The organism is Lederbergia lenta NBRC 16444 (assembly GCF_001591545.1).
Taxonomy (GTDB): Bacteria; Bacillota; Bacilli; order Bacillales; family Bacillaceae_C; genus Lederbergia; species Lederbergia lenta.
Genome location: NZ_BCVC01000004.1, coordinates 57,672 through 115,342, shown reverse-complemented (window position 1 = coordinate 115,342; position 57,671 = coordinate 57,672). Strand labels below are relative to the sequence as shown.

The window sequence follows — 57,671 nt, the reverse complement described above, 5'->3', positions numbered from 1 at the left end:
CCACCATGTTCGATATTCTCCACATCCATCTATCCTAGCCGCTTCTAATAAATCCTTAGGGATTCTCTGGAAGAAGGACATCATAATGATAAGGTTAAATGCACTAATGGCATTGGGAATCATGATGGACCAAAGGGTATTTAGCATTCCTAAGTCCTTTACGACCAGATATGAAGGTATCATTGGTGCCTGAAAAATCATTGTAAATAATACCAAAAGAATTAAAAAGGAACGTCCCTTTAAATCCGTTTTTGCAAGACCATACGCCATTAGTGATGTTAACAGGAGATTGATAGCGGTTCCAAAGACTGTCACAAAAATACTGATCCCAAAAGATCTCCATATTGCGGCATCATTCAATACTGCCTTAAAGTTTAATAGAGTAAATTCTATGGGAAAAATGGTCACCTTTCCTTGCATAATCGCATTTCCGCTGCTAAATGATCCAGCCAGTATATGTAAAAATGGCAGAAGCATAATCAATCCCATTAGTGATAAAAACAAATAGTTAAATCGAGTAAATACTGTGCGTGACATCGATTCTTTCATCGAGAAACTCCCCCTTCGTATAGATATGTTAATACTGATATTTACTACTAAAGAAGGACTTTGTTAATTTTTCTAAAAAAAGTACTATTCAAGGCCTTAATAAATGGAACTTCCTGTCGTTTTTTTACTCAATTGATTCGCACCTACTATTAAAACTAAACCAATAACTGATTTAAATATTCCAATTGCTGTGGTATAGCTAAATTGTCCTCCGACTAAACCAACACGGTAAATATAAGTGTCAATAACTTCCCCCGTCTCTCTCACTAGAGGATTTAGCAACATATAAATTTGCTCAAATCCTAAATCTAATATATTTCCAATTTGTAATAATAAAAGAATCATAATGGTAGGTAGCATAGAAGGCAATGTAATATTCCATACTTGACGTAATTTCCCTGCGCCATCTACCTCTGCCGCTTCATATAATTGTGGATTTATACCTGCCAATGCTGCCATATAAATAATTGTATTCCAACCTACATCCTTCCAAATTCCTGATCCAACAACAATCGAACGGAAATAGCTTGGCTCCTGCATAAAGAATATTTCTTTCCCACCAAATACTCTAATAATTTCATTAATAATCCCTGTACTCGGAGATAGAAGATTAATTACTAAACCTCCGACAATTACCCATGATAAAAAGTGGGGTAAGTAAAGAACTGTTTGAACTGTTCTTTTAAACGCCATTTTTCTTACTTCATTTAATAACAACGCTAGTATAATTGGTGCTGGAAATCCCAAAACAAGCTTATACAAACTGATCAATAATGTGTTACCGAAGACTTGGGTAAATTCCGGGTATGTAAACAAAGTTAGAAAGTGTTTAAATCCAACAAACGCACTTCCCGTTATACCTTTAAATACATTGTAATCCTGAAAAGCTATGATACTACCAGCCAGCGGTATATATTTAAAAATAACAAAATATAACACACCTGGTAAGATCATAGAATAAAGAGGCCAATGTTTCATAAAATAGTTCTTCTTTTTATAAAACGCTTTCATTTCGACGTTTACATTCTTTAAATGGAGTTCTTTAGAATCTATAATATTCTTCATCCCCTTTCCCATTAAGTTAAAATTATTATATATTTTAAAGTCTTCCAAAAACATGGTTATTCTTTCTTAATATTGTGCTTTTTTGCTATAAACAATAATTTGAAAGTGACATGCGGAGGATGTCAACATGTCTAACATCACATTTACTACATTTACTGGCGCTAGATCTATTTACTGGCCGTCACGGGAAGGATACAGGCCGCGAAAGTAGATGTACTGGCCGTGGCAAGCATATTTCAAGCTGTTGCAATCTAAATACAGGCCATCATCACTTTTTCAGGTTAGAGAATTGGGTTGTAGTTGATCCTAACTTTTCCGAAGCTATTTATTATTATTTTCAAAACATAATTTTTCAGATTTTAAAGATCATGATTTTCTTCCCTGCTTATCCCAAATTATGCTAAAATATAGTAGATGAATGCAGGGGGTTAGAAATGAACAATAAACACCGAGGTATCGGCCTATTCTTTATCATCTTCTTAATTATAGGGCTTGTCTTTTTTCGTCCCAGAATGATGGATGAAAAAAAACTTGCCGCCGAACAGTCTCCTATTGTCCCTACTCTTTTTCTCCACGGTTATAAAGGCAGTGAGCGCTCTTTTTCCACTATGCTATCACGAATGGAAGATCAACAGTGGGGGGAAAAAGCACTTGTATGTCGAGTAAGCAAAAATGGCCGTATTTCTTTAAAAGGTATTTTACCTGAGAATACAGACAATCCTTTTATCCAAGTGATCTTCGAAAATAATCGTGCACGTATAAGCGACCAAACAAAGTGGTTGCAATCAGTTATGAAAATATTAAAGGATCGTTATAATGTTCAAGAAATTAATTTTGTAGGACATTCTATGGGCGGACTTACTTTAACCAGTTATCTAGAAACAACAAATGGCCATGAAGCATATCCTAAGGCATTAAAATTAGTAACAATCGGAAGTCCTTTCAAAGGAATTGATCAAGAAAATTACTTTGATCGTAATTATGGGGCCGCATTAGAGGATTTAAAGGTTGGTTCTTCCGCTTTAAATTTACTAAGAACGAATAAGGATTTTTTTCCTAGGAATTTACCCGTACTATCTATTGTTGGAGTCATCACAGATCCCTCAACTGGAGATGGCCTCGTTTCCCAAGAAAGTGCCTTGGCTAATGGAAATATCGTCAAACATGACCAATTTAAAGGAATAATCCTTAAGGATCCCAAAGCAACCCATTTCGGATTGCATGAACATAAGCGCGTGGATCAGTTGATAGCTGAGTTTTTATGGGGAAAGTAATAATACAGTATAAAGCGTAAAAATCGTTCTGTGCCTTGATATATTAATTACAAATAAATTCCCCTGATATATCTCAGGGGAATTTATTTTGCCTTCGTTCTAGAAAGGGAATTCAAACACAACAACTATAATCGGTTACTTCGAATGAACCCATTCTCCTTCAACTTTTTCTTCTTTTAATTGATTGTTAACATCGGTAATAACGTCTTTTCCACCCTTTGCCAAGTACTCTTCAACGAACTGATCCCATTCGGAAATTGGCCTTTGCCCAACAACCATTTTAGATAGCTCATTTGTAGCATACTCGTTTAACTCATCTATCTTTTCATTGTAAACTGTCGAGTGGATACGCCCTACTGGATTAATATAGAAGTTTGAATCCAAAAGCATATCAACCATTATTTTATTGAATTCTTTCGCTTCTGGTTCCTGGGATTGTACTTCATAATCTAGCATTGACTTTTCCCCTTCAATCCAACCGCCTTGTTTCTGATTAAAATATGCAATCGGTGCATATTTACTAAATTCATCGGTATTCTTGGCTACACCATCTTCCATTGTATAACCTTTTCCTTCGCCGCCCATTGTCCAATCAAAATATTCATTATCCGGTGTTTGTTCTTCTGCAGGTATATATTTCGCCATATAATCCATCATTTCCAAAATTTTCTTTACCTTCTCTGGATCTTCTTTAAGCTTAGCACTTAACATCCACATTCTGTAATAACCGCCACCCGCTACAAAACCTTGTGAACCATCCGGTGCTTCAAAGGCTGGAAGTGCTGCAATTTCTGCGTCAGGCGAGATCTTCCATAATGATGCAAAATCAGCACCTTTTCCTGCTCCAGGCTGCTCATACCAAATGCCAACTTTACCAGCATAAAAGTCTTTAAATACATCATTATAAGGCTTAACCGACCAATCTTTATCAAGAGCTCCTCCCTTATGCAACTCATGAAGGGCAGTGATCTTTTCTTTGTTACCTTCAGATATCTGACCAGGAATTAATTGACCCTCCTCATTTTTATGGTACCAAGTGCTGCTCCAATAGGTACCAAATGACGGATCATAAACCATTCCCTTAGCAAGACCTAAACCAACCGTATCATCCTTACCATTGCCATCAGGATCTTCTGTTGCAAATGCAATAGCAACCTCAACTAATTCCTCAAAATTCGTAGGCATTTCTAATCCTAGTTTATCGAGCCAATCTTTTCGTATCACTGGCTTTTTCCCCCCACTAGCAGGAAAATAAAGCGGGATTGCATATTTATTTCCGTCTACACTTACCGCATCCCATACAGAATCGGGAATCGCTTTAAAATTCTCAAATTCATTTATGTAGTCATTCAAAGGCAAAAATGCACCTTGTTTTGCCCACTTAACAAAGTTTGCACCTGCTAACTCATCACCAATTACATCTGGGATATCGCCAGAGGCCATTTTCACCGCAAGTTTATCTGTATATAAATCGAATGGAATATATTGCGGTTCAAAGGATACACCGAACTTTTCATTGATCTTTTTTACCCCTTCACTCCCGGGTTCTGGCACAGGCGTTTCCCATGTTCCATCAAACCAAGTAATTTTCATCTCTCCATCTTTGCTAGATGAATTAGTTTTCTTTTCCGATGAACAAGCACCGAGTATTCCTACTAGAAGAATAGTAGATAGTAAAAGTAATAATAACCGTTTCATCATATATCCCCCTTTTCAATTTGAATAAAAAAAATAAGTGCGTAATGCTTTTTACTCTTTAACAGACCCGAGCATCACTCCTTTCGCAAAATGCTTTTGCAGGAATGGATAAACAATCAAAATTGGAACAGTTGCTATTAAGATAGCTGCCATACCAATTGTCTCAGCTGGGGGTGGATTATCCATTCCCATTTGAGCACGTATATCCAGCATATTACCTTGGTTTAATATAACAAGCTGTCTAAGCACAACTTGAACAGTCCATTTTGCTGGATCACTCAAATATAAAAGTGCAGTAAAGTATGAATTCCATATTCCCACTGCATAAAATAGCCCAAATGCAGCTAATGCTGGCTTCGAAAGTGGTAAAATAATCCTTGCGAAAATCTGCAAATCATTTGCACCATCTATTATGGCTGCTTCTGTCAAATCCTCTGGTAAGTTAACGAAAAACTGTCTCATCACAATTAAATTGAATGAGCTGATAGCAGTCGGAATAATAAGTGCCCACAATGAATCCATTAATCCTGTCGCTTGAACGACCATATATGTGGGTATCATCCCTGCTCCAAATACGAAAGTGAATAATACGAGAAACAAATATATTTTTTGTCCAAGAATTTTTCTTGATAGCGCATAGCCCATCATAGCCGTTAATAATAGACTGACAAATGTACCAACAACCGTTATATAAATAGAAACCCCTAGTGATCTTACAAACTCTTTCGATCCTAATATGTATGAATAAGCATCCAATACCCACTTTTTCGGAAATAGAAGTAAATCACTTTGGACAAACTCTTCGTATGTAGCAAATGAAACCGCAAACATATAATAAAAAGGAAATAACATTGTAAGTGCTATAAGAGCAAGGATTAGCATATTCAGTTTATCAACAATCTTTTCTGACTTTGTTTGTTTATTAAGCATTATTAAGTACACCCTCCCTTCTTAATAGACTCCCTCATCACCAAATTTTTTGGCTAAACGATTTGCCCCAACGATTAACAATAAGCCAATTAATGATTTAAATAATCCAACAGCAGTAGCAAAACTAAAGTCAGAATTTTGAATCCCTTTAAAATAAACGAATGTATCGAGGACGTTTCCAACTTCCATCGTAAATGGTGTTAACATTAAGTAAATTTGTTCAAAACCAACATCCAATACACTTCCTAGTCGAAGTATTAATAAGATAATAATTGTACTGCGCAGAGCTGGCAACGTAATATGCCATATTTTTCTCCAACGATTAGCGCCATCCACATCAGCTGCTTCATAAAGAGTCGGGCTAATACCTGATAGTGCAGCAAGAAAAATAATCGTTCCCCAGCCAGATTCCTTCCAAATAACCTCTAGGACGATTAAAGGCATAAACCACTGAGGGTCCTGCAAAAAGGCGATAGCCTCCATACCGAAAACATTTCCAAGAAAGGAATTAACAATCCCGTTTGATTTCAATATGATCGTCGCAATCCCAACTACGACTACCCATGAGAGAAAATGGGGTAAGTATACGATTGATTGAATGATTCGCTTAAATGTACCATTTCTGACCTCATTCAACATAATTGCTAATATAATAGACACTGGAAAAGCAAAAACAATTTGCAGGAAGGACAAGTACAGAGTATTCCACAATACTCTTACGACCTCTTTGTCCTCGAAAATCGTTTTAAAATGTTTCATCCCTACCCATTCACTATGAATAAACCCCTGAAAAGCACTAAAATCTTGAAAAGCGATAATATTTCCCGCCATCGGAATATACCTGTAAACGATAAAATACAAAAGACCCGGAAGGAGCAATAAATAGAGATATCGCTCTTTCCAAAGTCTTGCTCCTATTTTCTTTTTAGCCTTTACCGGAATCTTTGGTTGGTTTTGCAGTTTTTCGACACCGGGGTGGTTTGTTTGTAAATCCTTCATTCTTTCACTTCCTCTCCAACCTGTTGTTAACTCATCACTGTGCTTTGACTGATATCTATTACCTTACCACCCGCACGAATAGATTCTGTTGCCGCACAGCCTACTGCTACACTCATTCTCCCTGCAAATGGAGTGGTTAATGGCTGCTTATTGTAAAGAACAAGATTGACAAAATCCTCTGTAATCTTTGGATCTGCTCCTCCATGACTACCTTCTTCTTTTTTTATGTCATATGTCACATCACTTAGCTCATTCCACGAGTTAGACTTTCTCGTGCGAACATACACTTTTCCTTCCAACTCTGAGTTTTCAATTCTTCCTTTTGTGCCAATAAACGTATAATTCCTTTGATAATCAGGTGTGAAATGACATTGTAAGTAAGATGCTTTTATCCCACCTTCAAGCTCCATCATCACCATATTATTATCTTCTACATCAATTTCTTCACGGAATGCACATTGTGTTAAGGTATGTGGACTGTATTCAGTACAAGTATCTTTTAGATCACAAGTAGGACATGTTAAATCATTAGGTTTATCACCACCGAAAAAGTCAAGACTCCCAAATGCAGATACCTTTTTTGTATACTTTCCAGTGATCCAGTGAATAACATCCAAGTCATGTGAACCTTTTTGCAATAACAGCGAGGTTGTATTTTTAGAAGCACCATGCCAATCGTGGTAATAAAAATATCCACCCCATCCAACAAAATGTCTAACCCAGACCGCTTTAAGATCACCAATTACACCAGAATCAACGATACCTTTCATCGTTTGATACATACTCATATAGCGCATGTTAAAACCGACCATTAAATGTTTCCCAGCGTTTTTCGACGCTTCAATAATTCGGTCGCATCCTTCTACAGTGATGGCAAGCGGCTTTTCACAGTAAACATGCTTACCTGCCTTCAGTGCAGCAATCGCATGTTCTTCATGTAAATAATCGGGAGATAAAACCGCTACCGCATCTATATCATCTCGCATTAATAACTCCCGATAATCTGTCGTTGTAAAAGCATCAGGATTAACCGCTTCCAAAAACCTTTCTAGCCTTTCCTCAGAAATATCTGCCGCTCCAACAACTACCGACTTTCCTTCTGGCTTATGCCAGTTCTTCGCAATTCCACTTCTCAAACCTGCTCCAATGATTCCTATTCTTACTGTTTCCATAGATAAATCCCCCTATTAATAATATAATTTCAGCATCAGGAAAATATTTTCCTGATGCTATCCAAACGTTTTCCCATTACTAATAAATAATTAATTGTTAAAATCCCTATATTTTAGAAGATTCTCGCACAATTAGCTCAAAAGGTAAGAAGATTTTTATTGGAATATTTAATTTGCCTTCCACTTTATCTACAATTGTTTTAGCTGCCAATTCGCCAATTTCATACTTTGGTATGTCAATAGATGTAAGCGGAGGGGTTGAATACTTGGCCATCTCAATATTATCAAAGCCTATAAATGCAATATCGTCCGGCACTTTCAAATTTTTTTCAAATACAGCTCGCATTGCTGCAATTGCCATTAAATCACTTGCACAAAACATCGCAGTAGGTATTTCACTTTGCTCTTTCAAAAGCTTTTTCATACCTTCATAACTATTCTCTAAAAGCCATCCAGTATCAATAATCCAGTCTTCTTTAGACACCATTCCCGCTTCTTCTATCGCGGTTAAATAACCCTGAAATCTTTTTTCTACTGCTAGACTCTCATTTCTTGGTCCAGACCCACCACCGATAAAACCAATTTTTTCATGTCCTTGATTAATTAAATGCTCAACCGCCATTTTAGCAGCCTCTTTACGATCATAATCGATAACAGTAATTGTTTCCTCCGAGTAATAAAAATCTAACCCTACTACAGGTAAGTATTTTTTAAGAAACTTAAGCGTCTTTTCATCGATTCTATCTACTAAGATAATACCTTCAATACCGGATTCATGAATCATCTTTAGAAGCCTTGATTCGTCCGCTATTTCATCCTTGTACATATTAATTAAAGTATAATTTAACTTATCAAGCGTATTGCTTATACCAGAATAAATATTGGAGAAATAAGGGTTGAACTCGGCTACCTTTGGATCAGCGACCCATCCAATTTTCATTGTTCTTCTTTTGCTCTCATGAGAACTTTGATTTGTTACTAAATTCCTTGCATGTAAATTAGGTATATAACCTAATTCCTTCACTGCGTCCCATACCTTTTGCTTAGTTTCCTGATTGACATTTCTACTTTTATCATCCTTAATCACTCTTGAGACAGTAGAAATAGAAACTCCAACTTTCTCTGCAATATCTTTTAATCTAACCAACCGAAAAACTCCTCTTGATGCATCATTACATTACTCACTTTCGAAAACACAGCTATAATTAACAGAAAATTACAAGTGATTAGAATATAACGCGGATATACAAGCTTGTCAACCTTTTCTATTATCTTAAAACCTTGAGCTGTTATACCACCGCGATTCATTAGATTAGAAGTGCCAAATTCGCACTACAGTAAATCCTATTTAATAGATGACTATTAAACTTTCAGAATTCGTCAAATAGCAGCTTAAATACATCGGCAAATCGATACCCCATCATTTTATACCCTTCCGCATTAGGATGAAGACCGTCCGGGAGTAAGTTTTCTGAGTCCGCGTCTAAAATATCCAATCCATTTACATAAAATATATGTTCATCCCCATTTTCATTGAAAATATCTACGATTTCTTTTACTTGTTTACGCATTTCAATCAGTGTGAAACCAACAAGATTGGGGGTTTCCTCTCTAAATGTACCAAAAATAGGTGAGCTTAATATAATTGGTACGGATGGTTGTTTTTCGCGAATAATTTTAATAAATCCGATGATGCTAGCCTGAAATGTTCGATGGTTATAACAATTCCAACCGTACATATTAATTCCTGCACATAATGAGATGAAGTCAACAGATGTATCCCTAATTGTCCGCGCTACCATCGGCTCAAATTGACATTGGCCACTAAAGCCCAAACAAATGGAATCCAATTCCAATTCTTTAGCGGTGATAGCCGGCCATGTTTGAGAAGGACTTTCAGCAGCATGACATTGTGTAATAGAGCTTCCATAAGAGAGCCATCTTTTTCTAGTGGATGAGTGGAGGTTCCACTCTGCCTGTTCATCAATATATACATTTTTCAAGGACACTTGCTCTTGTTGTGATAAATAAATTTCTACCTTTTTGTTTTCTCTCGATAGGCCGCCCAACGTAAAAGATGAGACACCTGCCTCAACAATGAATGTCTTTTCTAATTCGTTTTCTATCACCATATCAAACTCTATTTCAACTGGAGATAGAGCAAACTCCACCTTTATTTTTTGGGAACTCGTTTCGAATATAATTCTTACTCCTGCTGGTACTTCCGCCTGGCCATTGAGTAGATTGGGAGTAAAAAAGTCTCTCTCTTTATATAAAATCCGCCATGGTTTAATAAATTCCCCTTTTCTTTCTAGTGATAAAGCACCTAGTATTGTTTGGGAATTCAACGTAATAGGTTTCATTTAGGCACCGCCTCCTTTCAGAGTTGTTATAAAAGAACAAATTACAAAAGCAAATAATACTTTTGTAATTTGGAAGTTACTTTATTATGACTTCAACCAATCCAGCGTAAATGTTCCGAATTGTATATCCATATTATTCCAATTGTCATAATCATAGACTTTTTCAAACAAGACGCCAATTTCCCCATTCTTTAAAACTGTTAAGCATGAATAACCGTAATGGCTGTCTTCGATGACTTTACTGTAGGGCCATGTCTTTCCGCCGTCTTCGCTTAAACGAATCGTCCCCTTTTCTCTCTTTGTTTCATTATCTGGGTTAGAGAATAAGACTCGTACTTTTCCATCTCCTTGATCAGGATAAAGAATGACACTAGATTGACAGATTGGATCAACCAATGTCATGTCAAACGTCACTTCACCCCAAGTCTTACCGCCATCTGTACTCGTTGTTACGGCCGTTCTCTGAAGTCCGTAATGATTTCGCAAATAATACTTAAGCTCTCCATTTGGTAACTCGATTACTTGAGACTCCGTTAGCATTTGCTTATGATCAGAAATCGTTTCAGCGGTTAGTGTTTCACCGTCTAGCTCTCTACCATCGTTCGGGGATTCACCACGTTGCCATGTGACACCGTGATCATCACTGTAGATTAAAGCACATGACATATGACCTGTTTTATTTGAAAAGTAGATCGGGAAAGCTAATCTTCCTGCCTTTTCTCCATGCTTCAATTGAATACCACAACCAGGGCCAGATCCAATAAAGCGCATCCATTCCTCTTTTACCAATGGGTTTAATTCGCGAGGTTCTGACCATGTAAGCCCATCATCATCACTTTTAATCACTTGTAGAAATGATGTTCTCGCTTCTAGTAAACTTTCATTCGAGTCAATTCCCTTTTTGTAATAAATATTACCTTGTGCTTCGTCACCTTTGAACACATAGCCTTCTTTATCTACAGTATAATCTGTTGCATTCCCTTCAAAGTCAATAACTTTCCCGTCTTCAGATAACAAATAGGTATTTCCTGCACTATCAAATAGTTTTCTGTTTCCTTTTGAATCAAACCCGACCCCTGCTTCACTCGCCCATAAACCAATCCCGCCTGGTGTATGCATATAAAGCATAAATAATGTACCTGTTTCCTCGTCCTGCAATAATGAAGAATCAATCGCAGCCGCTCCGTCCAATCCTTCACCGGCAAATGCAACGAGCCTTTGGATTGGATTCCAGGTCTTACCGTTGTCTCCACTACGTCTAATTGCCACTTCAATCTGGTTTGGATTATCTGTTTGATCGACTATCCTTGCATCAATGCCTGCAATAACTGTTCCCTTTCTTGTTGTAATCATTGATGGAATTCTATATGCTTTTGAACCTGCATAATCCGGATAAAAAATTGCTTGCGTTTCAATATTTGGCATAAATAAAAACCCCCGCATTTAGTAATTTGAAAGTATAATAGTTTAATAAAAGGCGGGGACTTCACAGAAGCGCGTAGCACTGTTGTGGCCCCCAATACATTACTTCAATAGTTCAGAAACTTTAGGTGCTTTTTCTAATTCCTCAAGAGTCTGCTTTCCTCCATTATTCATATAATTTTCCACGTATTTATCCCATTCTTTATCAATATCAACTTCCCCAACAATTGCCTTCATTCTAAATTCCTCAACAATTGTATTCATTTGCCCACTATAACGATTCTCAATATCTCTCAAGTTTGTTTCATTTAGCATATCCCATTTGTATGGACGGATTAACATCTTCTCTTGAATATCCTCACGTGCATAAAATTCATCTTTTAACTTCAGTGTATACTCAGAGTTAATCCACTGTACTCTTTCTTTATCATACGTGCGGAAGTTATAGGCCCAAAACCCAGAATTACCTTCTTGCTCTGCATATTCTGGTCGTACTTTAAGTGCTGATTTCTCAGGCTCGCCTTCCCAATCCGAGTGTACACCAACTTCACCAAACAATGTCCATCTTGCATCATTATCGAAATTAATATAGTCGAAAATTTGTAGAATTCTTGCCAATTCTTCATCAGTTACATGTTTAGATACATAGAATGCATCTGCTAAGTCTACGACTGGTAGATACGCTTTTACTCCTTGTTCTCCATCTGGGCCAATTTCTGGTCCTGTTGCAAGAATTTTTGCTGTAGAATCAGGATTTTCGACAATATTTTGCGGGGCACGTCCTTTCGCCCAATCATCCATTGCAAGATAGGATGGCTGCGCAATATAATAACCAATTTTTCCTTGCTTGTATTTTTCCCAACTCGTATTTTCATCAATTGTTGTAAACTCCGGATCAACTAGCCCCATATCGTACCATTTAGCCATTTGCTTTAAAAATTCCTTGTACTTCTCAGATATCTCCGCCTTCACTAATTTTCCATTTTCAAGAAAATTATAGCCACTACCCAAACCGTAAGCGCCCATTAGCGACTGAGCCCAATTCAAATTATTATTCGCTGGTGAAATTCCATACGTATCATTTTTTCCATTTCCATCTGGATCATCAAAGGTGAAAGCGATTAATATTTCCTCTAACTCTTCCAATGTATAAGCTTCTTCAGTAAAGAATATTTTCTCGCGTCCACCGCTCGGTCCTACTTGCTTTATTTCACCTGGAGGCTCAATGCCTAGATTCTCTAACCAATCAAGACGAAGAGTTGGGCCCCAAGGTAAACCATATACGTGCGCATATTGCCCGATTAATTGTAAGTACTGATCTTCCGTACCTTGTTTTAGATTCAAATTTGGTCCCGGTGGATTCTCTTCTAGCATTTTCATATAAAGTGGTGCGTACTTCTCTAACATTTCTTTTGGAATTGTTCTCGTTAAACCAGAATCATACATTTCTTGCGCAGTTTGACCACCCGCTGTGAATGCAAACGTGTCAGGCAGGTCGCCAGAGGCTACCATTAAGTTTACTTGTTCAGCATTCCACGTATCCAGTTTTGTATTTTTAATTTTAATATTAAATTGCTCTTCCAATCGTTTTTGCACATAGTTGTCATCTTCCACTTTACCTCTTGTAACCGAACCGGAAAGATTTAATGTTAATTCTTTCGAAAAGTCTCCAGCCTTTGGAAGTTTAGATATATCGACTACTTCCTCCGTCTTGTTAGCGGCATTCGAACTACAGCCTGCGATAACTAATGCCGCTGACATGATAGCTCCTAAAAAAAAGTGTCTCATCCGTTTCATCTTTTCTCCTCCTCAGTATCATTATCCTTTAAGAGATCCAATCATAATACCTTTGATAAAATACTTTTGAACAAATGGATAAACTAACACAATAGGTCCAATTGAAATCATAACAGTAGCTGCACGCACATTACTTAATAGTAAATTTTCATTAGAGCCACTACCACCAATAGCACCGGCATCGGATGATTGCGATAGATCCATTGCGGTCATCATATCTCTTACAATCATTTGCAAGACAGTTTTAGCATCATCTTGAATATAAACTAAAGCATGGAACCATTCGTTCCAATGGAATACCGCTGCCCATAAGGCAATGGTTGCAATAACAGGTTTAGATAATGGCAGAATGATCTTTGTTAAAATTGTAAAGTAACTTGCCCCATCCATAACTGCCGATTCTTCTATCCCTTTATCAATTGTCATGAAATAATTTCTCATAATAATGATATAGAAAACGTTTACTGCCGTTGGTAAGATTAACGCCCATCTTGTATCAATTAATCCCAGGTTTTTCACTAATAAATAATCCGGAATAATCCCACCTGAGAAAAACATAGCAATGAGAAAAAAGATGGTAATTGTATTGCGATATGGTAAATCCTTTTTTGATAGAGGATAAGCTGCCAACATAGTGAAAGCTACGATTAAGAATGTTCCTGATACTGTTCGAATAATCGTATTTATGTATGCTTTCATAATACTTCCATAGCCGAAAACAAATTGATACGCATCTGGAATCCATCTTTCTGGCCAGAGACTCATTCCAAGACCAGAAGCCTGTTTTGGATCGGAAAAGGATAAAACAAGCGTCTGCCAAAACGGATAAAGTACCATAATGGAGAAAATAATAAAACAAATAGTTAATATTAGTTCAAACAACGAAAATTTCCTTTTTCCCATAATCATCCTCCTCTCTACCAGATTCCATGTTCACTTCTTCGACGGATGATTGCATTTGCACCTAAGATGAAAATAATTCCAATGATGTTTTTAAACAATCCAACTGCGGTCGCATAGTCAAACTGGAATTGTTCCAAACCACTTCGATATACATACGTATCAATAATGTCAGCTACTTCATAAACAAGTGGATTATACAAGTTCAAGATTTGATCGAACCCGGCATTCAAAATTCCACCTAGACGTAGGATGAAAAGGATAATGACCATAGGCATAATAGATGGTAGTGTAATATGAAGCATTTTCTTAAGTCGATTAGCCCCATCCATTTCAGCCGCTTCATAAAGTGCTGGGTCAATAGATGCGATTGTTGCCAAGTAAATAATCGCTCCGTATCCAATTTCCTTCCAAATATCTGTCAATATTAAAACTGGTATGAAGAATAATTTACTGGATAAAAAGTTAACTGGATCCCCACCAAAAGCAGTAATGATAAAGTTAACAATCCCCCTTTGCGGAGAGAATACTTCGATAATCATTGCTGATAGAATAACCCAAGACATAAAATGTGGTAAATACGAAATAGATTGTGTGACTTTCAAGAACTTTTGATTTCGTATTTCATTTAGCAAGATTGCAAAAATAATCGGCGCAGGAAATGCAATTATTATTTTTAAAAGGCTGATAAAGATTGTGTTCTTTAATGCTCTTATAAACATGAAGTCTGTAAACAATCTCTCGAAGTGCTCAAAATTATTCCAAGGACTCCCCCAAATACCTAGTCCTGGTGAAAAGTTCTTGAACGAGATAATGACACCATACATTGGTAGATAGTTAAATATGAATAACATAATAGCTGGGAACAAAAGCATGAAGTAAAGTAGTTTCATTTTTTTCATTTGTGCCCAAGTAGACTTTTTCGGACTTTTTAAATCAATCTTATTAGCAGCTATAGCTGTTTTCGTGTCCATCATCTCACTCCCCATTACTTAAGGTATTGAATCAATCTAGTTATGCATAAGACTTGATTGCATGCTCAATCTCTTCGTTAAGTTTTCTTATTTCTGCCCAATTGGATTCTTTAACAGGCAATAGCGGTAAACGTGGAGACCCCGTTTCAACACCTCTTAAGCTTAAAATTGCTTTAGTAGCCCCATATAAAGAAGGATAGCTTAATAGCTTAGTAATGATTGTATTAATCTTTGTTTGCAATACTTGTGCTTCCTCGATTGCTCCTTGCTTGTAATAGGCATCCAGTTGACAAAATAGTTCTGGCATTACCCCGTATGTACCACCAATTCCTCCATCAGCTCCCATAATACGTCCACCTAGGTACTGCTCGTCTGGACCGTTGTACACGAGGAATTCTTTGCCTGCATTTGCTTTAAATTGCTGAAGTTCGAATACGCTTTCACCAGACATTTTAATTCCAATAACTTTATCTTGAGCAATCATTTTCTTAAATAGAGTTTGTGTTAATTGAAAGCCTGTTGTCTGCGGGATATTGTAGATAATAAATGGCAGCGAAGAGCTATCGATCATTTCCTGCCAATGTCTCTCTACAGAATCCTCAGATAATCGGTAATAGATTGCTGGAACAGCTGAAATCGCATCTGCCTTATTATTTTCCGCATGAACCGCTAATTCCTTACTCTCTATCGTTGAGTTAGCGCCAATATGTACGATAATCGTTAATTCATTCCCTACCTCTTCCATTACTGCTTCTAACACTTTTTTTCTTTCTTCGACTGTTTGAAGGATACCTTCTCCCGAACTTCCGCCTACATATAAACCCTTTATACCAGTATCCACATAATAACGCGCAAGTTTCTTCACTCTTTTCTCACTCACTACTCCTGACTCATCGTAAGCAGAATACATTGCAACGAATACACCTTTAAACTTATCCAAATCCCAAGCTGTCATTACATTCAACCCTTTTCTTAGTTTTATTCATATTATGGTCCTACCACTTAGGTTTGAAACTTCAATCATCTTGATTGATTTTCAGCTTTCCATATTATACTATGGTCCTACCACTTAAATTATTTATAATACTTTTTGTATATTATTTCTATAAGTTAACCGCTTTCATTATTTTTGTCAAGACTTTTTATTTTTTGTTTGATTAACATATTAATAATGAACCACCTCGCACTCGTTTAGATAATAGTATACTATATTGGTAAAACCATCCAACTATTGTATTAGGAGAGAAAATAATGCTCGAACGCAAAAAACATTAGCCGAAATTGTAAGTGACCGGATTAAAACCTTCATTTCTGAAAATAATTACCAACCTGGCAAGCGCTTACCATCAGAGAAAGAAATAATGGACATGTTAGGGGTGAGTAGAACCATTGTGAGAGAAGCCCTTAAGACACTTCAATCACATGGAATTATAGAAATTAAACAAGGTGTAGGAATATTTGTGAGTGAAATAAAGATACAAGGATTTTTCAAAAATGTATCTCCTTTTATAAAATTAGATAAAGTGAAATTTAAAGAACTAATAGATACAAGGATTATTTTAGAATTAGGTGCCATTGAGTTAGTGATTGAACACTATCATTTGGATAAAATAAAGAAAATGTCACACTGGAATGACCTCATTCTCGAAAAGGTCGAAAATGGCGAGAAACCCAAAAACGAGGATTTATATTTTCATCGTTCTTTATTTGATGCTACCTGTAATGAAACTTATATTCAACTATCTAATGTTATTGCAGAATACTTTAAAATGAATCAACTGGAAGAAATTGTTGATTTTGAAGACTATATTGCTTCCTACAAAGAGCATAAATCAATTATTACATTGCTAATTAATAAAGAAACTGAAAAAGCAAAACTAGCAATGAAAGCTCATTTATATCATCTGTATGACATACTTCATAAATGGGAGGAGAATAGTCAAGTGATGGAATAGAAATATATTTTACGAAGCTTGAAAGTCGAATAAATAATGATAGAGATGAAGTTACTTGTACGATGAAAATGATAATTTAATGATACAGTGGTCCTACCACTATTATTTTTCCTTACTTACAAACTTTTTCATAATAATTTAAAAGCGGTGAATACAAGTGAAACCTATTCAAGATAAAGAAAGATATACATTAAGTAAAATAGTGAGCGATAATTTACGCCAGTATATTGTTGAAAACAAGATGACTACTGGGGATAAACTTCCTTCTGAGAGAGATTTAGCGGAGATGTTAGCAGTAAGTCGAGTAATTATAAGGGAAGCTTTAAGAACTTTAGAATCAACTGGGATTATTATTATTAAACATGGAGAAGGAGCTTTTGTTAACACAGATGATCCAACTGTTATTTTCAATCATTTACTTTTATTCTGGGAAATGAATACTGAAAAGACCGATGAATTGTTCGAGCTGAGGCATCTACTAGAAAAAACAGCAATTGAACATATAATTGCCAATACTGAAGCTGAACATTTGGAAGAGCTTCATAATATTATGGAGAGAATGGATAAAACAACAGATCCGCTATCGTTTAAACAATTAGATATCGAATTTCACAGAGGACTCATTCAAGCAACTAAAAATCAATTATTTACACAGTTAACAGATATTATCGTAAAATATTTCTCCAATGCCCCACATTCACAAATGGATGAAGCAGATAGAATGAAAACAATACAAGAACACAAATTGATATTAGAGGCCCTTAAAGCTAAAGATAAAGAGCTTGCCATTCAACTTTTAAGTGAACATTTACAGTATGCTAGGAAATTGAAAATAGAGCAAAAGACGCGGACTGTAAAATAAATTTACACTTATAAAGAGCGGCTACTTTCATGACCTCAGTAAGTAGCCGCTGTAACATGTAGCTTTCATATTTATCGTGAATGGAGGGTCTAGTCTAGCAGCAGACTTTTATTAATTCTCTCTTCAGATGCCAATATTTCAACCTGCACAAAATGCAGCATAGCTTTCTTCTCTTGTAGCCGTCCAAACTATATTAAAAACGGATCTTTTACCTCTGAGAGCCATGAACGTAGTTTTCTGTCCAGCTCTTCTGCAATTGGATGATTTTCAAACTCATCGATCTGCTTAGGGTGTAATTGGAATTTGTCATCTCTTAAGTTATAAAGCAATCTTACTCGTTCTTCCCCTGGCGCATATCCATTATGAATAACGTATGTATAGTTATGTGTCCGAACTGCTCTCCACCCATACGCTCGGTTATCTAATCCAGCTTCTCGGAAAGTTTCAATTGCTTCCTTCCGACCTGGATATCCACAAATGTAGGCAGCCTCAGGTCCATCACTTCTTTGATTGATGATCAAATTTGATACATCAGTACCTTCTACCGAATTTGGAATTTCCAAATCAAGTAGACGTAGTAGTGTTGGCATAATATCAACTGTATTTAGCAACACATCCGATTTCGCATGCGGAATTACCTTGGGCCAGCGAATAATAAAAGGCACACCAATAGATTCCTCATACCACACATGTTTCGCCATCAAGCCATGGGATCCCATCATTTCTCCATGATCAGAGGTCAATACAACAATCGTATCCTCTTCCAACTGTTCGTCCCTTAATAATTGCAAGATTCTCCCAAACTGATCATCAATACCCGATATTGCAGCTAAATAATTTAGTTGGTTTATCTTTAACTCTTCCAAGCCTCCATCCACCGCTTCACCAGTATGAACAATATATTTTGAGTCATGTACGTTTTCACGTAAAGGTAGTTCTTTCTCTCTGTATAGCTTCTGGTATTTTTCTGGAACTTGTTCGAATGGGCTATGTGGAGGATTCCATGATATAAAAAGACTAAATGGTCTATCTCTCTTCCTATCTTTTATAAAATCCAGCGCACAATCTGTTTCATGCTCTACTGACCATTGATTTACTTTTATCTTCTCTGGACTATCTTGCCAATAATGTGGGGCAAAGTGATCATCCCAAGCTCCGTATGAATACCAATACTGAAATCCATGCCTTTTCGGTCCTGGAGGTGTGTATGCATCCCAACCCATCGCCCCCGATTCAGGTTCATCCGTTACATTCAATTCCGGTAAATCAAGATGCCACTTCCCAATATAACCCGTTTCATAACCCGCTTTGAAAAGCACATCACTCACACATATTTCGTCTGAACTCAGCATAAGATCCGCGCCCACTTTGCAATTTGTATATACCCCGGTGTTAATTGGATACTTCCCCGTAAGTAAGGAACCACGATGGGGTGAGCATAAAGGGGAGACTGTGACTGCATCCGTTAAAACGGTACTTTCACGAGAAAAGGAATCAATATTTGGCGTAAGTACAGGGTCTTCGTCTTCATATCCTACTGCCTGTCGGCGCCATTGATCTGCAAATATATAAATGAGATTTGGTTGCCCTTTATCCCTCATTTTGCCTCTCTCCTTACCATTATTTTTCTATTGTTTATCATTTTATTCCTGTGTTTGCTACTCCCTCAATAAAGTGATCTTGGGCTAAAAAGTAAACAATAATCGTTGGTATAATTGCCGAAACAGCGGCAGCCATAAGCAATGCATATTCTGTGTTATATTCCGTGATAAAATGCTGAATTCCCAACTGTAATGTGTATAAATTGTCAGATGTTAGATAAATCAATGGTCCAAGGAAATCATTCCATGAATGCATGAAGGAGAATATGACCAGCGTGGCAATTGCCGGTTTTGATAACGGCATCATAATTTTCCAATAGATTCCAAATTCACTAAGACCATCAATTCTCGCCGCTTCTAGTAGTTCATCAGGAATGGATAAGAAAAATTGACGGAATAAGAACACACCAAACGGATTAAATGAGCCAAGTAAGATCAATGCCCAATGTGAATTAACGAGCCCTATCTCCTTCATCAACATAAATTGCGGAATCATCATCACTTGATAAGGGATCATCATTGTTGCAACATAGATGAAAAATAAACGATTACTTTCTGGAAACTTAATTTTTGCAAAAGCATATCCTGCGAGCGAGCTGTTGATAACAATCAAAATAGTTGTCAAGACAGCTATCTTCAACGTATTTAAGTAATAAAGGTGGAAAGGTACTTTTGTCCACACATCTTTATAGTTACTCCAATGAAAAGTTTCGGGGATCCACTTAATTGGAAATCCAAAAATTTCTGATTCCGCTTTTAACGAAGCTGATAACATCCAGACAAACGGAAGAACCATCATCAATGAAACTAAAATAATCACCATATATTTAATTATCTTTTTTATCGGTACTTTTTGAATCTTTGGAGTAGATGTGTTGCTTGTAGCTTTAGTTGCGATTTCCATTGAAAACGTCAACTCCTTTCTGTTTATATGAGTATTTCCTGTGAATAACGATTAATCATTCATTTCCCCATTTTTTTTGGCCTTTAAATTGAAAAAATGCAAATAATAAAATGAGCATGAACAAGACATAAGCCATGGATGATGCGTATCCGTATTCAAATTGTTTGAAAGCTGTGTTATAAATGTCGTACACAAGTACATGTGTAGATCTACCTGGTCCTCCGTTTGTCAAAATATAAATAAGATCAAATACTTTAAAGGAATTAATTACACCGATAATTGTTGTAAAAAAGACGATGGGAGAAAGCATCGGCAATGTAACATTGAAAAACTTAGAAACTGCACCTGCTCCATCCAAATCCGCAGCTTCGTAAAGATAGTTAGGAATGCCTTGTAAACCTGCCAAAAATAGAATCATATAATAGCCGATAGAATGCCATATATACACGATTGAAACGGAAACTAACGCCCAACTGGGGGATGATAGCCAACCAGGGGGATTATCTATACCAAGTGTCATTAGAAATCCATTGATCGGTCCCATAGAGGGATTAAAAATGAGCTGCCATACAGCTGCAACTGCAATAGTTGCAGTTACATATGGTAAAAACACTGCAGTTCGAAATACCTTTACAAATCGGATACCTTTATTTAATGCAATAGCTATTAAGACGGACAAAAATAAGGTAATTGGGACAGAAATCACAGTAAATAGAATACTGTTAATAAATGAAATACGAAAATTTTCATCAAAAAATAGATTTTTATAGTTTTCTAAACCAATAAACTCTATCTTCCCGAATCCATTCCATGTGGTAAAACTCATCACAAAGGAAGCAATAACAGGAATGAGTATAAATATTAAAAAGCCTAAAATGTTTGGCAGTAGGAATGTATATGCTATCAAACGATTTCGCCTTACTACTTTTGATTTTGGCTTACTAATTTGCTTCATCATGTTCATTCCTTTCAAAAAACTGGGCACTGCAATTTGGAGATATGGAGTTGCAGTGCCTTATTTTTATTTCTTACTTATCTTCATATTTGTTTGCCCATTCACTTTTTACACGCTTTGTAATGTTCTCAATTGCTTTATCAACAGATTGCTCACCGATTATAGCTAACTCGCCTTCTTGCGTAAATATTTGCCCTACAACAATATTTTTAACGCCAAGTAGCATTGGATACTCAGGATATTCCTTCGTTTCTAGGAAGTAGTGTAGGTTCTCCGGCTTTTGCGATCCATCGCCGAGGTAGGCCTTTTCAACATCCTCATTCATATAACCTGTTAAATACCCTTCAGAGGCAAATAGCTCGGCACCTTCTTTACCTGTCATATATTGCATAAATTTAAATGCTTCATTTGCATGCTTTGTATTTTTATTCATCATAATTGTTACTGGTAGCGCTAATGATGTATTTTTCGCTACACCTTCAGGATGTGGAATTGGTACAACATCCCAGTCGAAGTCTATTGTCCCTTCTGCCTCTGCTTCTCTAAGCTGGGCAACATGCCAGTCCCCAATCAAGTTCATCGCAATATTTCCTTTTTGGAAAGCTGCATTGTAGTGTGCTCCCGTCGATACTTGTTCAGACCAACCCATGATTGACCCATCCTTTTCAAGACCTATACGTATTTGCAACGCTTCTTTAAAAGGGGTCAAATCTTTATCGATAATGGAAGCACCAGCCTGAACAGCACTCATATACCATGTTTGTGGCCATTGTTGTAGAAATGCGCCATACACTTTGCTTTCTCCGCTCCCACTCGTCATTTCTTTGGACAATTCACGAAATTCTTTCCATGTCATGTCATCACTTGGGTAGTCTACACCTTTTTCATCAAATAAATCTTTATTATAATAAAGCATCCAGTTTGATTTTCTATAAGGAAGACTCAATACTTTATCCTCTGACTTATACGTGTCATACATCGTTCCATATCCTGAAACATCCATATCACTTTCTTTAATATAATCGTCTAATGGTGCTAACAATCCCGTGTCGATCATATTGTCCATCTGGCCAGTGAATAAATCGTATCCTTCTCCACTTGATAGCTGCATTCGAATTTTTTCATAGTATTGTTGTTGAGGAAAGGATTCGAATGTAATATTGATGTTAGGATTGTTTTTCTTAAACTCTTCATATCCCCTTTCAAAGGTCTCTTGGTCATCAGGGAAAACCGCCATTTTTAAGCTAACTTTTTCATTTGTATCTTCTGATTTTCCCGTTTCCGCACTTCCTTCTTTTGAACTGCCACTAGAGCAGCCAACGAGCAAAACAAAGCAAACAAATATAATTGCTAATATACTGGATCTCTTTTTCATGGAACTGATCCCCCTTAATTTTTGTTGTAAATTGTTGTATATTAAATGTAAGGGTTTTCAGATGAGATAATAAGTAGAAAGTTTTATTCCCCCCGTTCAGTGCCTATTCAAAAGGTGACAGAATAGGAATGAGAAAATCGGGGCGCGAAGGTTTGGAAGACTGAAGCATATGCTTTTATTACAGGAGAAACAAACTAGTACACGATGTGCTGGCCTCTGTGTTGCTCACAGGACTTGAGCGTTCTTAACAGAGGTTCGTTTTAGTACAGAGGTTGCTTTAACAAAGATTCGTTTTCCTAAGTAGGAACACCTTATTCCCAACAAGCAATTCGCCGTTTTCATTTGGTGACTTTTTGAACATCCCCGTTAATCATTAGGAGTGACCATTATGATTTTTTTGTTTTTTGTATGTATTGTGCTTTTAATATTCTTTATATATAAAAACTTAAAAAGTTCGTCGATATTTTTTTTAAGTACGTTAACAATTGGGTGGATTTTGGCCTACACTTCTTTTACTCTCTATTTGTCAAAATTCAATTACTATTTTAATATTGTTAATCAGTTTATTGATTTTAGTCCTGGTACGTGGAATAACCTTATTCTACAAAACTTCCATGCGGATACATTAATTCGCTTCTTTAATTTTGGAATTGTTCTATTTTATTTTTCCTTCTTAAGTTTTGCTCTTTCTTTCGTAAGTACGCTTAAAATCAAGAGAAAGCAAGTCAACTTATATTTAATATTAGGCGTTTTTGGCATGATTCAATTTGTATACTATGATCCAAGTATTCATCTGATGCTTCAAGATTATGCAGTCGATACAGATAAGCTTTACGAATACCAGTCTTATAGTCATATCGGGGATATCATCTTTCAATCGATCAACTTCTTACACCTTATAGGTGGGTTTGCTTTATTTTTCCATCATTTCGTTCTCTATTATAAATTAAGATATATCCGACATTACACGCTTTATAATGTCATTAGTCTTATTCCGCTAACATTTGTACACTTGCTTATGTTCAATTGGGCTCCCATTAACTTTGTGAAGACTACGTTTAGCAGAAACTATACAAATTATATACAGCCGCCAATCAATTTATTTTTAGTTGAGTATCGCTTCTTCCCCTTGATTGCTCTATTTGCAATCGGCATCATGATTTTCAATGTATTTAAATATAAGTCGATTGAGGCGCATTATTCGAGCATTAATATTATTACAAAGAAAAAAATTGATACGGCTTCACTAGGGGTAAAAGCATTTACACATGCCATCAAAAACCATCTGCTTGCCATACGTTCTGAAGCAGAATATTTACAGGAAAAGTTCGCTGATGATGAGGATGCATTATATAGCTTGAAATTGATGATAAACTCCTGTGAAACGTCTTTTCAAAGTATCGATGAAGCAAACCATAAGCTAAAACATATTACATTAAATATGAAGGCAACTTCTTTGGCCGTACCTATTGAAAAAGCAATTGATCGTTTCCATGCAAAATCTATGGATGCCACAATTCACTACAAACAACCGAGTCGGGATATCATGGTCTATATCGATGAAGAACATTTCCATGAGGCTATACATAATATTCTTAAGAATTCAGTAGAAGCTGTTGCACATCGCAAAGGAGATATTTGGATTAATATTAAAGAGATAGGTCAATGGGGGACTGTGACAATCGTGGACAACGGTACGGGAATTGCTGCTGAAAATGTGGACGAAATATTTACGCCTTTTTTTTCAACAAAACCAACCATTACTAATTGGGGGATTGGTCTTTCATTTTGTCATAAAGTAATTACGGGTCATGGCGGAAAAATTGAAGTGACAAGCGAGAAAGGTAAATCAACTCAATTTGATATTTTATTACCCCTATTTAAAAGGGTATAAAAAGCCCCCTTGGCTCTGGCTATGCCAAAAGTCTATATGTCCTTAAATAAGGGGCTGTTCCATAAGTCGCCTTGTATCTGACTTATGGAACAGCCCGCTTCGTATTCATTACTACATTCAGCTATTATTCTTTAAAATTACTTATTTTTAAACTACCTTGGAAAGCTTGATCGTTAATTGCTATTACTGACTTCCTATCCTCTGCTTCACCTGTCCATACATGGACTGAAAGCTGTGACGATGATTTTGATACGATGTTCATGATCAACTGTACCGTATACATATTATTGTTTTGATCGAAAGCTTTAGCTCTTATTTCAGCATGATCTTCATCTAATCTGAGCAACTCGGCTTCCTTCAAGTCTAAACGCATGCCTTGAGGCGTAATATGAATACTGGCTTTCCCAACTAAGTTGTTGTCCGCTCCAGTTGTCCATTTGCTATGAATATGCACTTTCTTACCAGTATGGAGGCTTTTGAGAAGCTCAACATGCCCATTTGCTTGGATTGTAATACCTGGCTTTATTGGCTCAATACTGTCGCTAGTCATTTGAAGCTTAGCTGTAAATGTTTCACCTTGAGCTTGATTCACATTTACTTCTAGTTTTAATACCTTATTAACTTGTTCTATTTTAATATTTTCATCAGCTTTCAATAATTTAGCCATTTCTCCATCTATATCGATCTCAATTACCCCTTTATTTTTCATCGTCGGATCAGAAACAGCAATCTCAAGCACACCATCTTTCTCTTGAAACGTAACAGAAGCCTTTTGATATGCTGTTAGAGGTCCGACCGTTTGCTTTTCATCATTCCAGAAATTTGCACCTATGAGATTTTTCTTGACGTCCTGTACAGCTTGAACAGCCGGATCATTTCTTAAAATTTGAACATCAGGTTGTTTGGCGTACTTCTCGGTTTGTTTTTCGCTTCGTCCTGGAAGAAGAACATAAGAATATGTGTCATTATTAGGCTTGATGCCATGATTAAACCACATAGTTGCGTAGGACCTTTTTATACGGTCAGCTGGTTCGCCATAATTAATGTCCTTCCAAGCACCAGTACGCTCTTCTTTTTTTACTGTCAGTGCTTTCCCCTCTGGGAAATAATAGCCTATATCTGCACCTTTGACATTCCCTTCAAGAAAAGCCCAATCGGCATCAAATGTTTGGTCATTCGTATCGCTTAAATCAGGTGTTTCACCATTAATAACAAGTTTATTGGAGCCATCATCGTGAATTTTTCGGTTTTCTACGATCGTTTCTATATTCCTTTCTTCGTCGCTATGAATGCCTGATCCAAGCGCAACAATTTCATCATCGAACATAAACCAAGACTTTTTCGCAGTGAGTGAACTATTCCACCCTTTATAAGACATGCCGGTTGTTCCAAAACGATCATTTAATGTTGAACCACCGACCCATGTTTCAGATGAAGTGTGTTCCCCACTTCCGTCCACTCTTTTCATCGTATCGATTGTCGTTCCCGGCATCCGGTAAGGATCCACTGTCGGCCAAAAGTCATTGCTGTATTGGCCCAAATCTACATTGTATAAATACGTCATGCCTTCACCTGTATACCAGCCTTTACGATTTTCATTGTTCATATCTTCATAGTTTTGAATGCGAGCAGAATACATGCTGATTCCAAAAGCATAGCCTGTTTTTCTATGGACTACACGGTCCATTGCTGCAAATGTCTTATGAAAGTCGAGATCTCCCCTTGCCGTAACTTGCTGGTTATCCAACAGTTGCTTTGCCAAGGTCATATCCCGGAAATTCCCTTCATTCTCCATATAATTTGAAAATGTATCTTCTTGTAGCCAGTATTTTGCCATTCGCTCATATTTTTCAGCAAACGGTTCTGGTGCAAATTGTGCCATTCGTATGACACTTTTAATGATTGTATGACCTGCAGTATGATCCTGAAGAAAGCTCCTGGATATCGCTCTACCTCTTACCATATCCATTAAGGCGCCTTTATACATAAAGGGCTCATAGGCATTTTCTATCCACTCATACACATTACTTACTTTAGGATCGGTTACATCCCAAGTAGAATCACTTAATAGATCTAGTAGTACAGTCAAGCCTTCAATTAAGACAATCCCGTATGACCCGTTATAGGCGATATTTTCATGTTGCACAAAGGATCCATCTTTATAAAAACCGTCTCCTTCCGTGACGTTTTCAAAAGTCTGACTAAGCGCATCACGTGCTGAAGCAATTTTATCTGCATCCTTCACTATAACTCCACGTACTCCCACTACTTTACTAACATCGATACGGTTCGCCCCAACTGCTTCACGATAATTCCCAGGAGTAGTTGCACCAGATTTCGTCGGATCAGGCTGAAAATGATCCACAACTTTTAAATATCGATGTACGGTTTCTTTATCCATATAATCATATAAAAGAACCATAATATTATTTAATTCATTAGGTACGCCAATTTCCCAATGCCACCAATTACTGTACTGAACAATATTTTCGTTATATTGATTTTGATATAACCACTCAAGTGCCGATAGAATATCCTGAAACAATGCCGGATTACGATAAAGTGATGAATGTTCATTTGCAAAAGCATGAGCCATTGCAGTTAGATTACGGTAATTGGCTCTTATGTCCGCGGAGTCATCTTTACTGGTAAAATCAATCCACAGATAGGAGCGATTTTCATTTTTGACCATACTTTTCCACAATTTTTCCGCTGTTTTTGTTTTGTTCTCAATGACCTCAACCATACGTTCATTCGTTGCATCAAAGTAGTCAAGACTTGTGATCTGACTTTCCCATCTATTACGAAGTTGGTCATATTCGTCTTGCTCAGTATCTATTACAGTAATCTGGCTCTCACCTTTGATCTTTCCATCTTCTGTCTCAACCGTAATAGTAGCTGTTCCTGCAAAATGTGCTTCTACCATGCCTCCTTGTACAGATGCTACTTCCTTATTTGAAGAACCCCAAATCAACTTTTCAGTATTTGCATTTTCTGGAGTAGTACTTGCTTTTAACAAACGTACTTGACCTGATTCCAATTTGAGCTCTTTAGGATGTAATTCAATCTCCCCAATAGAAGGACCTTCAATCCCATCCTTTTCGACAACTTTTACAAGAGTGCTAGCGGATAATCCATTATCTGTGGAAGCAGTGATCAGAGTTTCACCTACTGCAAGACCAGTCACAGTGCCGTTTTCTACTGTAGCAACTGTTCCATCCGTAGATGTCCAAGAAATAAGTGAACTAGTATCAACCGGATCTACCTGTACATTCAATAATGTTGTTTCTCCCTTTTTGAGGACCATTTCACTCTGTTCCATAGCGATTGCTTGTGCGGGGTTGATTAATTCTAATGAAACATCATCAAACATAGCCGTACCAGTTCCCGTTTCAAAAAAAAGCTGTACCCGAATGCTATCTACATTAACAGGGACTTTCACTTCCATTTTGATCTGCGACCAATCATGAGTGCCTGTCAGTCGATTGGAATATAACAAGTCAAGCTGCTGATCCCCCTCATACAAAACAACTCTCATTCGTGCACCTTGACTACTAACTATATCCTCCGTTCTCACCCAAGTACTTAGTGCATATGACTTCCCGCCTTCGACAGACACATCCTGTGAAACAGCAGCTCTACCATTGTCATTAGCGGAAATTTTTAACCCGTAATCGCCTGTATAGCTTGCATCATTTGATATGGATACAACAGGGCTTCCCGTTGGTTTCCATACACTCCACTTAGAAGCCCCTAGTTCATCCCAACCTGTGTTTGCTTTCTCCGTTTCTTCAAAGCTAGTGTTGAGTAATGGCTGTGAATCACTTGCCCGCACTTCTTGCACATTTACTACCATTATCAGTATTAATAAAAAGCTAATAAAAATAGAAAAGCTCTTTTTCACCAACCGCTTCATATTCATTGATTACTCTCCCCTATCCTAATGTTTTAGGGTGATATATCTTTGACCCAGCTTTTGGTGCAATATCGAGAATCACCCACAACGAAACTTAGTTACAAAGGTTTTAAATTAAACTGATAATTTTATCCACCATCCTTCTTTTCAAAAAATAACATTAGTGTATAATAATTGTAAGGGTTTTCATTTATCGGGCTAAGTGGAAAGTATTATTCCCCCATAAATAGACTTTATATATTCTTCTATCATATATTCACTCTCTTACACTATATAGTTCATTAAGTATGGACCACAGACAATAATCAAATGAAAATTTTCCGTCATCGTTTTAAACCAGGGTTAAAGCCCATTCAGTTGTTCTAAAAGAAACCGAATACTTTCATAAATAGGAGAGGGTGTAAATCATACCACCCTGATATATTTGCTGGAGGGAATCTATTGGAAACTATTAGTATATTAATCGCAGATGATATGGAAGCCCATCGCAGGCGGCTTGAGAGAATTATAGGCAGTCAAGGAAAGCTATCGCTAACTGCTTCAGCCAAGAGTGGATATGAAGCAGTTGCATTTGCCGCAATCAAGAAACCTGACATTGTTTTAATGGATATCGAAATGGAAAGCCAAATGGCAGGGATTAAAGCAGCTGCTGAAATTCACAAAATTTTTCCGGATACAAAAATTATAATGTTAACTGTACATCAGGATAATAATATTGTATTTGCGGCTTTTCAGTCAGGTATCATAGATTACCTAATAAAATCCGCTCCAAAAGAAGAAATTCTAGAAGCCATTTATTCAGCTGCCAATAACCAATCCCCCATTCGTCCGATTATCGCAGGGAAAATTAGAGAAGAATTTGCTCGTATCAAAAAATCAGAAGATCATTTAACGGAATTTTTCAAAATCATTGCTACGCTTACCCCATCAGAGCTAGAAGTGTTAAAACTGCTTTGCAGCGGTTTAAAAAGAAAAGAAATTGCAAAAGAGCGTGCTGTGGAAATAGATACAGTAAAAAAACAAGTTACTAGTTTACTAAAGAAATTTGATAGGATAAGTACGAAGGAAATTGTGGAAGAAGTAAATGAGCTAAAACTATTCGATATGATTAAAGATATTTCGTAACGAAACAAAACGAAGGGTGCAGCATGAGATGCGCCCTTCGTTTTATTCATTCTCTCAGCTTAGCCTCAACATCATTTCTTCCTCAAACTCTATTTAAGATAGCTTCTTCAATTGCTCTATTTATCTCTTTTCTTATCTCGAAAATAAAAGTACCTTCTTTAGGATACTCCGTAAATGTAATCTTTTCATTTTTATCAATAATATCCATTACATATTGTTTTCCCTTTAATTCCGCTAGCCACTGAAACGCCCTTAAATCTTGTAATGCTTGATAAAAGACTCTTAAGCGAATAGATGGCAGTGCTTCTCCATTTTTCCCTGGATAGACGAGAAACGGGTCACCGGATGGAAAAGCCTTTTTAGCGTCGGTAACTAAGTAAGGATCAATCGGTTCAATAGAATATTGACTATTATAGAAGTTATATCCCCAATGTAAGAATCCTTCAATGTCATATTTAAATAACTGAGTAGCGATGATTCTATTTCTATAAGAAGGCATTGCCATGAATCGATTACTCACCTCTCTATTTTGTGAGCAACAATAATACGTCCATAAATTAGGCACATGATGATCAATGAACGGTTGAATATGATCAGACGCTACTACCGGCTTTTTGACAATCCCCTTTTCAAAAAAGGAATAATCACTTAGTGCATCAATAATCGTAAAATCCTTAAGATATGGTTCTGCTATCTCTTTAGCCTTTGAATAAGTTTCAAAGTAATTTTCAGTTGGTTCGTCAGAAATATGGAAATAGATATTTTTTTGCTCCCAATTTTCTTTAAGAAATGCAGTTAAGGAAGGTAAAAAAGCTTGTAAAAACACTTGATACTCCTCACTGTCTGCATTGACATTCCATCCGAATTTCTGTGTTAGCTTACCATTTTCCATAACCATAATTTTCGGTGTAAACTCTGCACCCCATTGGGTGAATAGATGAGCTATTTCAATATATTTCACATTAGAACGCCTACATATTTCTAACCACTTTTTCAGTAAAGAGTAATCAAAGTCATATTCGTTATCAGTCAATGATATTTGAACAAGTTGCACGGTTGTTCTTTCTCCACCAACCTTCGTGTCTAAAGGAGGTGTGAATACTGGCGTTAGTATCATATTGATCCCGTTTTCACTGGCTGTCTCAATAAAATTTTCTATTGTTCGCCAATGCTCATCTGAGAAGACTTTTACTTGATAATAATCTGCCAAACAATCTGCATGAAACCATTCTGTGTGGATAAGCTTTTGCTCAGGTAGTGAGTGTGGGATCACATGTATATTTAATGTTTCCTTAAAAAGAATTTGGTCTGCCTCATTTGCAATCTGAACGATGACCGCCTTCTCGCCATTAGCAACAAGGTTAGGTTGTATATCAATCCAAATAGCATTCCAACCTTCTACTTCTAGCTCTATTTCCCCTTCCGAGATCGGCTCAAGCAAGTCTGGAAATAATCCGGGAGCTATGGAAAGGTAAGATTCATCGTGCCTGTCCGGATAAGCAGGTAAATCAGAAGGAACACTTTTCACCTTACTCAGAGACCTTTTTATCGTATCATCAGTGCTTATTTTGATACTTACCTTTTGCTTCTCTTCGCCAGCGCAACGGTAAGCGAGTTGAAAAGAATATTGCTCCTGTTGGAAAAGGGTTACATCTTTCCATTCTAATTTTGTTGGTGTATCTGTTGAAAATACCTTTTCTAATGAGTCCACTAAGCAGAATTCAATATTATTCATCATTTTCCTCCCATTTTCAACTATGCATGAGCAATCCGTGGCATCGGCATTGCCTCTTTCCCAAGTTCTGCCCATATATATTTCAATAATAAATCTGTTTTTAAAGTTTGATAGTCTGGGTTATCCCATAGATTATTAAATTCTCCGGGATCTGTTTCTAAATCGTATAATTCTCCGTAGGATTGATTATAATAAACTGTTATTTTATATCGCTCATTAACATACGTCTTTTGATGAATCGTTGTCGGCTCATGTCTAAATTCACAAATGATATGATCCCGCGCTTGCTCCTCTTCTCCCTCCCAAACTTGAGTTTGATCCACTCCGGTCATTTGAGGAGGAATGGAAATCCCAGCCATACTTAAGAATGTAGGCGCTAGATCAACCAGGCTCTGCATGGACTCTGATACCCGTCCTGCGGGTACTTTCTCTGGATAGCGAACGATAAAAGGAACTTTGATTAAATCTTCATAATGAAAGCCGCCTTTATATTGAAGCCCGTGTTGCCCAAAAAAGTGCCCATGATCACTTGTAAATACGATGATTGTATTATCAGCAATTCCAAGTTCATCAAGCTTATCGAGAATTTTACCAATATACTTATCCATCAAACTAATCATCCCATAATAAGTGGCAGTCAATTTTTTATGATCGTCTTCACTCACATTTTTATGTGTGTGATATCCATGAATGCCAAATCCTGTTTCTTGATAGGGAGTAAAATCTGGATTTTGCTCCTGAGTTAACTGAAAGTGAGGCGGATTTTGGTCATGTTCCCCTTCTTTTCCTTTAGGTATCGTTAACTTTTCAGGATCATACATTGTATCCCAAGGTTCTGGGACAAGATATGGAGGATGGGGGTCAAAAAAACTTGACCACAGAAAAAAACTTTCCTCATTTTCCACATAATCTTCCAACATAGAATTCGTTCGCTCTGCAATCCATGTATTATAATGATACTTTTCTGGGATAGCCCATGTATACTTTTCTTTTGGATCCATATGTCCTGTTGGTGCCAAGAAATAATCTTTCCAATTAGAACACCCCTTTTCTTCCATCCACAACGCATAATGCTGACCGACTAAATGTTCGTTTGTATGATTTCTTGCAAGTTCCGCTTTTTCAAACCCATAAAATGATTCATCAAAAGTCTTCCAATATTCTAGATCACTTAATAATGGATACGATTCGATCGATGGATATTCTTCGGAATCCTTCGTTTGTTGAAAATGAGCCTTGCCAATTAATGCCGTTCGATAATCATGTTCCTTGAATACTTCACCAACTGTTAGGCGATCCTCCAGTAGTTTTGTACCAAGTGTCCATGCACCATGCTGACTAGGATGTACTCCAGTGATAATGGAGGCTCTTGTTGGTGTACATGTAGGATTGGGACAATACGCCCGATCAAACATCGTGCCTTCACGGACCAATCGATCTAAATTTGGCGTCTTGATCTCCGGATTAAAAGCTCCGATTGTATTGAAATGCTGCTGGTCGCTCGTAATTAATAAAACATTCGGTTTCCTCATTCACAATCACCTCTTTATTTTATCAGCTGATTGGCTGCGACATACGCCCCACATAAAGCAGCATCATTATGCAACTGCGCCAACACGAGCTTTGTCGACTGCTTGTAAACCTGCATCACTTTCTTATCATACTTTTCTAGTATATCTTTTAAAAACACTTCTCCTTGCTCCGTAATGCCCCCACCAATAATAATTATTTCAGGATTATATAAATGGGCAATATTTACAAGGCCCGTTACTAGGTGCTCAAGGAAAAGATCGTAAGCTTCAAGGGCCAACAGATCGTTCTTATGAACTAGGTCCATCATTTCCTTCCCGCTTAACTCTTGGCCAGAAAGACCTTTATAAAATCGCACAAGCGCAGAAGTCGATGCGTATCTTTCTAAACAGCCCGCTCCACCGCATGGGCAACTTTCTCCGTTATGCATAATCGACATATGTCCTAGTTCTCCAGCTAAATTTGCTGAGCCTCTCATTAACTTTCCATTGATAACGACAGCTCCACCTATGCCTGTACCTAACGTTAAGAGCACAACTTCTTGCTTTCCGCTAGCAGCCCCTAACCACATTTCACCAAGGCAAGCACTTCTAACGTCATTTTCTACTGAAACGGAAAGACCTGTCTTTTTATGGAGAACCTCAGCCAATTTTAGACCTGAGTAGCCCTTGATATTTGATGAGAAAATAACCTTTCCTTCTTGATGGTCAACTAAGCCGCATGAGGAAATACCAATATTTCCAATTAAATAATGTTGCTTGAAAAATTGAATCTTTTCATCAATCATTTCAGGAATACTTGTTTGTGCGTGGTCAAGAGGTGTTTCCATTTTTCCAGCTAATAAAATTTCTCCTTCTCCCGTAACAACTCCATATTTAATATAGGTGCCGCCAATATCAAAACAAGCACTATAAATCATTAAAGTCACCCTCTATCTCTATAAGTTGAACGAATCATTTAGCGAGATGTCTTTTCCATTCCTAAATAGCAAAAAATTGTGATTCTTGCCATTACGTTCCACTTACTGTCTGTTGGTTAGTATCTCTACTCTTAATTTATAAAGCAGTTACCTTAATCTCTGGCAAATACTGCTGGACAATTTCTGTCTGAACCATTCCTGTCGTAGATTCCAACGCATTTGCTAACCCACATGCACAAGCCCACCGCAGGCATTCATCTAAATCATATTTCTTCTGAAGTGCATAGGCCATCCCAGCAACCATACTATCACCTGAACCAACCGGGCTTACCGCTGTAATACGGGGAACTTTTGCTTGCCATATAACATCTTCTCCAATTAAAACTGCCCCTTCGGCTCCTAAAGAAAGTAAAACGTACTGTACGCCCTGTGAGCAAATTGCTTTGGCTGCTTCAATCATTTCCTCAAGTGTAGACTCCACTTTTCCTGTGTATTGTGATAACTCCGTTTGATTCGGCTTAATTAAAAATGGCTTCCCTTCTATCCCAAACTTAAGAGGCTCCCCACTTGTATCCAATAAAAGTGGGATATTTGCCTCTCTTGTTAACGCACCAATTTCTTGATAAAAGGAGACAGGAACACCCGAAGGCAGGCTCCCAGAGGCAACGACCATCGTCGCCTCTTTCAGTAGATGTTGAAAAGACACCTTAAATTTTTCTATTTCTTCGTTCTTCACAACGGGACCAATTTCCATTAATTCCGTTTGCGTACCACTTTTCTCGTCAATCATAGCTAGGCATGTTCTTGTCTCTTCCTTTATTGTTACAAAAGAATGTTCGATTTCCTGCTCATCTAGCTGCTTTTGGATCCATACACCGCTTTGCCCACCTAAAAAACCAGTACAAAGCGGTGCACTACCGATTTCCTTCAAAACTCGCGACACGTTTAACGCTTTTCCACCTGGTGTTTTATTTCCATTTTCCACTCGATGGCCTTGATCCATTTGAAAATTTGGTACTCGATAGGAAACGTCAATGGCCGGATTTAATGTTACTGTTACTATCATTTCGTATGCCTACGCTCTCTGTGCACTTTTGCACATCGCAATTTTATCTGCAGCTACTTGCTTTAACTCTGTAATAGCATCTTTAAAGTATTTTCTTGGATCATTTTCATCTGGATGCTCAATAAAGTAATCCTTCAATCCCCCGACAAATGCATTTTTCAACTCTGTAGCAATATTTACTTTACAAATCCCCATGTTTATTGTTTCCCTTACTAATGTATCAGGAAGTCCTGATCCTCCATGGAGGACTAATGGGATATCAACAACAGCCCTGATATCTTTTAATCTTTCTAGATCCAATTTTGGTTCTCCTTTATACAATCCATGTGCTGTACCAATTGCTACTGCTAAAGAATGGATTCCTGTTCGTTCAACAAATTCCTTTGCTTCGTTTGGATTGGTATAAATGGCATCTTTTTCATCGACACTCATATCATCTTCAATTCCACTCAAACGCCCCAGTTCCGCCTCTACAAAAACCCCATACTTGGTTGCGTATTCAACAACTTCCTTAACGATTTTTACATTCTCATCGAATGGATGGTGACTGGCATCAATCATGACAGATCGGACTCCTGCATCTATCAATCTTTTAATATCTTCGATGTTTTCATGATGATCCAAATGGACTTCAAACGGAATATTGTATCTCTTCCTGCCAGCTTCCATCAGTCCAACCAAAAATTCCTCACCCATATATTTAATCGTCCCTGGAGTTGCAGCTAGAAGAACAGGAGACCTTAGTTCTTCAGCTATTTCTAGAACTGCTTTTGCCGTTTCCAAGTTATGCACATTAAAAGCAGGAACCGCATAATTCTCTATTTGTGCGGTACGCAAAAGGTTTGTAGTAGTAGTCGCTGTCATATTATTTTTCCTCCCCGTATGGATAGATGTGCACACCTTGGACAACACGATTTATTACCCCGTCCGGAGAAGGGTTATCCGGTGAAATCCCGCTGTGTAAAGATTTTTCAAAGGCAAACAATTGAGCAAAAGTAATATAAGGAAATGCTAAATACATATCTTCTAATTCTTCATTAGCAGATACAATTAGGTGCTGATCACTGTGCTTTGCTATTTCCGAATCAGCAATTCCAGAAATTGCTACAACTGGTCCCCTGTTCTTTTCATTAAATAATTCTATTAACATATCTAGATCATACTGTCTTGTATATTGGTTGTTGGATATGAATACAACGCTCAATGTTTCTTGATCTAAAAACGACTTTGGTCCATGACGAAATCCTAATGTTGTATCGTACATTGTTGGGTATTTCCCCCCGGTTAACTCTAAAAACTTTAGCGAGGATTCGCGAGATAATCCCTCAAACACACCTGACCCCAAATAAACCAATTTGGAAAAGCTCTGTTCTAAAAGTTGTGGGATGACTTCCTTACTTGCCTGCAACATCTCTTCACCAGACTTGGCTAGTTGTTCAAATTGCTGCTCAAATTTTTCTTTATCATCACTAAAGAGATAAAGCGCTGTCAACATCATTGTCGAATAACTACTTGTCATTGCCAATCCTTTATCATTTGCTTCTTCTGGAAGCAGTAAAACAAGTTGCTCCTCCTCCCCCCTCTGTCTCCTTGCCAAAGCACCTTCACGATTACATGTAATCGTTATTTCATAGAAGTCTTCTACCATTCCCTCTGCAATTTCAACTGCTGCAATACTTTCCGGGCTATTGCCAGATCGAGCAAAAGAAACCATGACCGTTGGAATATTTGCATCTAAATAGTAATATGGTGCGGCTGTAAGATTAGTTGTTGAAATACACTCTGCTTCCCAACCCCTATTTCTAATTTCACGGCGAACATGAGGATATATCGTTTCCCCAATAAATGCACTTGTTCCTGCCCCTGTAAAAATAACTCTTACTGTGCCATGCTTTTTTTCGATGCCTTTTAGAAACGTTTTCATATTCTCTTTTTCTTCGGAGAATTGTTTTACTGCTTTTAACCATAACGTCGGTTGCTGTTCTATCTCCCTAATTGTATGAGATTTTTCTGTTTGATAACTACTCATTTTAATCATCCTCCCTAATGTAGTGTTGTCATTACCAGTATGATATAAGTAGACAATTGTTTCTCCTTATTTAGCATTAGCGCCCTAAATTATCTACGACGTATGGCGAATTAGCTTACTGCTTTCTTGCACATATGAACGATTAAGGGCGCTTGCTCCTTTTATATCTACTTCAATTCCACCGAATAGGTGAATTTATCTCCTCTGGCAATGGACACAGTATATTCAATCACTGAACTGTCTTCATAGGTAATCCGCTCAATTAAGAGACTTGGTTCGCCCTGTTGAATGTTTAAGCGCTTTGCTTCTTCGTAGGTGGGCATCATAGCTTTAAATCTTTCATTTGCCTTTGTTATAACTACATTGTAATTTTCCCGAAACAAATGATACATCGGAAGTTTTTGTAGATCATCTTCCTTTAAATCAGGAAATCTTTGAACTGGAATATACGATATTTCATACATCATCGGCTCATCATCCGCAAAGCGTAGTCTTGTAATCTTATACAACAAGTCGCCTTCGATCATCTCCATTGTTTTAGCTAATTTACTATCAACATCCACCTTTTCAAAGGCTAATACTTTTGAAGTTGGTATTTTATTAATCTTTTTCATCTCTTCTGTAAAACTGTAAAACGTAACAAGGCTTTGATTAATCACTTTTGGTGAAACAAAAGTACCTTTTCCATGTTGCTTATAAATGAATTGTTCCTTTTCAAGTTCTTGCATCGCTTGTCTGACGGTTGTGCGGCTTACATTATGCATTTCACACAGTTCCCGCTCAGAAGGAAGCTTGTCATGCTCCTTTAAATTGCCGGATTCTATCTTTTCTATAATGGAATCCATTAATTGATAATAAAGGGGCAGACGGTTGTCTTTCTCAATCATGTTTTTCTCCTTTACCACATTACTTAAGATCATATATCCTTTTTTGGACAAACCTCATAATGTTGTCATTACCAGTTGGTTAGATTGTAACATGAGTTTGGAACATTTAGAAGGATTATTTTCTTTATTGCAATACATACGTGGTCATGAAAGAATAAAACAATCATTATAATCATAGAAGGTTATAAATAGCATTATAAATATTCAATAAAATAATACCAACTAATGTATAGGTGAAAATTCTATCCATTTGTAGATTGTTAAACTTCTGAGATAGTGTGGTGCCAATTAAACCACCAATCACTCCTCCAGTTACCATATATCCTAACACGGACAAGTCAAAAATAGTAAATCCAGTAGTAAAAGCAGTAGTTATCAGAGAAGACAACTGTGAGAAAAAAATAATAAAAATTGAATTAATTGCCGATTCCCTTATATTCATCGAAAAGGCAAAAGCAAGTATAGCCATATTTAAAGGTCCCCCGCCAATTCCTAAAAAGGAGGAAAGAGTACCGAGACCAAAACCAATTGTAAAAATAAGAATGGCATTCTGTAATTGATACGTCTTTATACTTTCCCTATTTCTAACAAATAATAGAATCAGTAACATAAGTACTGTTAATAGAGTTGCTTGTATGACGATGATTATTTTTTGATCTTCCATGGATCTGACAAGATAATTAAAAATAAACTTTCCAATAAGTCCGCCAACAATCGATCCAATTGCGATAATAAAACTTTTTCTTCCTTTTATTCTTATACCTGAACGTGTTGCCTTCAGTAGAGATACACAGGCCATAGCAAACACCGTCGTTGTCGATAGCAATCCAATTGTTGCAACATCATAAGTTCCTATACTATCTAGAACGGGCTTGATAATAATTCCGCCACCAAGCCCTGCGATAGATCCAATAATAGATGCAAGCAGACCAATCAGTAAATATACGATAGTAATTATATACACCTTCTAACTAACTTTCCTTATTGAGAAGCGTTCCGAACTCCCCTAAAGGTCTCCTTATTATTAATATTCTCATGAACGTTTTCTTATCTGCGGACGAATCTCCAAGTTACCATCTTCTATATTACGCTCTAAATAAAGCGAAAAACAACTATTTAAAAACCAATACGAGGAATTTCCTTTGCTCTTTCTGAATAAGGACTCTCAAGTCCCGATGCTACCGAATATATTCTCTCGTGGGCTACAGTAATCCCATCCACAAAGTCTTCATAAGGTCTATGACAAATATCTACTACACCTATTTGAAAGTTTTCTCCATCAAAACGTCCTAGTACAGCTTGATCATTTAAAGTGAAATAATGTGTACCTATAAGATTTGACATTGCCGCTGCATTTTCAATATAGTAGCGATAGGCCTTTGCCCTTTCCGCTTGTGTAGTTACCCCCTTTAAACCTGTTGAAGGGAGGCCTACATCGATCGCACCAAAATGGAATTCTCCAATTAGAACAGGAAGCCCCGACTTTTTGCTGACATCCGTAATATCTGTCTCGTTCGGAACCATTGAGTAGTTATTTAATGTGAAAACATCAAAAAGTTTACTACCTTCAAAAATGTTCTCCGTTGAAATCCAAGCATATCTCATTCCAAGATTTAAATGGTGCTCATCTATCTCTTTTACTGCATCGCAAACAACTTTAGTATACTGATATATCAATTCTTTCGTAAAATCCTCTAAATCTAATTTGGCTTGCTTCGAACATGTGGATGGACTTTTCATGGGGATAAGCAAATCTTCAAATTGTTGTAGATTCACATTCCAAGACTTATTAAACGCTTGAATATCATTCTTATATTTTTCTTTCATCTTTTCGATAAAAACAAATTTTGAATCTAACGTTTCTTTTTTCTCCATTAATTCCTCTGCAAGATTTATATCTCCAGCGAAAGCCCAGAGAGGTTCATTCGTTAAAAAATAACCTACCATATAAGGATCTTCGTTATATTCCTCGAGTTGTTTTGCGAAATTTACTGCTCCTGCTTTGTATTCTTGGCTGAAAGCATCAGGAAAATCTCTGAAAATGGTCTTTTCAGTGCTAGGGAATCCTTTTAATGGAAGGACATACGGAATATTTGCCTCTTTGATAAAATCTAATGAGGACCAATTTCCTATCGTATTAAATCTCCATTGCTTCATTCTATCTGTTGTCATTTCTATCCATGATCCCTTATATTCTTCACCATAGGCACGGATTAAATTAGCTAAGGAGAAATCTACATAGTGCATGCCTTTTTCGTCCTTGTAATACATATCTTCAAATTCCTTTGATTTGTCTGGCAGCCATTCATAAAATTCCTCTATACCATCAAGCAGCCCTTGTACCTCAGGTCTAACACAATCTATTCCAGCACTCCAAAACGCATAACCCTCAGGATCTACTAACCACCATCGTTGCCCATCATGTTCCGTTCGAAAAAAGCCAGTACCTTTAAATTGTTTTTTTCTCCACCCTCCATATTTGCTCCACTCTGCTGGAAAGTCACTTTTTTTACCCAATTGTGATTGCAAGTATGCTAATAATTCTTCTTCCTTTTTTGTTTTCCCTTGCCAGTCTCTTGTTTTGTCTTGACCATATGCGTCTACTAATTTCTTTTCTGGTAATAAATAATTTGGTTCTTCTGAATCAAGGTATATTTCTTTTATATTGAATGATTGAGATTGATAATTAGGGCATGTCCCAATGGATATACGAGTAATTTCACTTTTACTTATTTTAGTTCCAGAAACGAGCGTTTTCAATTTTCCTGGAGTTCTTGGTAAAAATACATTTTGTGCATCCAATGCAGATAATGGAAATCCCACAACCACTTCTGTTTGTGGGATTGCCCCAATATGTACTTGCAAATAATCGCCTTGAGAATTGTAAATCTTAATGATTAAAGGTACCAACCATTCGTTTTGTGTCTCCACTATGCATACGAGGAATGTAGCATTATCCCAATTTATTTCGTCCATTTTCGATAAAAAAACTTCTCCTCCGGCTTTGGTAAACTCAAACTTATTATGCTCCAAACTTATGATTTGCTTCATTATAAAATCTCCCTATAAAAAAATATTTCTAGTTATAATGATACTTTTACTTATCATTGCTTTTTATAATGTATCTTTCACTTTCCGCATGTACTTCCTTTCCTTCAGAATAAATACCTGTCCTTCTTAGCTGTCCAAACCCTGATAAAGGTTCCTTTGTTGCATCTATGCTAGGATCCACGTACTGATGGAACCATATCTCCAATTCATTTTTCATCTTTTCAACAATGTCTTCACATTCACTTGTTTCATATAAATTATGGTCTTCATGTGGATCTTTTAGTAAATTGTAAAGTTCATGAGGGCCATATGGATATCTATGAATATACTTCCACTCTTTATTTCTAATCATCCGAACCGGTCCGTATTCATCAAAGACAACAATACTTTCCTCTTGTTTTACGTCTTCACTTTTTAAGATATGAACAAAACTTTTTCCAGGAAGATGTTTGTATTTTGATGTATCAATCTTCAAATATTCTAATATCGTCGGAAAAAAATCATATTGACTTAGTAACTGATCGCAGACTATATTTTCAGGAAATTCTTGCGGATAGGAGATAATAAATGGAACCTTTATCGATGTATCAAACATATTCTGCGGAAACGTCCCATTTCCTTTCCCCCAAATACCATGATGCCCCATATTCATACCATTATCTGATGTGAAAAGGATGATTGTATCATCTATTAAGTTCGTTTCCTCTAAGTAGTTAATTAACCTTCCAACACTTTTATCCATAGCTGTAATAGAAGCATAGTAACCTCTTAATAACTCTTTTCTCTTTTCCCCAATCCCATGTGGTGCCGTATCTACTTGCCAAGGGTGAATAGGTAAATCTGGCAATACGGTAAAATCATTATTTCTATACATATCAATAAATTCTTTAGGATGATTCTCTTCATCCCAAGGACTGTGAGGTGCAGTATAGTGAACACTTAAATAAAATGGCTCTTCTTCTACACTCAATTCATTCATGAATTCGATCGCCTTGTCGGTAATAATATCCGTGATATAATTACTTTCAACATGTATCTTCCCATCAAATACCATATCTCCGTTGTAGTATCCACATCCACCTCGTGCGATAGTAAACCACTTTTTAAAGCCTTGCTGAGGATTAATACTATCTCCTAGATGCCATTTTCCGGATAATGCGCAATTATAGCCGTTCTTTGATAGCACATCTGTATATGTTACTTGTTCTTTTAAATACTCAATCGCCTCGTGCTCGCTTGCATATGTAGGATTATCTTTTAACTCAGGGAAACGTTCCATATCAATATTTCCGCCCCTAAGCCAATCTTGGATTCCATGTGCTGAAGGGATGTTACCTGTCAACAATGACGCTCTTGCTGGTGAACAAACTGGAGAAGTGCAAAAGAAATTTTCAAACCGGATTCCTTTACTCGCGATCTTATCAATGTTTGGCGTATGTAGATCACTAGTACCAGCACAGTTTAATGCCCAAGCCCCTTGATCATCTGTTAAAACAAATAAAATATTTGGTTTTTTGCTCATATCAAATCCTCCATTCATTGCTGTACATATTTTTCTATCTCGTTTCTTTATCAGCTATCGAAAGTCACGTAGACAATATACTTATTTAATCTTGGTCTTTTTAGCATGCCATAGTCTATAGTTCCGCTCATGCTGGATAAATTTTCAATTTACCTCCAGAAAAAGCGATTCTTTATTTTAAATAAAATTAATGAGATTTTACATTGTAAAAAAAGGCTGCCTCACAGTCAGATTCCGACTTATGTGACAACCCATTTTTTATTCCTTCACGGATCCAAGAACCAAACCTTTAACAAAGTACTTTTGCAAAAATGGATAGACCATTAGTATTGGAAGAGCACCAATAAATATTTGGGCTGACTTTGATGTTCGTTCAGATAAGTTCTTTACCTCCTCTGGGTCTACATTCATTTGTGAAAAGTCCTGTTGAACGATAATTGTTTGAAGAAAGGTAGACAATGGATATTTAGTAGCATCTGTCATATAGATAAGGCCATCGAACCATGAATTCCATTGTGTAACCATAGTAAATAATCCGATTGTTGCTAAAGCCGGCATGGAAATTGGAAGGTATACACTAAATAATATTCTAAAATGCCCTGCACCATCCATAAAGGCTGCTTCTTCTAATGTTTTAGGAACCCCTGTCCTAAAGAAGTTCATTAACAAAATCATATTGAATACATTAATCGCCGTAGGAAGCACTAAAGCCCAATATGAATTAATTAATCCTAATTTTTGAATTAGAATATAGGATGGAATCAGTCCACCGTTGAATAGCATGATAAAGATAAAGAAAAAAACATAAAATTTTCTTCCTTTAAAGTCATGGTCTTCTTTGGATAAGGAGTAAGCTGCTAATACCATACAAATCATACTAACTAGTGTCCCTAAAACAGTACGGTAAATCCCATTCCATAATGAACCGATAAAGCGATCATTACCTAGCGTTTTCCACCACGCATCAAATGTAAAATCAATTGGAAAGAGAGAAACAAGATTCGCATTTGCTGCCGCCGACCCACTAAATGAGATAGCAAGAATATGTACTAACGGAATAATACACAGTATTCCTAATAATGCTAGAAAAGTATAGTTAAAAATTGTAAATATCGTATATGGCATACTTCTATAATGCATAACTTCCACCCCCTTTAGAAAATACGATAATTTGCATATTTATAAGCAAGACGGTAACCAGTTACAATAAGAACAAAACCGATAACAGATTTAAATAGCCCAACCGCTGTAGCGAAACTAAATTGACCTCCCAGTAAGCCCATTCGATAAACGTAGGTATCAATAATATCCCCTTTTTCATAGACAAGCGGATTATATAAGTTAAATATTTGGTCAAATCCTGCATTTAATGTATTCCCTAAAGCAAGGGTTGCAACTACGACAGTAATAGGTATTAATGATGGTAATGTAATATGTAAAACTTGCTGAAAACGATTAGCACCATCTATTGTCGCTGCTTCATATAAATCGGGATTAATTCCTGATAAAGCTGCTAAAAAGATGACAGCTCCAAATCCAAAATCTTTCCATACATCACTCAAGATGACTGTGAATCTAAACCAATCCCCTTCTCCGAGGAAAAATATCGGTTCCATACCAAATATAGCACCGAGCATATTATTTATAATGCCGCCATCTACAGATAACATATCGAGTAAAATTCCTCCAAGTATTACCCAAGATAAAAAGTGAGGTAGATACACAAAGGTTTGGATCGTTCTTTTAAAGGCCATTTTTCGAATTTCATTTAACAGTAATGCAAATATAATGGGTATGACTAGATTAAAGAAAATCTTTAATGATGAAATAACTAACGTATTCCAAATAACTTGTCTGGCATCCTCAAACTCAATCATTCGTTTGAATTGCTCAAGCCCAACCCATGTAGATTCCGTAAAGCCTAGATATGGCTTAAAGTCCATAAATGCCATGGCTATCCCAGGAAGTGGTGCATAATTAAAGACAAGGGCCAATATAACAGCAGGCATCATGAATACATGTAGTGGCCACGTACGTTTTAAATTCCACTTTTGCTTTACCTTTTTCTGATTATCGATCGCAATAGAAGTTGCTTTTTTTGTATCAATATTTGATTCCAATTAACTCACCTTCCCTTCAAGGGTTGGAAGCGCTTCCTTATACTCCTATTATAGTTTTAAACTAGAATATGGAACAGAGGATATTCTTAAGAATTATATGAGTATTTTAATAACTTCAATTAATCCTATATTCTTGTGGTGTCACACCATAATGATTTTTAAATCTTTTTATGAAATACGAAGGGTCATTGTAGCCCAGACTAACAGAAATTTCATACACCTTTTCTTTTGTTTCCTTTAGAAGATAAGCAGCTCTTTCCATCTTCTGATTGTTTAAATATTCACTAAATCCCTCTCCGGTCTCAGCCTTGTACACCTTAGATAAATAAGCAGGATGTAAATAAACATGTTCGGAAACAGATTGGAGTGAAACGTCTGATCCAAGATTTTGTTTCACATATTCCTGTACTTGTTCAATAACAGATTTGTGATGAGTATGATCCTCTTTTTTAATATCCTTCTTTATTATCCCCAAGGCTTCAAAGGTGAGACTACTTAATCTCCTAATATCTCCCGATTGAGCCGCATGAAACATATTCCCAAAATTCCGACCAATAATATCAATTAGAAGCTGACCATTTTTATGTGCAAAATAAATAAATGAATTAGAAATCATAAAATAAGTTTGCATCACAAATTCATTGGAGTGATAATTATCCAGATGTAGCTGAGAAAAGATATTATTTAGTTTCTCTTCTACCGTATTCCAGCGCCCTCCATCTAATAAGTGAATAAGCTGTGGATTTTCATATAGGCAATAAAATGGTTTTACTTCTCCAACGTGTTCACTTATAGGCATAAATGCAGTCATTACCTCTTCATAAGAATTTACTTTTATCTGCTCTTGACTCAAAGCTTTTCCGGCCCTTAAAACTGCATCATATAATTCATCATCCGTTACAGGCTTTAGTAAATAATCAAATACTTCTAGTTTTAAAGCTTGTTTTGCATATTCAAACTCAGCATATCCTGAAAGAAATATTGTTTTACTTTTTCGTCCTAAACCTAGCTTTCTAATAAATTCAATGCCCGTCATGTCAGGCATTTTAATATCAGTAATGATTATATCTACCTTTTTTTGCGCCATTATCTGGAGGGCTGTTTTTCCGGATGTTGCTTTGTATACCTGATCTATATTTACATTATTCCAATCTAGGGCAGCTAGCCCATCAACAATGAACGGTTCGTCATCTACAATTAATAAATTAAACATCCTTTGTAGTCTCCCTCCAGTATAAAATCACCTTCAATCCACCTAGTTCTGATTTTGAAAAATGAAGTCCTGCTGTATCACCGAAATGATATTTTAACCGGTGATGAACATTCCAAACTCCACATCCCATCTCATCATTCATAGGAACGGAAATCATTTCCCCCAATTGTTTTATTTTTTCCTTAGATAGACCTTTCCCACTGTCTTCGATAATAATTTGATTTTCACCATTAGCCTGTGAACCAGAAATTAAGATTCTTCCATCGTTAAGGCTCGAATCAATTCCGTGAACACATGCATTTTCAACAACTGGCTGGATTAGCAAACGCGGAATTACAATTTCTAGCATGTTATCCGGGAGCTTAATCTCATAGGTTAATCTTTGCGTTCGAATTACATGGATTTCTAAATAGTTTTTGACAAAGTCCAATTCCTCATCTACCGTGGAATATTTATTTTCTACTCTTGTCATATAACGATAATATTTTCCTAGATGCAAAGACATAGCTTCAACGCCTTTATATTGATTCAACTTAGCCATATTCTTCATAATAAAAAGACAATTATATAGAAAATGAGGGTTAATTTGTGATTGGAGTTGTTTAACATGTATCTCTTGATAACGAATTTTTTCTTTATACACTTCTTCAATTAATGTTTCAATTTGTTTGGCCATTTCGTTAAAGCTCGTCATCATGAAAGTAAACTCATTATTATGTACAGGTTGTACACGTGCCGAGTAATCCCCTTCCTTTACTCGATGAATGGCATTAATCATATCCCTAAAGGGTATTTGAACATTTCTATATAGTAGAAAAACCGCAACGATACTTAAAAGCAAAAGTGCAAATATAAACGTATAAAATAAATTACGATTTTTTGTGACCGGCATGAGCACTTCTTTTAATGGTGTATAATCAACAATTACCCAATCTAGCTTTTGCGACTTCATATAACTAACAAGATATTTATCTTTGTCTATCGTTACTGTAATGTTTCCGTCCTCCGATGGTAAATTTTCCGGAATTTGCTGTATCATTTCCGTAATTAGTTGATGATTTGCAGAGGATGACACAATCACCTTATTTACGGATTGATACATGAAAGGATCTCCAAAGTTGTCCAACTTTAATTGTTGCAAAAAACGTTCAATATTTTTAACAGGAAGTCTAGCCTCTATTACTAACTCTGGTGTTCGTCCATTTGAAACACTAGTAATCGGTTGAGTCAAATGTTTTATAAAATAAGAATTAATTTTACCTTTCTCTTTATTTTCTCTATATTCCCAATCACTAACTATATCTTCTGATTTCTCCATCATGTCACTTGTTTTTAGTAGTTCTTCCGAATCCGAAGCATAAACGGATAAATCATTAGTCCAGGAGCTTAAAGCCCGCTGAAAGTACAACGTTTCTAAAATGCTGCGTTTGATTTCAAATGCTTTATAATCACTATATATATCAATATTTTTAAATTGGTTAACATTTTCATCCCCACTTAAAGCTAGCAATAGTATGGATATTTGCTCAAAATTAGCGTCCATTTGATTTCCTACAATGGAGAGGCGATTTAAGTTACGATCCTTAAGCTCTTCTTTAATTACTTGTATGCTAGTGTAATAGGAATAACTATAAAATACAGTAATAGGGATAAGTAGTAGCAATAAAATGAATACAATTTTGACAAATATTTTATTCCACCATTTCATAACGTTTCCCCTCAAGATAAGATTTCACTCTATTATAGCCTACCAAAAAACGCAAAAACCGAGCCATTGACCCGGTTTTCACAATTTATTGAACTGATTTATACCATTCATTAACTTCCTCTGTTACTTTGTCACCGCCCGAACTTTTCCATTTATCGATCATTTTATCGAATTCATCAACCGGAAGCTCCCCATAAATGATCTTATTAAATCCTTCATCCAATATCTTATCAAGCGCTTGGCCACGGGATTTCATTGTTTCTGTTGGAGCTCCGGTAAACATACTTGGCATTGTAATATCCTTCTGATCGACCACAATTTTTGCTGCTTCGTATACTTCTGGAGTAGTATCGGCAGTTTGTTTCCGTGTCTTTTCATACGGCGTCTCAGGTTCTGCCCCATCGGCTAGTTTGTATAGAGTATCCATAGCCAATGATGGAATACGGGCAACATCAAAAGTTAAAGAGTACTTCCCAGGGTTCACTATGCCATCCGGCACATCTTTAGAAGGCTCTCCATCTTTCATAACATAATCGTAGCCTTCAGCAAATCCATATTCAAATTCACTTCCTTCTTTCGGATTAGCAAAGTTTTCAAATAAGTAATTTTGATAAACAAAGAATGCCTTAATAGCTTCTGGGTCCGCCTCTTTATTAATTAAGACTGCACCATTATAATTAAATGTTCCATGACGGCCTGCTTTTCCATCAGGACCACTAGGGATCGGGTAAGCTTTAAACTCTGCTCCTTCCACATTATTTTTCACATCACTTAAGGGCCATCCAGCCATCCAGTGAGGGCCGGCAATAATTCCTGCTTTTCCAGATGTAAATAACTCAGAAGCCTTCGTTTCATCCCATAATCCAGACTCTTTATGGATATATCCTTTTCCCATCCATTCGTTTAATTTAGCAAGCCCTTCCTTTATTGCTGGATTGGTAGAACCGTGTTCAAGTTGGCCATCTTCCGTCTGATTCCACTGGTTCGGCATCGCTCCATATGCTCCAAACACCCAACCAGCATCACTCATCCAAGCATTTAAGTTATTCTTAAATCCTACTGTCAGACCAAAAGTATCCTTTTTTCCATTTCCATCGGGATCTTCGTTAACAAAGGCATCCATTACTTTTTCCAAATCCTCTAATGTTTGAGGTGCCTCAAGATTTAACTTTTTCATCCAATCTTCTCTTATAAATAAGACAGGGTCCCCGTTCATTGAATAATCAAGGATAGGTATTGCATACTTTTCCCCATCACGTATGAACGAATTCCATACGGAGGGATCCTCATTCATTGCTTCTTTCCAGATGTCAGATGCATACTTTTCGAATACATCCCCAACAGGCATAAACCGTTTAGAATCAATTAAATCCTCTGTCACATCATCACGAAGAGCTATAAGGTCAGGCATTTCCTCATTGGCAGAAAGCGCAAGCCTCATTTTTGTTGTAAAGGCATCTTGTGGGCCACTAGTCGTCCACAAGTATTTAATATTCATATTAAATTTTTCCTTCGCCCATTTGGTCATTACATTATCCTCGATGGTTTCACCTTTTCTAAAATTTATATCCCCCGCAACATGCCGTACAGTTGTTAATGTCACTTCTTCATCAAATTTTTCCGGCAGCTCTCCAAGGTTAGCGACTTTCTCGCTATCTTTCTCAGCATTTGATGAACTCCCTTTTTTACTACAAGCTACCAGGCTAAAACTTAAAACTATCATTACAGCTAACAGAATAATACTTTTTACTTGTTTTGACACTTTTCTAACCCCCTAATCCATTAATGAAAGTGCTTACATAAAGCTTATATTAAAAGGAGGTTAAGTTATATGGTAAGATTTTAATATTCATAGTATTTTTATTGTTAAGATAATAAATTGCACTTTGTAAATTCATTCCATTCGTCTTACTGAATACGTCTTTATAAATATGAACTATTTTACTACCTTTCCTCATGGAATTATTTAAAATGAGAAACTTTCATTTTACCTTTTGCTTCAAACATTTTCAAGATACATTTATATATAAAGAAAAAGACCCACAAAATATGGGCCTCCTACCTTCTCTATTTCCGGGTACGCATACCCCTCTGTAAAAACTCTATCGCTTCTCTTGTATCATCGATATACGTAACGGCTTCTTCATATTCCTGGGATGCAACACACATAAAGAGAATGTCGATTGCCTGTAGTTGTGCAATGCGTGAAGATGTCGCACCACTTCTAAAGGCAGGCTCTCTCGTTGCCGAGGTGTAGAGACGAATATCTGCCTGTTCTGAGACAGACGATGTTCCATACTTTGTGAGGCTAATCGTTTTCGCACCATGCTGATTAGCCAATTCTAAGATCTTAGCAACTTCGAATGTTTCTCCTGAAAAAGATATTCCAACTACTACATCATCTTCCTTCGCATTTGCTACAATCATCGCTGCTATATGGGTATCGCTAAATGCAGTGGCATTTTTATTAATTCGCAAAAATTTATGTTGCGCATCTTGTGCGATGATACCTGAAGCACCGATCCCGAAAAAGTGAATCGTCTTTGCTGCTTGAAGTGCTTCGACTGCTTTCGTTAATTCGTCCGTGCTTATTAATTCCGCTGTTTCGCGGATTGTTTGGATACTATTAAATGTCATTTTTTCTATAATAGAATATTTTGATTCATTTGGTTCAATATCCCGAAACCCTTGTGTTTGTGTTTTTTGCAAATCTCCCGCAATCCTCAGCTTTAATTCTTGAAATCCTTTTAAATCCAATGATTTGCATAGCCTAATTACTGCGGCGCTGCTCGTTTCACTTTGCTTACCAAGCTCACTCGCAGTCATAGAGATTGCCTCTCGCGGATGTCTTAATATATATTCTGCAATTTTTCTTTCGGAAGGCGGTAGTTTTTCTACCATTTCAGTAAGCATGACCAATCCTCCCATAGCAAATGCCATCTATCCTCAACTCACTTATCAACAGTTTTTTTCATTACATGAAATTGGCGTGTAATTTCAAATCCAGCTTTTTTGTACAAATAACCTGCAGATGTTTTTTCTCCAGTCCATAAAAACCAAGCGCCATGCAGGCCTTCTGCACGCATATTATGCAAAGCTTCATATAAAAGAATCTTCCCTAAACCTTTTCCTTGTTGGGATGGATCTACACCAAACGGGCCAAAGCGTTCTGGAATGCCCTCATATCCACCGTACAAACAAAATCCTACTATATTTTCTGCTTGTCTTGCAATAAGAATACGATGTAAAGGAAGCCCTCGTAATAGACCTTCTCTAATTGCCCTTCCCCAATCAGGGTTAAATTGAGTGTTTGCAAATGTGATTAATTCGTATATATCCTTATCAGCCACATAAGAAAAGGAATATCCCTCCTTCTCTCTCTGTTGTTTTAAGGATGCCACACCTTCAGGGTAAAGATATCCAATTAAATTACGATCCATAGCAATAGGAGAATAAAGTTTTTCAAAACCTGCACTTTGTAGAAATTCCATTCCCTCCGGATATGTCCTTTCATCGATCCCTGGTAAAATATAATTAGGAGCATAAGAGGAAAAAAAGACTGTTCTCCTGCCCTTTTCTTTTAGAAATTGTAAGGCTTTATCCATTAATCGATTGCCAATTCCCGCTCTTCTTTCCTTTGAGTCAACAAAGAAAAAGGGGATCCATCCATTATCGGGTTCCAAGTCTGTATCTATCATCGGTAATAATCTTCTCACAGCATAAACACAACCTACTAATTTATCGGCTTTAAAAGCAAGCTGCATGCCAGAGGGATCGAAATTGGCGTCAAGCAATACTAGATTACGAAATCTTTCTGCATTGATCGGATCAAGTGATAGCGAGTCATTCCAAAGCCTAATGATCTCTTTTTCATCTCCTGATTGATAACATCGGTATGAGATCATACCATCATCTCCCTAAGCGTATAATAAATATGCTTTTTTGTTTTCATTAAAAATAGACAACTCCTCCGCACATTCCGCTAAAAAGTTTTGACTATTTCCTGATAAAATCTGCTGCCTTAATGCTTTCGTTCCAGCAAGCAAGTCAAAAAATGATTTGTTTATATCTTCATGTTGAACAAATTTAAAATGGCTCGGATAGAGATCAGCGATTGTCTCTATAAGAGTTAATCCTGTTTTCAATGAATGAAATGATTTACGGTCCACGACATGAAGCTGGATTCCTTCACAGACCTCATCTTTGTACTTCTGATATGTGGGAATGAAAGAAATAGGCCTTGCTAAAACTCCCTGCATACTTTTCTCATTAAAAACCTTTGCTAGCCTGTACCCTTCTATAAAAGGAGCACCTATATATTCAAATGGTCGTGTCGTTCCCCGCCCCTCTGAAAGATTTGTTCCTTCTACGAGGCAAGTTCCTGGGTATAAAATACTCATATCTATTCCTGTCGAATTTGGAGATGGCGGTACCCAAAATAGACCTGTTTCATCAAAAAACATTTCTCGTTTCCATCCACGCATCGGAATAACCTTTAAATCACACCCAATATTAAATGCATGATTAAATAATAAAGCAAGTTCTCCAATTGTCATTCCATGCCGATTGGGGATTGGATAGAGACCTACAAAGGAACGAACATCTTCTTCTACTAAATTTCCCTCTACCGCATCACCAGATATTGGATTGGGACGATCTAGCACAACAAATTCTTTTCCAAATTCCTTACATGCTTCCATTACATAAGCCATCGTATAAATATATGTATAATAGCGTGTGCCAATATCTTGTAAATCAAAAACAACTACATCTATATCTTCAAGCATTTCTTTAGTGGGCTTTCTTGTTTCACCATATAAACTATAAACTGGAAGTTGTGTATAAGGATCGATAGAAGAGGCTACTGTTTGTCCTTCTTTAGCGTCCCCCCTTATTCCGTGTTCTGGTCCATAAAGTGCAGTCAATTGGATATCCGGGTGTCCAAAAAACAAATCAATCGTCGGTACTAGTTTACTATTAACACCCGTCATATTCGTTACTAATCCGATTCTTTTTCCCGTAAACTGCCCCACATACTGTTCTAAAAATATATCAAGACCTAGTTTCATCCATTCCACGCCTTTCAGTCTTAGATTCACCCTTATGTAGTTGTTGGTTGTTCTTTTCCTTCAAATACGCTGTCTTTCTTTTTTTCAAGATGTAAATTAGTTGTTGCATTTAAAACGAAAACGGCCATCATTCCAATATAAAGTAAGAAAAAGCCAATTACTGTAATGCTCAGCAAAGCAGTCACTGATAAAATTTGAATAAACAAGCCAATCGTGTACCATGTATGTTTCATAAAATGCTTGATTGATTGATTCATTGCTTTAAATACTGATAAATCTTCTTGAACTAAAAATGGAATCGCATATACTTGTGTAGCTAGGAATGTTAAACATAAATAAGTTTGGAAAATAGCAAAGACAAACACCAAATAACTATTATTAATAGTCGCGTAATACCACCATTCGGAAATGGGAATGAGTACTGCTACACAATAAATAATTCCCATTAAACATGATCTCTTAAAGTAATAGAAGAAGTAACGAGGAAATAATATTAGTTTTGCTTTATTTCTTTGTAAAACATGATTCATCACTGCATATACCGCAACTGTCGCAGGAACAAATGTAAGAGCAATAAATACAATCGCCCATGGCAGTGGTAGCAAAAATACAACAGGAACGATAAACAGTGACCAACCTCCGCTGACCCACATGACTGTTAACATATTCATAAAAATTTGATGTCCAGTTTTTTTTAGTAGTTTACTGATTGATAACATGATGTTCACCGTTCCTTTAATCTTGTGTATTTTTGACCTTCTAAAGATGAATTTTCTTCGATCATTAAATTCTTTCTTGTGTATCAGGATTAAATAACTGCATTTTATTCAAGTTGAAATATAGTTCGACAGGTTCAAGTGCTTTTAGTTTTGCATCTGCACTTACCCGCCCCGTAATTTGATCATCACCATTGTCAAAGTAAATAAGCAATTCTGCACCTAAATGTTCCACTACTTTTAAATTTGTACTTACTACATTATTTTCAGGCTGTTTATTTAACAATTTAGTAGCAAGAATATCTTCTGGTCGAATACCGAATATTACTTGCTCACCATCGTATTCTTTATACAAAGCTACTTTGTCGTCTGGCAAAATAAATGTGTTAGCAGCTGTATGTAGCTTATTTCCGTCTAATCGTGCTTTTATGAAGTTCATTGGTGGTGATCCAATAAACCCTGCAACAAACATATTGCTAGGATTTTCATATAATTCCTCAGGTGTCGCGATTTGTTGAATTTCTCCACCATTCATCACGACAATTCTCTGACCAAGTGTCATCGCTTCCACTTGATCATGCGTCACATAAATAATCGTGGCACCAAGACGCTTATGAAGTTCAGACAACTCAACACGCATTTGTACGCGTAATTTGGCATCAAGATTACTTAGAGGCTCATCGAATAAAAACACACTCGGATTTCGGACAATTGCTCTCCCCACCGCGATCCTTTGTTTTTGCCCACCACTTAATTCGCGAGGTTTACGGTCTAATAGATTTTCAATACTCAATATTGAAGCGGCTTCATTAATCTTCGCATCTATTTCAGCCTTTGGTGTTTTTAAATTCTTCAAGCCGAATCCGAGATTTTCTCTAATCGTCATATGAGGATATAATGCATAATCTTGGAAAACCATCGCGATATCACGGTCTTTTGGATGGACTTTATTTACGAGACGGTCACCTATATAGACGTTCCCACTCGTTTGTCTCTCCAGACCTGCAACCATACGTAACGAAGTAGTTTTTCCGCAGCCAGACGGCCCGACAAATACTAAAAACTCCTTATCTTTTACAGTAAAACTTGCATCATTTACTGCACGCACCTTACCTTTATTTTCATCTTCAAATTCCTTAACGATATTTTCAAATTTCACTTCTGCCATGAGTGTCCCTCCTACCCTTTAACGGCTCCGATTGTAATTCCACGCAAGAAGTACTTTTGCAGCGCCAAGAATACGATTATCATTGGTACTGCACTGCATACGGCACCAGCCATCATCGCACCATAATCTTGCATGTTTTCAAATCTAAAACTTGTGAGCCCAACCTGTAATGTCCTCATACTGTTTGTATTTGTGACTAAAAACGGCCAGAAAAAGTTATTCCACTGGGCAACAAAGGTGAAAATACCCAGTACTGCTAATCCTGGTTTTGAGATTGGCAAAATTATTTTCCAAAAGATACCGAACTCACTACATGCATCAATCTTTCCTGCATCAATAAGAGAACTTGGTAGTGAACTCATGAATTGCTTCATTAGGAAAATACTGCCGACACTGATCATCCCTGGCACAATAATACCGATATAGGTATTCTCTAGTTGAAATGTATTCACAACAAGAATATATAAAGGAATAAGTGTTACTTGGCCCGGTATCATCATTGAGGCGAGCAAAGCCCAAAATATAGCATTACGTCCGGGAAATCTAAGCTTTGAAAAAGCATATCCTGCTAACGCAGCAAAAAACACATTAATAATTGTACTAATTCCCGCTACAATTGTACTATTTAAAAACCAGCGGCCAAGGCCACCTACCTCAAAGATTCGCTTGTATGCATCAAGCGTAGGTCTCGTTGGAAACAACTCTGGAGGTACAGCTGTAATTGCTGATGAATCTTTGAAAGATGAACTTAGCATCCAAAGCAATGGGACAAATGTAAAGATCGCCCATAATCCTAGAAAAATATAAATGATGATCAATCCGATTTTTTTTATTGCTTGTCTTTGTAAATCTTTCTTTTCATCGAGCTTGATCTGGTATTGATTATCCGTTGCTGGTTTTAGCTCCATATCAATGCCCCCTAGTATTCTACGTCACTTGCCATATATTTAAATTGCAAAACAGAGATCACAATGATAACGAAGCCAAGAATAAATGATTCTGCTGCAGCAAGTCCGAATTGGTAATATTCGAAAGCATGTTGGTAAATTAAATATGCAATCGTCGTTGTCGAGAAATTCGGCCCACCTTGTGTCATTACATATGTAGCTTCGAAAATTTGGAAAGATCCAATGATGCCTGTAATCAACATATATAAGGTTGTTGGCTTTAATAGCGGCCAAGTGATATTCTTTAGTTTGGACCACCAACTTGCTGCGTCGATATCAGCAGCTTCATACAGAGATTTCGGTATTCCACCCATGGCTGCTAAATATAAAATAACCCCGCTCCCATGTCCTCCTATATATGTCATCAGCATCAAGGAAAATAGAGATGATTTAGAACTTGCAAGCCAAAGCTGTTGATCAAAGCCCATCCAACCTAATACGACATTCATCAAACCAGATTGTGTTGGGTCAAACATCCATAACCAAATAAGTGACATTGTTATTCCTGAAGTAACCGCTGGCAAATAAAAAGACGCCTTGAAGAAAGTTTGCGAGCGTTTGTTAATTGGGAATATCATCATTGCAAGGAATAAAGTAATAACAATATTGACTGGGACAGTACCTAGTGTATAGATAGCTGTATTTTTCATTGACTTCCAAAATATTTCATTTTCCATTAAATACTTATAATTATCTAATCCAATAAACTTTGACTCCATAATTCCATATTCCTGAAAACTCATAATAAATGCTGTAATGAGCGGATAAACAGTAAAAACAAGAAACAGAAGGAATGGTAGAGCGATAAACGCATAACACCATCCGTAATCCTTCATAAATTGTTTAAAGTTATCCCATGACCCTTCGCTACGTTTCTTTTCTACAGTGGAGGCCATAGATTCATCTCCTTTTAATAAAAGCGTAGGCGCCTGTTTAGCGACGTACTTCCTTTCCAGAATCTGCCGGATGCCATGAAAAGCAGAAGGCGCTCATTCAGAATCGACAAGCATAAGACAAGATAGCTAGAAGGTTGATCTTCACCTTCTTCTTGACAGATTGACTTATGTTCTCGAGTTCCTAGTGCCTATAGCTAGATATGCAAGACAAGCCGATATTAACTTATCACAGAAAGAAGCCTGAAGTTTGCTAGTTGCTGGGCGCTGAAGCTAGACAAATAGAAAAGCGCAAGGCGTCAACTTGCGCCTAATAGTATTAATGTAAATGGATGTCCATTACGTTTTCATATTATAATCTCCAAACAATTAGAAGGAGGGGCTGGGCATAATATCTGACACAGCCTCGTTCCTTCAACTACATGTTTTCACTGGAGGAGCTTATTTTAAGACGCTGTCAGCTACTTTTGTCCATTGCTCAACGGTCTCTTCCGGAGTCAGCTCGCCTGCTAAGAACCCTTGATACTTCGGTTTAATTCCATCATTAAGAACTTTTGATGATTTTTGTGCAAGTTCAGGGTCAAGAATTGCTCCCGGAACCACATAGTCTAATGTTCTTTGAATAAATTGGCCGTTATCTGTTTCAAGTTGTAGCAAATCGCTATACATTTCCTGCCCCGACTTTCGTGCAGGTGGAATAAACATTGTCGCAGCGGTTACACTCGATTTAGTACCCGTAATGTGTTTCAATACTTTTGCAGCGTTTTCTGTGTGCTCGTCACCTTTGTAATTCTTTTGTTTGAAGAGCCACATACCACCACCGCCACCTGTTGCGACTTCTTTTTCACCTTCGTTATGAGGGAATGGAAGTAATACAAAGTCGATTTTTTCACCTTTCACTTTTCCAGCGTCAATTTCAGCGTTGCGGTTATCATTAAACCTTACTTGATAAGGACCTGTACGTCCGTAAATACCCACTTCTTCAGCAGAGAACATATCGATTACTTTTTGTGAATCAATACCCGCTGTTTCCTTCGGCATTACTCCTTTATCCATCATTTCTTTAATGAAGTTCAGAGTTTCAACTGCTTTATCGCCATTCCAATGAAACTCACCATCTTCTGAAATGGTCTTTTCCACTCCATTATTTCGCATCATATGCGTAAATGTTTCTTCGTCTTTACCTTGTGTCGCAAATCCATATACTTTTTTACCATCTTTATTTTTTGTTTGAGAAATTTTTTCGGCAATATCGTAAAATTCCTGCCATGTCCAACCATCTTTCATAATTTTATCAACGTCAGCTCCAGCTTCTTCCATCATTGCTCTGTTTCCACCCCATGTATGAATAGAAATCCATTGGGAAAC

Annotated in this window: 46 protein-coding genes (2 of these 46 cut by a window edge); 5 read left to right on the top strand and 41 right to left on the bottom strand. The window is 36.9% G+C overall.

Annotated elements, in window-relative coordinates; genetic code table 11:
• On the bottom strand, window positions 1-549 hold the 5' portion of the coding sequence (locus BLE01S_RS14595; protein ID WP_066143746.1) for a carbohydrate ABC transporter permease. 318 nt of this gene lie to the left of the window's left edge; only the first 549 of its 867 coding nucleotides appear in the window; its start codon is at window positions 547-549; its stop codon lies off the left edge, out of view.
• A gap of 96 nt (window positions 550-645) precedes the next feature.
• The gene (locus BLE01S_RS14590) at window positions 646-1,560 is read right to left on the bottom strand and encodes an ABC transporter permease (RefSeq protein WP_066144137.1); all 915 of its coding nucleotides are present in this window, start codon (window positions 1,558-1,560) and stop codon (window positions 646-648) included.
• 488 nt (window positions 1,561-2,048) lie between these two features.
• Here BLE01S_RS14590 and BLE01S_RS14585 point away from each other — a divergent pair, with 488 nt between their 5' ends.
• A complete protein-coding gene (locus BLE01S_RS14585) occupies window positions 2,049-2,888 on the top strand; it encodes an alpha/beta fold hydrolase (RefSeq protein WP_066143743.1) in 840 nt (279 codons plus the stop codon).
• A 135-nt stretch (window positions 2,889-3,023) separates the two neighbouring features.
• On the opposite strand, the gene BLE01S_RS14580 is transcribed toward BLE01S_RS14585, so the two are convergent.
• From BLE01S_RS14580 to BLE01S_RS14530, 11 genes are all read right to left on the bottom strand, one after another.
• Window positions 3,024-4,589 (bottom strand): extracellular solute-binding protein, encoded by a 1,566-nt coding sequence (locus BLE01S_RS14580; protein WP_231955860.1) that lies wholly within the window; start codon window positions 4,587-4,589, stop codon window positions 3,024-3,026.
• Between the two features lie 48 nt (window positions 4,590-4,637).
• A complete protein-coding gene (locus BLE01S_RS14575; protein WP_066143737.1) occupies window positions 4,638-5,516 on the bottom strand; it encodes a carbohydrate ABC transporter permease in 879 nt (292 codons plus the stop codon).
• Between the two features lie 21 nt (window positions 5,517-5,537).
• Window positions 5,538-6,515, bottom strand: coding sequence for an ABC transporter permease (locus BLE01S_RS14570; protein WP_082788752.1), 978 nt, complete (start codon window positions 6,513-6,515; stop codon window positions 5,538-5,540).
• Window positions 6,516-6,541: 26 nt separating this feature from the next.
• Complete coding sequence (locus tag BLE01S_RS14565; protein ID WP_066143733.1) at window positions 6,542-7,687, bottom strand: Gfo/Idh/MocA family protein; 1,146 nt, start codon at window positions 7,685-7,687, stop codon at window positions 6,542-6,544.
• Window positions 7,688-7,793: 106 nt separating this feature from the next.
• Window positions 7,794-8,834: a LacI family DNA-binding transcriptional regulator gene (locus BLE01S_RS14560; RefSeq protein WP_066143730.1), complete on the bottom strand. Its 1,041-nt coding sequence runs from the start codon at window positions 8,832-8,834 to the stop codon at window positions 7,794-7,796.
• Between the two features lie 223 nt (window positions 8,835-9,057).
• Entirely contained in the window at window positions 9,058-10,050 is a 993-nt protein-coding gene (locus tag BLE01S_RS14555) for an SGNH/GDSL hydrolase family protein (RefSeq protein ID WP_066143727.1), read from the bottom strand.
• Window positions 10,051-10,134: 84 nt separating this feature from the next.
• Window positions 10,135-11,475: a sialidase family protein gene (locus BLE01S_RS14550; protein ID WP_066143724.1), complete on the bottom strand. Its 1,341-nt coding sequence runs from the start codon at window positions 11,473-11,475 to the stop codon at window positions 10,135-10,137.
• Window positions 11,476-11,574: 99 nt separating this feature from the next.
• Complete coding sequence (locus tag BLE01S_RS14545) at window positions 11,575-13,269, bottom strand: type 2 periplasmic-binding domain-containing protein (protein ID WP_066143720.1); 1,695 nt, start codon at window positions 13,267-13,269, stop codon at window positions 11,575-11,577.
• Window positions 13,270-13,290: 21 nt separating this feature from the next.
• The gene (locus BLE01S_RS14540) at window positions 13,291-14,172 is read right to left on the bottom strand and encodes a carbohydrate ABC transporter permease (protein ID WP_231955861.1); all 882 of its coding nucleotides are present in this window, start codon (window positions 14,170-14,172) and stop codon (window positions 13,291-13,293) included.
• Between the two features lie 14 nt (window positions 14,173-14,186).
• Window positions 14,187-15,146: an ABC transporter permease gene (locus BLE01S_RS14535; protein WP_111703566.1), complete on the bottom strand. Its 960-nt coding sequence runs from the start codon at window positions 15,144-15,146 to the stop codon at window positions 14,187-14,189.
• Window positions 15,147-15,183: 37 nt separating this feature from the next.
• Window positions 15,184-16,098 carry a dihydrodipicolinate synthase family protein gene (locus BLE01S_RS14530; RefSeq protein WP_066143711.1) on the bottom strand — a complete coding sequence of 305 codons (915 nt, stop codon included), beginning with the start codon at window positions 16,096-16,098 and terminating at the stop codon, window positions 15,184-15,186.
• Window positions 16,099-16,354: 256 nt separating this feature from the next.
• Here BLE01S_RS14530 and BLE01S_RS14525 point away from each other — a divergent pair, with 256 nt between their 5' ends.
• Both BLE01S_RS14525 and BLE01S_RS14520 read left to right on the top strand, forming a co-directional pair.
• Window positions 16,355-17,098, top strand: coding sequence for a FadR/GntR family transcriptional regulator (locus BLE01S_RS14525; protein ID WP_066143709.1), 744 nt, complete (start codon window positions 16,355-16,357; stop codon window positions 17,096-17,098).
• A 157-nt stretch (window positions 17,099-17,255) separates the two neighbouring features.
• Window positions 17,256-17,960 (top strand): FadR/GntR family transcriptional regulator, encoded by a 705-nt coding sequence (locus tag BLE01S_RS14520; protein WP_066143707.1) that lies wholly within the window; start codon window positions 17,256-17,258, stop codon window positions 17,958-17,960.
• 188 nt (window positions 17,961-18,148) lie between these two features.
• On the opposite strand, the gene BLE01S_RS14515 is transcribed toward BLE01S_RS14520, so the two are convergent.
• From BLE01S_RS14515 to BLE01S_RS14500, 4 genes are all read right to left on the bottom strand, one after another.
• Entirely contained in the window at window positions 18,149-19,561 is a 1,413-nt protein-coding gene (locus BLE01S_RS14515) for a sulfatase family protein (protein WP_066143704.1), read from the bottom strand.
• A gap of 37 nt (window positions 19,562-19,598) precedes the next feature.
• Window positions 19,599-20,465 (bottom strand): carbohydrate ABC transporter permease, encoded by an 867-nt coding sequence (locus BLE01S_RS14510; RefSeq protein ID WP_066143701.1) that lies wholly within the window; start codon window positions 20,463-20,465, stop codon window positions 19,599-19,601.
• Window positions 20,466-20,520: 55 nt separating this feature from the next.
• Complete coding sequence (locus BLE01S_RS14505; RefSeq protein WP_218011616.1) at window positions 20,521-21,420, bottom strand: carbohydrate ABC transporter permease; 900 nt, start codon at window positions 21,418-21,420, stop codon at window positions 20,521-20,523.
• 73 nt (window positions 21,421-21,493) lie between these two features.
• Window positions 21,494-22,795 (bottom strand): ABC transporter substrate-binding protein, encoded by a 1,302-nt coding sequence (locus BLE01S_RS14500; RefSeq protein ID WP_066143698.1) that lies wholly within the window; start codon window positions 22,793-22,795, stop codon window positions 21,494-21,496.
• A gap of 757 nt (window positions 22,796-23,552) precedes the next feature.
• Here BLE01S_RS14500 and BLE01S_RS14495 point away from each other — a divergent pair.
• Window positions 23,553-24,689: a sensor histidine kinase gene (locus BLE01S_RS14495; protein ID WP_169800033.1), complete on the top strand. Its 1,137-nt coding sequence runs from the start codon at window positions 23,553-23,555 to the stop codon at window positions 24,687-24,689.
• A 124-nt stretch (window positions 24,690-24,813) separates the two neighbouring features.
• Here BLE01S_RS14495 and BLE01S_RS14490 read toward each other — a convergent pair whose 3' ends face one another.
• Entirely contained in the window at window positions 24,814-28,611 is a 3,798-nt protein-coding gene (locus tag BLE01S_RS14490) for a polysaccharide lyase family 8 super-sandwich domain-containing protein (protein WP_066143691.1), read from the bottom strand.
• Between the two features lie 435 nt (window positions 28,612-29,046).
• Between BLE01S_RS14490 and BLE01S_RS14485 the strand changes: the two genes are divergently transcribed.
• Window positions 29,047-29,730, top strand: a complete 684-nt coding sequence (locus BLE01S_RS14485) for a response regulator transcription factor (protein WP_082788750.1) — start codon at window positions 29,047-29,049, stop codon at window positions 29,728-29,730.
• Window positions 29,731-29,812: 82 nt separating this feature from the next.
• Here BLE01S_RS14485 and BLE01S_RS14480 read toward each other — a convergent pair whose 3' ends face one another.
• The 23 genes from BLE01S_RS14480 to BLE01S_RS14370 form a co-directional block, all read right to left on the bottom strand.
• Entirely contained in the window at window positions 29,813-31,465 is a 1,653-nt protein-coding gene (locus BLE01S_RS14480) for a DUF4091 domain-containing protein (protein WP_066143686.1), read from the bottom strand.
• Window positions 31,466-31,485: 20 nt separating this feature from the next.
• Window positions 31,486-32,997, bottom strand: a complete 1,512-nt coding sequence (locus BLE01S_RS14475; protein WP_066143682.1) for a sulfatase family protein — start codon at window positions 32,995-32,997, stop codon at window positions 31,486-31,488.
• A gap of 14 nt (window positions 32,998-33,011) precedes the next feature.
• Window positions 33,012-33,914: an ROK family protein gene (locus BLE01S_RS14470; protein WP_066143677.1), complete on the bottom strand. Its 903-nt coding sequence runs from the start codon at window positions 33,912-33,914 to the stop codon at window positions 33,012-33,014.
• Between the two features lie 136 nt (window positions 33,915-34,050).
• Complete coding sequence (pfkB, locus tag BLE01S_RS14465) at window positions 34,051-34,980, bottom strand: 1-phosphofructokinase (RefSeq protein WP_066143669.1); 930 nt, start codon at window positions 34,978-34,980, stop codon at window positions 34,051-34,053.
• A 9-nt stretch (window positions 34,981-34,989) separates the two neighbouring features.
• Entirely contained in the window at window positions 34,990-35,844 is an 855-nt protein-coding gene (gene gatY, locus BLE01S_RS14460; RefSeq protein WP_066143667.1) for a tagatose-bisphosphate aldolase subunit GatY, read from the bottom strand.
• 1 nt (window position 35,845) lies between these two features.
• Window positions 35,846-37,009, bottom strand: a complete 1,164-nt coding sequence (locus BLE01S_RS14455; protein WP_066143665.1) for an SIS domain-containing protein — start codon at window positions 37,007-37,009, stop codon at window positions 35,846-35,848.
• A gap of 167 nt (window positions 37,010-37,176) precedes the next feature.
• Window positions 37,177-37,896: a GntR family transcriptional regulator gene (locus BLE01S_RS14450; protein WP_066143662.1), complete on the bottom strand. Its 720-nt coding sequence runs from the start codon at window positions 37,894-37,896 to the stop codon at window positions 37,177-37,179.
• 172 nt (window positions 37,897-38,068) lie between these two features.
• On the bottom strand, window positions 38,069-38,860 hold the full coding sequence (locus tag BLE01S_RS14445; protein WP_066143659.1) for a sulfite exporter TauE/SafE family protein: 792 nt from the start codon (window positions 38,858-38,860) through the stop codon (window positions 38,069-38,071).
• 152 nt (window positions 38,861-39,012) lie between these two features.
• On the bottom strand, window positions 39,013-40,947 hold the full coding sequence (locus BLE01S_RS14440) for a beta-galactosidase (protein ID WP_066143653.1): 1,935 nt from the start codon (window positions 40,945-40,947) through the stop codon (window positions 39,013-39,015).
• 46 nt (window positions 40,948-40,993) lie between these two features.
• The gene (locus BLE01S_RS14435; protein WP_066143649.1) at window positions 40,994-42,469 is read right to left on the bottom strand and encodes a sulfatase family protein; all 1,476 of its coding nucleotides are present in this window, start codon (window positions 42,467-42,469) and stop codon (window positions 40,994-40,996) included.
• A 258-nt stretch (window positions 42,470-42,727) separates the two neighbouring features.
• Window positions 42,728-43,609: a carbohydrate ABC transporter permease gene (locus tag BLE01S_RS14430; RefSeq protein WP_066143646.1), complete on the bottom strand. Its 882-nt coding sequence runs from the start codon at window positions 43,607-43,609 to the stop codon at window positions 42,728-42,730.
• Between the two features lie 14 nt (window positions 43,610-43,623).
• Window positions 43,624-44,553: an ABC transporter permease gene (locus BLE01S_RS14425; protein ID WP_411825141.1), complete on the bottom strand. Its 930-nt coding sequence runs from the start codon at window positions 44,551-44,553 to the stop codon at window positions 43,624-43,626.
• 151 nt (window positions 44,554-44,704) lie between these two features.
• Window positions 44,705-45,802: a response regulator gene (locus BLE01S_RS14420; protein WP_066143641.1), complete on the bottom strand. Its 1,098-nt coding sequence runs from the start codon at window positions 45,800-45,802 to the stop codon at window positions 44,705-44,707.
• On the bottom strand, window positions 45,795-47,510 hold the full coding sequence (locus BLE01S_RS14415; protein WP_066143639.1) for a sensor histidine kinase: 1,716 nt from the start codon (window positions 47,508-47,510) through the stop codon (window positions 45,795-45,797). Before BLE01S_RS14415 ends, BLE01S_RS14420 begins: the two co-directional genes overlap by 8 nt.
• A gap of 85 nt (window positions 47,511-47,595) precedes the next feature.
• Window positions 47,596-49,272 carry an extracellular solute-binding protein gene (locus BLE01S_RS14410; RefSeq protein ID WP_231955862.1) on the bottom strand — a complete coding sequence of 559 codons (1,677 nt, stop codon included), beginning with the start codon at window positions 49,270-49,272 and terminating at the stop codon, window positions 47,596-47,598.
• A 305-nt stretch (window positions 49,273-49,577) separates the two neighbouring features.
• On the bottom strand, window positions 49,578-50,450 hold the full coding sequence (locus BLE01S_RS14405; protein ID WP_066143636.1) for a MurR/RpiR family transcriptional regulator: 873 nt from the start codon (window positions 50,448-50,450) through the stop codon (window positions 49,578-49,580).
• 11 nt (window positions 50,451-50,461) lie between these two features.
• Window positions 50,462-51,415, bottom strand: a complete 954-nt coding sequence (locus BLE01S_RS14400) for a GNAT family N-acetyltransferase (RefSeq protein WP_111703570.1) — start codon at window positions 51,413-51,415, stop codon at window positions 50,462-50,464.
• Window positions 51,416-51,427: 12 nt separating this feature from the next.
• Complete coding sequence (locus BLE01S_RS14395; protein ID WP_066143632.1) at window positions 51,428-52,579, bottom strand: exo-beta-N-acetylmuramidase NamZ family protein; 1,152 nt, start codon at window positions 52,577-52,579, stop codon at window positions 51,428-51,430.
• 32 nt (window positions 52,580-52,611) lie between these two features.
• A complete protein-coding gene (locus BLE01S_RS14390) occupies window positions 52,612-53,298 on the bottom strand; it encodes a YesL family protein (RefSeq protein WP_066143629.1) in 687 nt (228 codons plus the stop codon).
• A gap of 64 nt (window positions 53,299-53,362) precedes the next feature.
• On the bottom strand, window positions 53,363-54,463 hold the full coding sequence (locus tag BLE01S_RS14385; protein WP_066143626.1) for an ABC transporter ATP-binding protein: 1,101 nt from the start codon (window positions 54,461-54,463) through the stop codon (window positions 53,363-53,365).
• A gap of 11 nt (window positions 54,464-54,474) precedes the next feature.
• A complete protein-coding gene (locus BLE01S_RS14380) occupies window positions 54,475-55,371 on the bottom strand; it encodes a carbohydrate ABC transporter permease (RefSeq protein ID WP_082788746.1) in 897 nt (298 codons plus the stop codon).
• 11 nt (window positions 55,372-55,382) lie between these two features.
• Window positions 55,383-56,306 (bottom strand): carbohydrate ABC transporter permease, encoded by a 924-nt coding sequence (locus tag BLE01S_RS14375; protein ID WP_066143623.1) that lies wholly within the window; start codon window positions 56,304-56,306, stop codon window positions 55,383-55,385.
• A 438-nt stretch (window positions 56,307-56,744) separates the two neighbouring features.
• Window positions 56,745-57,671: the 3' portion of an ABC transporter substrate-binding protein gene (locus tag BLE01S_RS14370; protein ID WP_066143618.1), read on the bottom strand. Its footprint extends 444 nt past the window's final position; only the last 927 of its 1,371 coding nucleotides appear in the window; its start codon lies beyond the right edge, outside the window; it ends in the stop codon at window positions 56,745-56,747.

Bases quoted from the DNA above. Each gene is read 5' to 3' on its own strand.
- BLE01S_RS14590 (WP_066144137.1), bottom strand. From the start codon at position 1,560: ATGAAAGCGTTTTATAAAAAGAAGAACTATTTTATGAAACATTGGCCT.
- BLE01S_RS14585 (WP_066143743.1), top strand. From the start codon at position 2,049: ATGAACAATAAACACCGAGGTATCGGCCTATTCTTTATCATCTTCTTA.
- BLE01S_RS14580 (WP_231955860.1), bottom strand. From the start codon at position 4,589: ATGATGAAACGGTTATTATTACTTTTACTATCTACTATTCTTCTAGTA.
- BLE01S_RS14575 (WP_066143737.1), bottom strand. From the start codon at position 5,516: ATGCTTAATAAACAAACAAAGTCAGAAAAGATTGTTGATAAACTGAAT.
- BLE01S_RS14570 (WP_082788752.1), bottom strand. From the start codon at position 6,515: ATGAAGGATTTACAAACAAACCACCCCGGTGTCGAAAAACTGCAAAAC.
- BLE01S_RS14565 (WP_066143733.1), bottom strand. From the start codon at position 7,687: ATGGAAACAGTAAGAATAGGAATCATTGGAGCAGGTTTGAGAAGTGGA.
- BLE01S_RS14555 (WP_066143727.1), bottom strand. From the start codon at position 10,050: ATGAAACCTATTACGTTGAATTCCCAAACAATACTAGGTGCTTTATCA.
- BLE01S_RS14550 (WP_066143724.1), bottom strand. From the start codon at position 11,475: ATGCCAAATATTGAAACGCAAGCAATTTTTTATCCGGATTATGCAGGT.
- BLE01S_RS14545 (WP_066143720.1), bottom strand. From the start codon at position 13,269: ATGAAACGGATGAGACACTTTTTTTTAGGAGCTATCATGTCAGCGGCA.
- BLE01S_RS14540 (WP_231955861.1), bottom strand. From the start codon at position 14,172: ATGGGAAAAAGGAAATTTTCGTTGTTTGAACTAATATTAACTATTTGT.
- BLE01S_RS14535 (WP_111703566.1), bottom strand. From the start codon at position 15,146: ATGATGGACACGAAAACAGCTATAGCTGCTAATAAGATTGATTTAAAA.
- BLE01S_RS14530 (WP_066143711.1), bottom strand. From the start codon at position 16,098: ATGACAGCTTGGGATTTGGATAAGTTTAAAGGTGTATTCGTTGCAATG.
- BLE01S_RS14515 (WP_066143704.1), bottom strand. From the start codon at position 19,561: ATGAGGGATAAAGGGCAACCAAATCTCATTTATATATTTGCAGATCAA.
- BLE01S_RS14510 (WP_066143701.1), bottom strand. From the start codon at position 20,465: ATGGAAATCGCAACTAAAGCTACAAGCAACACATCTACTCCAAAGATT.
- BLE01S_RS14505 (WP_218011616.1), bottom strand. From the start codon at position 21,420: ATGAAGCAAATTAGTAAGCCAAAATCAAAAGTAGTAAGGCGAAATCGT.
- BLE01S_RS14500 (WP_066143698.1), bottom strand. From the start codon at position 22,795: ATGAAAAAGAGATCCAGTATATTAGCAATTATATTTGTTTGCTTTGTT.
- BLE01S_RS14495 (WP_169800033.1), top strand. From the start codon at position 23,553: ATGATTCAATTTGTATACTATGATCCAAGTATTCATCTGATGCTTCAA.
- BLE01S_RS14490 (WP_066143691.1), bottom strand. From the start codon at position 28,611: ATGAATATGAAGCGGTTGGTGAAAAAGAGCTTTTCTATTTTTATTAGC.
- BLE01S_RS14480 (WP_066143686.1), bottom strand. From the start codon at position 31,465: ATGAATAATATTGAATTCTGCTTAGTGGACTCATTAGAAAAGGTATTT.
- BLE01S_RS14475 (WP_066143682.1), bottom strand. From the start codon at position 32,997: ATGAGGAAACCGAATGTTTTATTAATTACGAGCGACCAGCAGCATTTC.
- BLE01S_RS14470 (WP_066143677.1), bottom strand. From the start codon at position 33,914: ATGATTTATAGTGCTTGTTTTGATATTGGCGGCACCTATATTAAATAT.
- pfkB (WP_066143669.1), bottom strand. From the start codon at position 34,980: ATGATAGTAACAGTAACATTAAATCCGGCCATTGACGTTTCCTATCGA.
- gatY (WP_066143667.1), bottom strand. From the start codon at position 35,844: ATGACAGCGACTACTACTACAAACCTTTTGCGTACCGCACAAATAGAG.
- BLE01S_RS14455 (WP_066143665.1), bottom strand. From the start codon at position 37,009: ATGAGTAGTTATCAAACAGAAAAATCTCATACAATTAGGGAGATAGAA.
- BLE01S_RS14450 (WP_066143662.1), bottom strand. From the start codon at position 37,896: ATGATTGAGAAAGACAACCGTCTGCCCCTTTATTATCAATTAATGGAT.
- BLE01S_RS14440 (WP_066143653.1), bottom strand. From the start codon at position 40,947: ATGAAGCAAATCATAAGTTTGGAGCATAATAAGTTTGAGTTTACCAAA.
- BLE01S_RS14435 (WP_066143649.1), bottom strand. From the start codon at position 42,469: ATGAGCAAAAAACCAAATATTTTATTTGTTTTAACAGATGATCAAGGG.
- BLE01S_RS14430 (WP_066143646.1), bottom strand. From the start codon at position 43,609: ATGCATTATAGAAGTATGCCATATACGATATTTACAATTTTTAACTAT.
- BLE01S_RS14420 (WP_066143641.1), bottom strand. From the start codon at position 45,802: ATGTTTAATTTATTAATTGTAGATGACGAACCGTTCATTGTTGATGGG.
- BLE01S_RS14415 (WP_066143639.1), bottom strand. From the start codon at position 47,510: ATGAAATGGTGGAATAAAATATTTGTCAAAATTGTATTCATTTTATTG.
- BLE01S_RS14405 (WP_066143636.1), bottom strand. From the start codon at position 50,450: ATGGCATTTGCTATGGGAGGATTGGTCATGCTTACTGAAATGGTAGAA.
- BLE01S_RS14400 (WP_111703570.1), bottom strand. From the start codon at position 51,415: ATGATCTCATACCGATGTTATCAATCAGGAGATGAAAAAGAGATCATT.
- BLE01S_RS14395 (WP_066143632.1), bottom strand. From the start codon at position 52,579: ATGAAACTAGGTCTTGATATATTTTTAGAACAGTATGTGGGGCAGTTT.
- BLE01S_RS14390 (WP_066143629.1), bottom strand. From the start codon at position 53,298: ATGTTATCAATCAGTAAACTACTAAAAAAAACTGGACATCAAATTTTT.
- BLE01S_RS14385 (WP_066143626.1), bottom strand. From the start codon at position 54,463: ATGGCAGAAGTGAAATTTGAAAATATCGTTAAGGAATTTGAAGATGAA.
- BLE01S_RS14380 (WP_082788746.1), bottom strand. From the start codon at position 55,371: ATGGAGCTAAAACCAGCAACGGATAATCAATACCAGATCAAGCTCGAT.
- BLE01S_RS14375 (WP_066143623.1), bottom strand. From the start codon at position 56,306: ATGGCCTCCACTGTAGAAAAGAAACGTAGCGAAGGGTCATGGGATAAC.